Genomic DNA, 56,674 nt, shown 5'->3' on the forward strand with positions numbered 1-56,674 from the left:
ACCCGCGCGGCGCGACCACCATGCCCCAGCTGTCGAGCACGGCCGCGGGGTAGCCCGACTCGGCGAAGGTCGGCACGCCCGGCATCAGTGCCGAGCGCTTGGCCGTGGTGACCGCGATCGCCTTGACCTTGCCGGCCTTGATCTGCGGCAGCGCGGCGGTCACGGTGTCGAAGGAGAAGGGCACCTGGCCGCCGATCAGGTCGGTCATGGCCGGGCCGCTGCCCTTGTAGGGCACGTGGACCAGCCGGATGCCCATCGCCTGCAGCGCCATCTCGGCCGCGAAGTGCGAGCTGGTGCCGGCACCGAAGGAGGCATAGGCGTACTTGTCGGGCGCACCCTTGGCGGCCGCCACCAGCTCCTTCACGTTGTTCACGGGCACGCTCGGGTGGGCCAGCATCACCAGCCCGACCCGGCTCACGATGCCGATCGGCTCGAAGCTCTTGACCGGGTCGTAGGGCAGCGTCTTGCGGATCGCCGGATTCAGCGTGAAGGTGGAGGCCGAACTCATCAGCAGCGTGTAGCCGTCGGCCTTGGCGTTGGCGACGTAGGCGGCGCCGATGGCGGTGCCGGCCCCGGGGCGGTTGTCGACGATCACGTTCTGGCCCAGCTTTTCGGTGAGCTTCAGGGCCAGCAGGCGGCCCTGGGCGTCGCCGCCGCCACCCGGCGGGAACGGCACCACCATCGTGATCGGCCGCGACGGCCAGTTGTCCTGCGCCAGGGCCGGGGCGGCGTGCAGGCCGAGGGTGCAAAGGGCGGCGAAGCCGAGGGCGCGCAGGGGTGGGATGTGCATGGCGAGGTGGGGCGACGGGGCGGGGAAGGGCAGCGAGGTCTCATCGTAGAAAGGCGAATGCCCTGCAGCAATATCAATGTTCGAAACCTTTCATTGCGATAATGGCAATCTTGATCAGGGTCATCCCGTGTCCAGGAACATCAGTCAGCGCGTGTTGCAGGAAAGCTCCTTGCGCCACTTTCTCGAGGTGGTGCGCACCGGCTCCGTCACGGCGGCGGCCGAGCGGCTGAACGTGGCGCCGTCGGCGGTCAGCCGCCACATCGCGCGGCTGGAGAGCGAGCTCGACACCCTGCTGTTCGAGCGCCGCGCGCGCGGCATGGTGCCCAATGCCGCGGGCGAGCTGCTGGCCGCGCACGCCAAGCGCGCCTGGCAGGACATCGAGCGCGTCACCGACGACATCCTGGCGCTGCGCGGCCTGCAGACCGGCCAGGTGCGGGTGGCCAGCACCGAGGGTTTCGCGTCCGAGTTCCTGCCGAACCTGATCGCCGACTTCCAGCGCGACTATGCCGGCATCCGCTTCGCGCTCGAGGTCCGCATGCAGGCCGATATCCCGCAGCTGGTGCGCGACGGTGACGTCGACATCGGCGTCACGCTCAGCACCAGTTCCGAGCGCCACATCAACGTCGAGCTGCGCCATCCCTCGCCGATCCTGGCGATCATGGCGAAGGAGCATCCGCTCGCGTCGCGGCGGCAGCTGGCGCTGTCGCAGCTGGTCGGCTACCCGATGGCGCTGCCTGGCCCCTATTCCACCTTGCGCCAGCTGTTCGACATCAGCTGCAGCCGGCAGGGGCTGCAGTGCGAGCCGGTCTTCCTGAGCAACCGGCTCGACGCCATGATCGCCTTCGCCGCCGCCGGCGGCGGCATCGCGCTCAGCGGCGAAGCGGCGCTGCGCACCCGGCTGAAGGCCGGCTTCGTGGTCGGCGTGCCGTTGCGCGACCGCGAGATGAACGAGCGCCATTTCGAGGTCCAGACCCTGGCCGGGCGCACGCTGCCGGGCGCGTGCCGGGCCTTTCTCGACCACCTCAGGGAGTTGCTGCGCAAGGAGGGATGAAGGCGCTGGTGCGTTGTGGACTGCGCAACGCATCGTTCAACAGATTGCCACGATTGCCTGTGCGCGGCCACCCATAATCGACCGGATTCCAAAGGCGCCCATGACCGCACCCGCACTTCCTTTCTCCAAGCTTCGCCAGGCCAGGGGCCTGGTCTTCCTGTCGGGCGAGATGCCCTTCGCCGAGGACGGCAGCATCCCCGAGGGCATCGAGGCGCAGACCGCGCTGGTGCTGCAGCGCATCGGCGCCACGCTCGCCACCGTGGGCCTGGGACTGGACGATGTCGTGCAGGTGGCCGTCCACCTGGTCGACGGCGCCGATTTCGCCGCCTTCAACGCCGCCTACCGCCCGCATTTCCGGGACCCGCTGCCGGTGCGCACGACGGTGGTGGCGAGCCTGCTGGCGCCCGGCGCCCGGCTCGAAGTCACGGTCACCGCGGCCCGGCCCGACTGAAGGGCGCGGCGCAGATGGCGTGCGATGTCCTGGTCCTGGGTGCCGGCATGGTCGGCACCTGCACGGCGCTGCAGCTCGCGCGGCGCGGGCACTCGGTGGCCCTGGTCGACCGCCGCCCGCCCGGGCGCGAGACCTCCTACGGCAACGCCGGGATCATCCAGCGCGAGGCGGTGGAGCCCTATGCCTTTCCGCGTGAGTGGTCGACCGTGTTCGACGTCGCGTTCAAGCGCGGCATCGACGTCAACTACCACTTCAGCGCGCTGCCCGCCGTGCTGCCGCGCCTGGCCCGCTACTGGCACACCTCGGCACCGGCGCGCTACGCACCGATCGCCCAGGCCTACAGCCGGCTGATCGAACACTGCCTGACGGAGCACCAGGTGCTGATGGACGAATCCGGCGCTGGCGACCTGGTCCGCAAGGAGGGCTACCACTTCGCCTTTCGCACGCCGGCGGCGCTGGACCAGGCCGCGGCGCGCGCCACCGACCTGGCGCGGCGCTACGGCGTTCGGCATGCGCTGCTCGACGGCGACGCGCTGGCGCGCGCCGAGCCGGGCCTGCGCCGGCCCATGGCGGGTGCGCTGCATTGGCTGGATCCGTGGTCGGTCAGCGATCCGGGCGCGCTGGTGGCGCGCTACGCGCAGCGCTTCGCCGGACTCGGCGGGCAGCTGGTCGAAGCCGACACCACGGCCTTGCGCCCGGTGGGCGCCGGTTGGCAGGTGGAGACGGCGGCCGGGCCGCTGACCGCGCGCCACGCGGTCGTGGCGCTCGGGCCCTGGGCCGACCCGCTCATCCAGCCGCTCGGCTATCGCCTGCCGCTGTTCGTCAAGCGCGGCTATCACCGCCACTACCGCGGCGGTCCCGGGCTGCGGCTGCCGCTGCTGGACGCGGAGCGCGGCCTGGTGCTGGCGCCGATGGCGCAGGGCATGCGGCTCACCACCGGCGCCGAGTTCGCGCGCATCGGTGCGCCGGCCACGCCGGTGCAGCTCGACAAGGCGCAAGCCGCGGCCCGCGAGCTGCTCGACCTGCCGCAGCCGGTCGAGCCCGAGCCCTGGATGGGCAACAGGCCCTGCACGGTCGACATGAAGCCGGTGATCGGCCCGGCGCCCAAGCATCCGGGCCTGTGGTTCAACTTCGGCCATGCGCACCAGGGCTTCACCCTGGGGCCGGTGAGCGGCCGGCTGCTGGCCGAGATGATCGAGGGCAGCCCGCCCGTGGTCGACCCCGCGCCCTATTCGGCGGCGCGGTTCTGAGCGGCTACTTGCAGCTGAAGCTGGCCGCGTCTTCCGGATTGCTGCCCGTGTAGGTCGCCACCTTGGGGTAGGGGCACAACGGACGCGTGCGGCCCGCGGACCAGCCGGCCGGGATCTCGGCGTTCACCACGTTGGCACCGGCGCCGCGCGCGGTCGCCTGGATGGCGTCCGGCGCCTTGCCCTGCTCGACCCAGGCCACCAGCGGCGAGAGCATGTCGAACTGGTCGGTGGCGGGGCCGCCGGCGCAATGGTTCATGCCGGGCACCGGGAAGTAGCGCGCGAAGCCAGACGCGTCGCCGCCGTTGTTGGCGCGCAGGCCGTCGTACCAGTTGGTCGTGTCGTCCGACGAGAACACCGGGTCGCTGGTGCCGTGGTAGACCAGCAGCTTGCTGCCCCGGTCGCGCAAGGTCGTGAGCCGGGTCGGGTTCGGCGGCGTCATGAAGCTCATGGCGGATTGCGTGTAGATGCCGCTGGCCGCGTAGATGCTCGGCGCGTCGGCGTCCATGCTGAACGCCAGGGCGAAGTCGATGCCCGTCGGCCGGCTCGGACCCAGCGGCAGCGTGCTGAAGACGAAGCCCACCGCACCCGTGTCGAGGGCCTGGGAATTGGCGAACTTCCAGGCGCGCCAGTTGGCGCCGTTGATGCCGGCATCGAACGGGAAGGTGCTGTAGATCGTGGTGCCGGCGCTGTCGCGCGCACCGGCGAAGACCTTCGCCAGCACGGTCTTCTGGGTGTCGGTCAGGCAGCTGCCGTCGCGCGTTCCCGAGCAGGACGGGACGTCCGCGGCCAGGCTGAAGGCCGTCCGGCACTTCGGCACGTCGGCCACGATGCCGTCGGCCAGGCCGTCGAGCGCATCGCAGCGCGTCGCCACCGCCTTGGCGACCAGGTTCAGTTCGGCCTGGGTGAACGCGGTCTGCAGGTCGGGCTTGCCGGCCGAGGTGGTGGCCGTCGTGACCGTCGCGTATTGCTGCACGCCGTAGAGCTGCGCCACGGCCGCCTGCGGCAGATTGAAGCCCGGGTCGCCGGCCAGGATGCCGTCGTACTGGTCCGCGAAGCGCGAGGCCGCGACCATCGCGTGCCGGCCGCCGTTGGAGCAGCCGCCGAGGTAGGAGCGATCGGGGCCGCGGCCATAGGCCTTGGCGATCAGGTTCTTGGCCATCGGCGTGAGCTGGGCGACGGCGTTGTAGCCATAGTCCAGGCGCGCCTGCGGATCGAGCCCGAAGCTGGGCGTGGGGGAGGCGTGCCCGGCATCGGAGCTGATCACCGCGAAGCCCATGTGCAGGGCGGTCGAGCGCGGACCGCCGCCGCCGATGCCGCCGGTGGCCGTGACGACGCTGCCGTCGAGGCCGCCGTTGGCCTGGTAGAAGAAGCGCCCGTTCCAGTCGACCGGCAGCCGGACCTCGAAACCGATGGCGTAGGTCTGGCCGTCCACCGGGCCGGTGCGCTCGTTCATCTTGCCCTTGACCAGGCAGTGGGCGGGCACCGGGTCGCTGATGCCCGCCACCGCGAGCCCCCCGGCCGCGACCGAGGTGACGGAGGTGTAGACCGTGCCGGCCAGGGCGGCCTTGGCCGCCAGGTCGTCGCAGGACAGCAGCTTGCCCGGCTGGGCCTGCGTGCTCGCCACGGGACCGCCGGCCGATGGCCCGGCCGGCGTCTGGGCCGTCGCGGCGGGGGTCGATGTCCCGGACGCGGTGGGCAGGAAGCCGGCGCTGCTGCCGCCCCCCCCGCAGCCGGCGAGCAGCGCGGCTGCGCTCAACAGGAAGGCCGTCGGCGCGAGCGCCGGCCGTTCGATTCGTACCATGGTTGTCTCCTCTGGGTGGACTCGGGATGTCGCTTTTTTAAGTTATGCGACATAACCAATGTAGTTTCCAGATTGAACTAATTAATCGGTGCTAACCCGCGCTTGCTGGGGGCCGGCGGGCCCGGGACCCGCCACGGCTGGTGGACGAAGGCGGCGGTCAGCTATGCTGAACGCACCATGAATGTGATCACCTGCATCGAAGACCTGCGCGTGCTCGCGCGCAAGCGGGTGCCCCGCATGTTCTACGACTACGTCGACGGCGGGTCCTGGACCGAGGGCACCTACCGCGCGAACGAACGCGACTTCCAGCAGATCCTGCTGCGCCAGCGGGTGGCGGTGAATCTCGCGCATCGCAGCACCCGCAGCACCATGCTCGGCCAGGAGGTCGCGATGCCGGTGGCGATCGCGCCGACCGGGCTGACCGGCATGCAGCGCGCGGACGGCGAGATCCTGGCGGCGCGCGCGGCCAAGGCCTTCGGCGTGCCGTTCACGCTGTCGACGGTGAGCATCTGCTCGATCGAGGACGTCGCCGAGGCCACCGGCGGTCACCCGTTCTGGTTCCAGCTCTATGTGCTGCGCGACCGCGGCTTCGTCGAGCGCCTGATCCGCCGCGCGCACGACGCCAACTGCTCGGCCCTGGTGCTCACGCTCGACCTGCAGATCGCCGGCCAGCGCCACAAGGACCTCAAGAACGGCCTGTCGGCGCCCCCGCGCCTCACGCTGCGCAACCTGATCGACATGGCGAGCCGGCCGCGCTGGGGCCTCGGCATGCTCGGCACGAAGCGGCGCGGCTTCGGCAACATCCTCGGCCATGTGGAGGGGGTCGAGAACATGGCGTCGGTGTCGGCGTGGACCTTCGGGCAATACGATCCGACCCTGAACTGGGACGATGTCGCCTGGATCCGCCGGCTGTGGAAGCGCAAGCTGGTGCTCAAGGGCATCCAGGACGTCGAAGACGCGCGGCTGGCGGTGGCCGCCGGTGCCGACGCGCTCATCGTCTCCAACCACGGCGGCCGGCAGCTCGACGGCGCGCCGTCGTCGATCCGGGCCTTGCCGGCCATCGTGGAGGCCGTGGGCGACCGCATCGAGGTCCACATGGACGGCGGCATCCGCTCGGGCCAGGACGTGCTCAAGGCGATGGCGCTGGGTGCCAAGGGCACCTACATCGGGCGTTCGATGCTCTACGGCCTGGGCGCGCTGGGCGAAGCGGGCGTCAGCCGCGCGCTCCAGATCATCCACAACGAACTCGACCTCACGATGGCCTTCTGCGGGCGCACCGACATCGGCGACGTCGATACCGGCGTGCTGCTGCCGGGCACCTGGTGACGGCGCCGGGCGGCTCAGGAAGGGTCGAGCGACGCATCGTCGGCGCGGGCCTGCGCGCCGCGCCGGGACCGTGCACGCTGCACCAGCAGCCCGATCAGCAGGGCTGCGGCCGCTGAACTCGCCAGTGCGCCCGAGGTGGTGAGCTGCTGCACCAGGCCGTCGACGGTCTCGACGCTGACCTGCTGGGCATGGTGGACCAGCGCCACCATGTCGGCGGCGCCGACGTTCTGGAGATCGTCGATGCGCACGCCCGGCTCCTGGCCCGCGTTGCGGAACCGGATCTTGGCGAAGATGCCGTTGGCGACGGCCACCAGCGACAGCACGCCCAGGGGGCGCAACAGCGTCTCGACCAACTGGCGGCGCTCTTCCGCGGGCGCCGACGCGTAGACCTGCGCCACCAGCGCAGGGATCGCCGTCTCGGCGGTGGCTTCGGGGGATTCGGGGGTGCGGTCGTCAGGCCACGATGCGATGGTTGCCATGTGTCTGCTTCCTTTCTCTGCATCCGGGATCTTGGCGCGGCGATGCGGCGATTTGATGAAGAAAGCGTAAAGCCGCGATGACTTTTTTGCGCAACCGGATGTGGCGGGTCAGCCCCCGGTCAGCAGCCGTGCGGTGGCGCGCGCGATCGGCTCGTCGTCCTCGTCGTCGTAGAAGGTGAATCCGGGCGAGGGATTGACCTCGAAGCAGACCCACTCGCCTTGCGCGCTGCGCCGCAGGTCGATCCCGGCCATGACCAGCCCCAGCGATGCCGCCAGGGCGCGCAGGCGGGGCCGCAGCGCATCGGGCACCCGCCAGGGCCGCAATCGAACGCCGGCCGATCCCGCATAGCGGTAGTCGTCGGCATCCGAGTCGATCGCGTGGCCGTGGATCTCGCCGCCCACCACATGCACGCGGTAGTCGGTGCCCGGCACGTAGGCCTGGAACTGGGTCGGGCAGGTGGCGAGCCGGGCCAGCCGCTCGGCATCGTCCGCCGCCAGCCGCGAGACGATGCTGCGAACGCCGCTGCAGGACTTGTAGACGATGCTGCCGTGGCGCCGCCAGAAGGCGCGCAGCGCGTCGGGGTCGTTGGTCACGAGCGTGTCGGGCACCGCGAACCCGGCCTGGGCGATCAAGCCCCCTTGGTAGGGCTTGGAGCCGTTCGATCCCATCGCGGACAGCCGGTTGACGACCAGCGCCGGCGTCAGTTCGAGCCAGCAGGCCAGCGCCTCGTCGACCGCGCCGGCGTGCAGCCCGGCCGGGTCGGTGTCGCCGCCGCGGCCCGTGTCCTGGGGCCGCGCATAGACCGAGCGGATGCCGTCCAGCGCGCAGCGCTGGTCGCCGACCCGGACCCAGCCGCCGAGGGCGCGATCGATCTCGAGCTCGACCGACGTCTCGCCGGCGCGCGTCTGGTCGACCAGGAACATCGGCGTGCCGAGACGGCTCAGCGCGGTGCAGACGGCGGCGATCGGCAAGTCCAGCGGCGAGCCCCACAGCAGCACGGGACCGCCGCTCATGGCGCGCTGTCCATCACGGCGTCGCCGATCGACCGGTCGGACAGGTCGGGCCAGCGGTCGGCGCCGACGAAGCGTGCATTGCCGTCCTCCGCATCGAAGAACACGCCGAGCAGTGCCATGCCGGCACCCTCGGCAAGCCGCCGCGCATGGGCGCGCAGCCGCGGATGCCCGGGGCCGATGACCGCCCGGCCGACGACGTCGAGGCGGACGCATGCCGCGTCCGGAGGCGGCGGCGCGGGCGTCGGCATGCCGGGCCGCAGCGCCAGCCGGACCGGCGCGACAGGCACGTCGAGGTCGAGCGCCAGCCGGGCCCACTGTTCCCGGCGCCACACCGGCCCCGAGAGCGAGGGTACGACGGGGCGGTTCAGCACCGGGCAGGCCAGCGCCGACAGCCAGGCCCCGAGGAAGGCGCTCATCTCGCTCGCCACGTAGTCGCGGTCGGCCCAGGCCACGTGCGGCAGCTGCGCGGGCGCGATGGCGGCCAGCCGCGTGATCACGCCGCGCAGCGCCGAGGCGGGGATGGCGCCGCCCGCCACGACGGCGACGGAGGCGGCCGGATCGCCGACGCGATGGCACCAGCCCGGGCGCGAGAGATCCGCGGGCAGCAGGAGGCGCGCACCCTGCGCGCGATGGCGCTCGACGAAAGCCTGCGCCGCGACGTCCCGTTCGTCGGCGAGCACGAGCAGCGGCCGGTCAGCCACCTTTCTTGCTCTTGGTCTTGCTCTTGGCCGGTCCCTTGGCCGGCGCAGGAGACGCGGGCGGCTCGGGCGCGGCCGGCGGCGGCGGCCCGACCTCCGGCCGCTGGGCGGGCGCGATGAAGGAGCGCTGCAGGATCACCGGCGAAGAGATCACCGCCGGGCTCGCGATCACCGGGCCGAGCACCGCCGGGCGCACCACCACGTCGCGGACCTTCTCGGCCAGCACCGCCTTGTCGAGGCGCACGGTCTTGTCGGCGGCGGCCTCCTTGTCCTTGTCCTTGTCCTTGCCCTTGACGCGCACGGTCACCGTGGCCTGGGCGCTGCGCCGCGGGTCGGCGACGCTGGTCGCAACCACGGCGAACACGCCGGCCGCACCCGGCGCGACGTAGTTGCCCGAGGCGCTGACGGAGCCGCCGCTGCAGCTCCAGCTCACGCCCGTGTCGACCCCGCCCGGGATCGCGACCCCGCTGCTGCCGACGCTGGCCGTGAACTGTTGCGAGGTGCCGGCGAGCAGCAGCGCCGTCGGCGGCGACACGCCGACGGCCAGGACCACGACCGTGAAGTTGGTCGTGAGCGAGGTGGTCAGCTGCGAATTGGGAATCGCCGGCACGCTGGCCGTCACGTTCACCACGCTGCTCGACGGCGCTGCCGAGACCGTGATCGGGAAGCTGGCGCTGGTCTGGCCGGCCGGGATGGTGAGCGGGTTGCCGCCGTTCAGCAGCACCGGGATCGCCGGCGCGCTGCTGGCCGACAGTGTCACCGTGACCGCCGCCTGGGCGACGCTGGCCAGCACGACCTGGCCGGTCAGCGCGCCGTCGCCGAGCAGCACCGCCGCGTTCAGGCCGAAGCCGCGCAGCGAGACCGGCGTGGCGGCGAGCTGGAGGGTGAACCAGCTCTCGAAGTCGCTGTAGCGGCGCCCGCAGCCCGAGGGAAAGGCCAGGTCGGTGCGCAGGCTGTTGGTGCGCGATGCGCTCAGCCCCGGCTGGCCGCGGACTTCGCCGTCGAGATAGAGCCGCTGCTGCGCGCGGTCGCCCCAGATGAAGTTGCCCTTCATGCGCACCCGCACGCGCGCCTGCCCGCCGCTCAGCGCATTGACCACGCTCTGGGCCGCCGGGCTGGGCACCCACAGCAGCGTGTTCGAGTTCGCCTGCCAGCTGATGGGGTTGCCGGGCAGCACCACCGGCACGGGCATGGTCAACACCGGCTGGACATTGGCGGGCTGGTTCGGCACCGGTGTCGGAATCTCGACGGTGACGACCATCGAGTTGTCGGAAGCGGTCATCAGCGCCACGCTGGTCGGCACCGGCGTGCCCGTGCCCGGGTCGAGGTTGACCGTGTATTGCCCGATCGGCGCCCCGTCCATCGAGATCGACAGGCCGGCGACGAATTGCGACAGCTGCAGCACGTCGTCGTTCTGCCAGCTGATCCCGGTGACATGGAGCGCGGGCGGAATGTCGGTCAGCGGCGCAAATGTGCGCCGGCAGTCCGTGAGCAGGCTGCCGGCGGGGGTGCCGGCCCAGCGCAGCAGCCCGACGCGGGCGAAGTGATGCACGATGCCGGCCGGCGGCTGAGGCGCGGCATGGTGCCATTCGACGCTGGCCGTGGCGCCCGAACGGGCCGGAACGAGCCAATGGTCGCCGCTCGCGTACTGGCCGGCGGTGAACTGCACCTGCACACCCAGCTCGAGGTCCAGCCAGCCGCCGCCGCCCGCCGGCACCACGGCCGCGGCGCCGTCCCAGCGGCGCATCTTCGGATTCAGGGACGCATCGATGGGCGTCGGCGAGGCGGCGAAGCTCACCGTCGAGGTGGCCGGCTGCACGGTGGCGATCTGGACCAGCTGCCCGGGCCTGCCGTGCAGTTCGTCGGCGGCGCCGAAGATCTCGACCCACTGGCCGTTCGCCAGTCCCAGCGCGTCGTCGGGGCCGGTGCCGTCGACCGTCAGCGTGCTGCCGTCGAAGGCCCGGATGCGCGTGACCACGCTGCCGTTGTCGCGCGACCACTTGAAGGTCGCGTTGCCGTCGGCGCCGGCGTCGTGGATCTCGACCCGGTAGAGCTGGTTGTCGAGTCCGCGGTAGCCGCCGCCGGGCGGGATCAGGCAAGGTCCGCTCTGCCCCAGCGAAGGTGCCGCGCGGGCCGACAGCGCGCCACTGGTGCCGCCGGTCAGCGCGTCCCACTCGGGGAAGGCGGTGCCGCAGGCCGGTGCATCCGTGGCGGGCGGTGTGACCGCGAGCAGCTTCAGCTGGCGGATGGTCTTGCTGCGCACCGCCGTGTCGGGGCCCCCGAGCGCGCTTTCGCGGATGGCCGGGTCGTCGAGCGCGGTGACCAGGCGCTGCCAGACGTCGAGGTAGGCCAGGTAGAGGCCCTTGGGCAGCGCCAGGGTGGCCGGATCGGCGCCGGCGAAGTCGGGATCCGGCAGATCGGGCTGCGTCAGGTAGGTCGTGATGCGGCGCAGCACGCCGTTGAAGCTGCCGCTGGCCGGCGTCGGCGGCCGCGTGACGGCACCCGCCAGCGTCAGCGTGAGCGCGTCGTCCGCGGGCGCCACGGCGGTGATGCGCAGCATCTGCGATGCGTCCGCCGTGACGTTGAGCAGCACCCACTGGCCGGCCCGGAAGTCGGCCAGATCGGCGCGCGGCAAGGCCACCAGCGCCTTGTTGTCGCCGCTGCTGCTGAAGGCCAGGCGCTGGCCCGGCTCGACATCGCAGGCGATGCCGTCGACGTAGTAGCGGCCCGAGCCGATCGTCAGGTCGCTGCCGTCGGCCGTGAGGGCCAGGCCGAAGCCCGGGTCGTCCTGCGGCGCGCCGCTCGGGCCGACCACGTCGATGCCGAGGCGCTCGCTGCGGTGGGCGTTGATCGCCTGCTGCTCGTTCCAGTCGGCGTCGAGCTGGACCCGCCCCTGCTGCAGCAGCACGGCGCTGTAGTGCTTGCGCGGATCGAAGGTGTTTCGGCTGAAGTCGGCTGTCATGTCGTTGCTCCCTCTTCGGCTCAGTCGGCGAAAAGCAGGCCGCCGTCGAGTCCGACGCGCAGGTACTCCGCCAGGCGCAGGCGCAGGTTGCTCTCGCGCTGCTGGGCCATCTGTTCGTGATGGACGCCCATCTCGGCGCCGTCTTCGGCCCCGCTGCGGATCTCGCTCGCCGAGCGCCGGGCCAGCTGGCCATAGGACGCGTCGCCGTAGCGCAGCGAATCGAAGAGCGGCACCACGCGGCTGGCGTCCGCCGCCGCCGCCGGCTGGCAGCGGTAGCGGCGCGGCACGATCGATTCGAGCGGCAGGTAGGAGAAGCGCAGGCAGCCCTGCTGCCGCCGTTCGGACCACACCGGGGCCGGCCAGGGCGGGGCGGCGCCGCTGGCGCGTGCGTGGAAGATGCAGTTCGAGGCCGCCTCGATCGCCGCGCTGTGGACGCGGCCGACCAAGGTGCTGTCGGTCGCCTGCAGTGCGCCGCCTGCCGCGTTGCCGTCGACCGCCGCGAAGGCCACCGAGGCGGGATCCCCGGCATCGACGATGCAGTGGCTCAGGCTCACCGGGCATTCGGCGGCGATGCGCAGCGCGCCGACCACGCAATGGTCGAGCTCGACACGGGTGCCCTTCGTCTCGACGACCAGGCTGGGCGCGCCGGGCTGGGCGGCGCTGCCGTCGCTCTTCAGCGTCGACCCCGGCACCAGCGTGCAATGCACCAGCCGCAGCGTGTTCGGCCCCTGCCCGTTGGCGGTGGCCGCCAGGTGCAGCGCCCCGCCGCTGATGACCAGGCCGTTGAGCGTCAGCTCGGAACCGGCCGCGCCGCTGATCTTGAGTTCGCCCGCCAGCTGCAGCACCGGCCGTGTCTGGTCGGCGGCCCGCAGTTCGACCACCGCGTTGGCCGCCAGCGCCATCGACGGCGTCTCGGCCCAGGTCGCGCTGCCCGGGAACTGCACCGCGCCGCCGGCGCTGACGGCGCCGAGGGCGGCCTGCACGCTGCCGTTCGCGGCCTGGACCTCGACCACGGGTCGGAGGCCGAGCGAGAGCGTGGCCAGGCGCTCGTATTCGCCGCCGCCGAGGTCCGCTTCGCTGGCGCGATGGAACCACACCGCCAGCGGCCGGGCCGGCGCGGCGGCGAAGGCGATGCGCCCGCGCTGCGGATCGATCAGCACGCTGCCCGCGGCCGGCACGTGCGCCCACTGGGTGCCGGCGGCGTCGAGGTCCGACAGGTCGGCCGCCAGCAGCGTCGTGCCGGCGGGCAGGCCGCCGATGAACAGCGACTGGTCGGGCCCGTAGAAGCCGTCCAGGTCGGCCGCCAGCGCCCGGCGGCTGATGGCCACCGGCAGGTTCGCTTCGCCCGCCAGCGGCGCGTCGGCCGGCAGCGGCTGCGGGCGGTTGAACAGCTGCGTGTCGGCGCCGAGCGGATCGAAGAAGAAGCGCAGGCTGTCGCGCGCGAAGGCCGTGGCCTGCGACAGGCCGGCGCTGCGCTGGGTCCACAGGTGGATGCCGACGTTCGGCAGGTTCCAGCGGCCGCCGCCTCCGAGCCCGCGCACGTCGACGCCGTGCGCCGCGCCGTCGAAGGGCGAGCCGATGCGTTCGAGCAGCGGCTGGCGGCGCAGGTCGAGCGTGCCGCCGGCGCCCGGGCGCACGTGCTTCACGCATTGCGTGGCCGCCAGGCCGAGGAAGTATTCGACGACGTGCGCGTCCCAGCCCGTGACGTCGCGGGCCAGCCGCTCGAGCACGGTGACCGTGCCCTTGCCGCGCCGCAGGTTGATGGTGTTGGCCACCTCGGCGCGCGGGCTGCTGACGGTCGCGGCCACGCCGTTGAGCTGCCGGTAGCCGATCAGGTCGCCGATGTAGGGCACGACCCAGTCGGCGCAGGTCTCGATGAACTGGTCGTCGTAGAGCTGCGCCAGGTCTTCCTGCAGCACCTGCACCTGCTCGGCCAGCACGTCGAGCAGGCGCGCGAGCGCGCCGCCCTGGTCGGCGTCGCGCAGCCGGTAGATCGCGGGCAGCAGCTGGAGCAGGGCGGCGCCGTCGAGTGTCATGGGGGTGCCTCCGCCCAGGTCGCGACCAGGTCCAGCGGCCTCGGGTCCAGGGTGAGCAATTCGGCCGCCAGGACGCTCGCGTCGGAGCCGACCTGGGGCAGCGCCGCATCGATCTGCGCGTTCTCGCGCAGCACGGCCAGGCGCGCGGCCGGCACGAACAAGGCGGTGTCGGTGCGCCGCAGCGACCTCACCTGCACCGCCACCACGCCCGGCACGCCCTGCAGCAGGGCGATGACCTCGCTGCGCGCCACCGGCTGGCCGAAGCCGCGGCGCGCGAAGGAGAACGCGGCGCGCGCCGCCTGCTGCGCGGCGGCCAGCACGGCGTCCATGTCCCGGGTCGGGTCGATCATCAGGGTGGCGCTGAAGGTGAAGGCGCCGCGCCGGTAGCTGCTGAGCCGGACCGGCACGTTCGGCTCGGCCGCATCGCCGATCGCCGAAAGCAGGTGGCCGAAGACCGCGCCCCCCGCTGCCACGTCGGCACCGTCGATGCCGGCGACCGTGAGGAAGACGCCGCGGGTCTGGCCGAACCAGGTCCAGGTGGCGAGCGCCTTCGCGATGCCGCCGAAGGCGCGGGCGAAGTCCTCGTAGTCCTGCAGCGAGACGATGCGCCCGAGCGTGCTCAGGCCCAGCGCGGCATTGGCGCGGATGTCGTCGGCGGTCTCGGCGTCGGTGCCGCCGGTGGCGGGCGTGGGATTGCTGACACCCTGCACACCCAGCGGGCGCGTCTGCAGCAGCGTCAGCTGGCCGGCCGCGACATTGCCGACCGCGCCGATGCCCTTGCGGTAGCTGGCGAGGATGTTCTCGCTGCCGGTCGGGGGGCGCGCCCCGTGGCTGCCGTCGCCGAAGCCGACCACGGTGCTGCCGTCGTCGCCGAGGCGGGCGACATAGACGCGGTCGCGGGCGCCGCTGCCGAAGAAGTCGTGCACCTCGCGCCACAGCACGCCGTTCACGCGCACGGCGAGAGTCGATGCGACACCGCTGGGCGTCGCCGCGCTGACATGGGTGAGCGGCGCCTGCCGCAAGGTGAAGCGCTGCGAAGGCAGGCTCGCATTGCCGCTGCCGAGCACCTCGCTCACCGCGCTGCCGTGGGTGGCGGCCGCCACGTTGCCATTGATCGTGACGGTCTTGCGCACGTAGGCCTGGGTCAGCGCGCTGACCAGGGTCAGGCTGGTGCCGCCGTCGGCGCCGATCGCGTGCGCGACCGCCTGGATCTGCACCATCTCGCTGGCCTGGTTGCCGGGCGCGTCGGCGAGTTCGCCGCTGACGATCAGCCGCTGGCCGGCATAGAGGCCGTCGACCCAGGTGTCGAGGTCGATCTGGCTGTCGGCCGGCAGCGGATCCTCGTTCGGCAGGCGGGCCAGGGGCAGCGCCTCGCTCTCGGCCTGCAGCGTCGCGCCGCGGTAGCTGCTGAAAGTCGGGTAGCCGATCGACACCGGGCCGCTGTCGCTCTGGCCGACCACCGACAGCCGCAGCTGGGTCGCCTTGCCGGTCATCGTGTATTTCGCGGCGCCGTGCTCGGCCACGCCGTCGACGTTGGCGACCACCCAGTGGTCGCCCTGGGCGTCGCTCCATCGCAGTGCGGCGAAGCTGGGGGCCGCATCGCCGCCCGGGGCGATGCGCGGGTAGCTGGCATCGAGCAGTGGGTCGAGCACGTCGGTGGGCGGCACCCAGTCGCCGCCCGCCACGTACTCGTTCGAGTACTGGGCCGCGATGACGGCCGGCAGACTGCGCGGATCGGGCGCGTTGTAGCCGAAGAGCGAAGCCTTGGTGCGCAGCGCATGGACGCTGGTCGCGGCCGGCGGCGACCAGGCCGCGAGGGTGCGGAACAAGTGCCTGAGCTTGAGTCCGAAGCGCCAGCCGAAGACCCTCAGGTCGTCGGCGCGGGCGACGAAGGGCACGTGGGCCGCGAGCGCCTGCTGCGTCACGAAGGACCAGTTGCGCGGCGCTGCGAAGGTGGCCGCGAGGTGCAGCGGCACGGTCTGGGCCCGCAGCGACTCGAAGGCGATCCGCGGGCGCCGCGGGCGCGGCGGCGGCGGCGCCGGTGCCGGCACCTGGGCCCCGGAGATCGCCGGGCGCAGCGCCACCCGGGTCTGCTGCTCGGCCGCCATCGGCGTCACGCCGGCCACCGTGCGCAGCACCGGGCGGCTGCCGGCGTCGCTGGGCGCCACGACCACGCTGTCGCCGGGCTTGAGTCCCGTCGACACGCCGCTCAAAAGGATCTCCGTGGTGTCGGCGTCCACCGTCTGCGCGAGGCTCAGGCTGGGGCGGAACGCATTCCATTCGACCCGGACCGGGACGGCGTCGAGGGTCTCGAAGGTCTGCGGCAGGCCGCCGGGCAGGGGAACGCTCTGCACCCGCGTGCCGGCCGGCACGTCGACGGCCGTCGGCGCGCCGGGCGCCTGCATCAGCGTGAAGGCGAGCCAGGTGCTCGCGGCCACGCCGGGCTGCGGCACGTAGCCGACCAGTTCCGCCAGGCCCGCGAGCGAGCGCCGCTCGGTGGCGGTGCGCAGGAAGGATTCGTTGGCGATGCGCTCCTGGTAGAAGCTGAGCACATCGGCCACGCTGGCCCAGGCGTCGATCAGGCCGAGCGTGAAATCGGCCGGATCGCGCGTGCGCAGCTCGGGCAGGGTGCCCAGGCGCGCCTGCATGCTTTCCTTGAAGAGCGGCTGTGTTCCGACCCGGTAGGTGATCGTCGACAGGCCGGCGCGGTTGGCCACCACCGCCGGCGTCTGCGGCGACGTGCCGGCGCAGGCGCCGCAGGCGTCCAGTTCCCCGCTCATTTCCCGCCCCTCACCGTGAAGCTGAACACGCCGCGCTCCGCAAAGTCCGGGTCGTTGTCCAGCCGGGCCACTTCGAGCCGCCCGATCGGCAGCACGCCGGCGTCGAGGGCCGCGCGGCCCGGCTCGCCGCGCCGCTGGAAGGTCGTGATCTGCACCGACTCCACGCCGTCGATGGCCATCGCCGCCGCATACAGCGGGCTCGAATACACGTCCTGCCCGATGCGGAAGTTGTCGGGATGGAAGAGCCCGAGCCGCCCGTCGGGCCGCACGCGGCTGTTGAAGACTTCCGACAGGGCCTGCGCGACCTCGGCGCCGAAGTAGTCGGGCCGTACGCGGACCTGCATCGCGATGTCGAGCGGCACCGCGATCGGCGCCTCGATCTCCAGGTCGTGGCCGGCCATGCGCAGGCCGTCGAGCGACTGCGCGAGCCGGGCTTGGGTCGCCGCGTCCAGCGCGCCGCCGCCGAAGGGATCGACGGTGACCAGCACGCTGCGCCAGCTGCCGGTCCAGCGCATCGTGGCGGCCGCGCTCTGGACGCCGGGCAGCTGCGCGGCCCGCCGGGCGTAGTCGTCGGTCGTGACCGCGCGCTGCTGCGTGCGCAGCGCATGCGGCGCCTTGGCGCGCACCGAGGCGATGCTTTCGGGCTCGCTGCCGCCGCCCGCCGGCAGCGGCTGGCGGATGCCGACGATGGCCGGCTCGTCGGTCACGATGCGCACCAGCGTGCCGGCGCCGACATTGCCGGCGCTGCCGGTGCCGACGCGGTAGCTGGCGCTGAACGCCGTGCCGGAGGCAGGACGCCGGCCGTGGGCGCCGTCGCCGAAGCGCAGCCACGCCGCGCCGGCGTCGTCGGGCTCGACGACGAAGTGCGGATCGTCGGCGTGGCTGCCGAGCAGGTCCCGCTGCGCGAACCAGTCGACCGACAGCCCTTCGAGCTGGCCGGCGAGCTGGATCGCAGGCGTGGCGCTGGCGGCATCGGGCTGCTGCAGCGCCGTGGCCGAGGCGGCGAGATCGGTGGGATCGAAGGGCACGGCCCAGGTGAGCGGCGCGCGGGCCAGCCGCGGCCTGAAGCGCGGCGGCACCGGCTCGCGACGGGCTTCGCTGCACATCGCCCCGCTCGCCGCCGGCGCCCGGAACAGGGTCGGCGCAGGCACCTCGCCGATGGCCTCGGCGGCCGCCAGGCGCTGTCCATGGTCGGCCAGCACCATGTTGCCGCGGGCGACGCTGATGTCGCTCACGTCGCTCTCCGTGCTGTTCTTCGCGATGCGGGCCGACAGGCACAGCGGAAAGGCCAGGGCGTCGCCGGCGGCCCACGCGATCTGCGTCACGGGCTGCCGGTAGAGCGGGTCCTGCAGCGGCTGGCCCTTGGCGTCGTCGACCGCGACGCTGACCAGGCGCACCGCCTGGCGGTGGGTCGGGTCGGCGTCCGCGGCCAGCCCGGTCTCGGGCCCGAGCACTTCCTCGAACACCAGCACGTCGCCCGGCTTCAGGTTCGGAAAGCGGCCGCGCAGCGTGGCCCGCGTCGCGCCCCGGGGCAGCGCGCAGCGCCGGTCGCCCCAAGTGTGGAAGCCGATCTCCCGATGGGCCTGGAACAGCGTTGCGGCCTGGGCCGTCTCGAACACGACCGGCAGGCCCGCCAGCGCGGCGGCGTAGCCGGCCTTGGCGACCACCGGCGCCGCGCCGGCCTTGCCGCCGAGGATCGGCGTGTGCGCCGGCAGCGCCACGTTGTCGGCCTGCACCAGCACCTGCACCCAGGCGCGGGCGCTGCAGCCTTCCTGCATGAAGTAGTCGACGAGGCGGGCGTGGCGGCGCACCGAGGTGCGCAGGCGCGCCGTGCCCAGGTAGGCCTCGGTCGCCACCGCATCCTGCTGGTAGCTCAGGTAGTCGCCGACATAGGCCAGCATCTCGACCAGTGCGACGCCGAGGTCCGCCACGTGGCTCTCCTGCCAGCCGGGCACCTGCGTGGCGAGGCGGTCGAGCATGAGCTGGCGCAAGCCTGCGTAGTCCTTCGCCAGGTAGTTGAGTTCCGGCACCGAAGCCACGGCGGGTGCGCAGGCGACCGACGACTGGCAGTCGAAGGGCGAGGGGCAATCCACCTTGAACGAGAACGGCGCCGAGGCCAGCACCGGGTCCATGCCCGCCATCGGCAGGCCGCTGCCATCGGGCTGCACCAGCTGCAGCGTGTAGGTCGAGAAGTCGCCGGGCCGGTCGACGTGCAGGACCAGCACGTTGTCGTCGTAGCTGGGCGGCTGGTCGACCCGGATGCCGGTGAAGCGCTCGCCGCCGCTGATGCGCACGTGGCCCGCCGTGATGCCCGCGGGCGCGGGCGCTCGCAGGAAGTGCACGCGCAGACCCTGCTGGAACTGCGCCCCCACGTCCACGACCTCGACGAAGTCGATGCCGTTGAGCGTGGTCGAGTTCGCGACGTCGATGCGTCGTTGGGCGTCGCAGCAGAGCGTCTGCGAATCAGCGAGGCTCATGCTAGCCACCCCCTCGCGTGAACTCGGCCGACATGCGCTGCTGCGTCGCCAGCACCACGTACTGCACCGTCACCGTCACCGTGCTCTCCACGCTCTCGACCTGCACGCCGGTGAACTTGATCAGGTCGCCCAGCCATTGCTGCAGCGCGCCCTGCACCAGGAACTGGGTGGCCGTTGCCAGCTCGGGGCTCGTGGGCGCAAACAACAGTTGCGCCAGCCCGGTCCCGAAGGTCGGCCGGTTCACGCGCTCGCCCGGCGCCGTGAACAGCACCTGCTCGATGAGGTCCCGGATGTGGTCGTCGCCGGCGGCCTGCGCCGTGCGGCCCTGGGCGTCGAATCCGTAGGGATAGTCGAGCTGCATCACATTCCCCTGGCGCGAACCTGCGAAGGCGCGACCAGCACGCCGGTGCCGTTGGGCACGCACTGCGCCTGGCTGTCCACCAGCAGCACCGGCGCGCCGCCGGCCTTGACGCGGGTCGCGACCGTGGTCCAGGCGGCGCTCACGCAGGGGCTCGGCGAGCCCGAGATGTTGAAGGGGCAGGCCGAGACCATGTAGGCCGCGGCCTGCGTCACCACCGCCTGCTTGTTCAGCGTCACTCTCGGGAAGGGCGCCGTCGCCTTCGCCTGCCCGGCGTGCATGCAGGTCACCACCGAGGTCTGGTCGAGCAGGAAGCCGGGCATCAGGTCACCTCCAGCGCGCCGTCGTTGATCGACACGCCCGCGGCACCGATCGCGATGCTGAACGCGGCCATGGCCAGCTTGATGCCGTCCGAGTCGAGCGTGAGCTTGAGCGGCACCGCGACGGCTGGCGGACCGACCTCCAGTATGAAGCCGCCCACGCCGGGCAGGTCGCTCAGCTGGAGGCTGATGCAGTCGGTCTTGAACACCTTCATCTCCGCCACGGCCGGCATCGCCGGCACCTCGCCCGCGCCCCAGAAGCAGCCGCTCCAGATCGGCTGCTCGGGATTGCCGCCCTCGAACTCGACCCAGATGTTGGCGCCGACCGGCGGCACGGCGAAGAAGCCCACGCCCGAGCCGCCGTAGGGTGCGCAGGGCAGGGCCCACGACAGCGTGCCATCGCCGAGCACCGCGGCGACGCTCACCTGCACCCGCCCGAGCATCATCGGATCGACGTTGTTCTCGACCTTGCCGCGGTACTTGCCATAGAAGGGATTCATGGCCTTACAACCGGAACCGTCGACCCCCAGCCTTCGCGCGCCAGCGTGAACGACTGCGAATAGTTTTCCTTGCGGATGCGGTGGCGGACGTTCTTCACGTACCAGAGCCCGTCGTGCAGGTAGCCCGCCCCGCGCACGCCGACGACGCCGCGCGGCTGCAGGATGTCGCCATAGCGCAGGGCATCGAGCTCGCCGTGGGCGACCACCAGGTCCATCGAGTCTTCGATCAGGGCCTGGGCGCGGCCGTAGGCCTGCATCGCATCGACCCCCGACTCGCGGAAGCGGGTGGTGCGCACGTTCGGCTGGTCCACCAGCCAGGCGGGCAGGGCGGCCAGCGGCGGCCGCAGGCTCGCGAACAGCCGCACCGGCAGCGCCTGGTTGGTCAGGCGGTCCTGCACCTTGCCGCTCACCTGGGTCGGGCCGAGGCCGTTGCTGTGGACGCTGAAGTCGCTGACGTTGCTGTTCGGCCCCATGTTGACCGTGATCGCGCTCTGCGGCAGCCCGGCCCGCACGGGCGGTCCCCAGTAGGCGGTGTTGGTCATCGGCACCGGGCCGGGCACGATGTAGAACACATAGCCGTGGCGCAGCGCCAGGAAGCGCAGGTGCTCGAGGTCGGTGCGCAGCTGCACCGGCACGCGGTCGATCGGCAGCGGCGGATCGATCACCGGCGGCGGGATCAGCTTCGGTATCAGGCCGTACTCGGCATAGCTGCCGATGAGCTTCAGCGCGACCAGCCCGTCGTCGAGGCCCACATGCTCGGCGCTCTTCTCCTCCAGGTCGAGCTTGACGCTCACGTCGTCGCCGGTCAGCGTGACGAACGAGCGCCCGGGCTCGTGGCTGGCGGAGAACTCGCGCTGCGTCACGAAGCCGTCCATCAGCACCCGCGGCGTCGCATTGAAGGTGACGATCACGATCACGCGGTTCCAGGTCTGCAGCAGGGGACTGGCGAGCAGGGCGTAGTCGAGCAGGTCGGCGGGTCCGGAGCGGCCGACCTGGAAGCGGATCTGGAAGCCCGATCGATCGTCGCCGGTGTGGACCTCCACCTCCTCGAGCGCCTCCATCAGGTTCACGGGCGCCGGCAGCGGCACCGAAGGGCCGATCAGCAGGGTCAGGTGGATGCCGAGGAAGTCCATGGCTCAGAACTGGGGCGAGGCGATGCGCAGCACGCGGCCGAGCGTCGCGGTGAGTTCGAAGGGGTCGAGCGCGTCGTTGGCGTCGCAGATGCGCCAGTACTGCTCCGGGTCGCCGAAGGTGCGGGCTGCGATCAGGTCGAGCCGGTCGCCCTGCGTGACCGTGACGCCCATCACCAGCGGCATCGCGCTGCCTGCCGGCAGGAAGCGGCGGCCGAAATAGCTCACGACGCGCCCGCCGGGGTCCGTGTGGGTCAAGACCGGAAGGCTGGCATAGCGGCTGGTCGTGGCCATGGTCTACATCCCCGTGCTGACGCCGCCGCTGAACGACAGCGAACCCGACGCCGACGCATTGCCGACCGTGTTGAGCGTGGCCATCGTCTCCTTGGCCACCTGGTGCGCCAGGAAGAGCGCGTAGCCCGGATGCGTGATCGGAAGGTCGTTGTAGCTGAGCACGCGCAGGCCGAGCTGCACCCTGGCGCGGGTCGGATTGAGCTTGACGTCGTAGGCCTCCTCGGTGATCGAGAAGGTGCTGATGCGAACCGGCAGCACCCGCTGCGGCCCCCAGATGAACAAGGTGAAGGGGGCGGCCGGCGGAATGATCTCGATCGTGCCGACCGCCAGCAGGATCGTGTTGGCGATGACCAGGCTGCTCTTCGGATAGACCAGCATCTCGAGTGCCGACAGCTGCGGATAGATGCCCGAGCCCACGGCCAGCGGGTTGGCCTGTTCGAGCTGGTCGGTGGCATCGATCTCGACGTCGAGCGAGATCGTCTCCACCGGCGCGCCCTTCAGGCGCAGTGCCTCGCCGCGGTCGCCGTCGTCCGAGCGCGTGGTCTGCGCCTCGATCTGGCGCGTCATGGTGTCGGGGTTGTACTGGAAGCTGATGATGCTGGCGAGCGGGTTGAACGGATCGATGCCGACGATCGCGCCCTTCACGAGGCGAGGCGAGCCCGGGAATCCGCTCATGGCCGGCCTCCACGCGATGCGCCCGGCATCGCCTGGTGCACCGCGGCGGCGATGCGGTGTTCGAGGCCCTGGCCCGCGACCGGTCCCTGCGGGATGGCCGGTTGGCGCGAAGCCCCCGCGTCGATGCGCTGCGCCAGCGCCTGCGACACGGCTTGCGCCAGCCGCTCGCGATCGATCGCGCCGGCGCTGCCCGCGTCGACGACCAGCCGGTCGATGTGCAGCTCGATCTTCATGCCTGCGCTCCCCGTGCGGCCAAGGGCCGGAAATCCGCTTCGTGGATCGGCCGCCCGAGCTTGAGCAGCTCGCTGCGCGCGGCCTCGTGGACCAGCGCCATGGTCACGCCACTGCCGCGGTGCGCGGCAAGAAACGCGGCGTTCAGCGCGATGCTGTGGATGCTGCCGCCGGTGCAGTCGAGCCGTGCCAGCTGCACCGGATCGAGCCCCTCGACCGGCGTGTCGGCGGGGAAGGCGCGCTGCCACATCAGCGCGCGCTCGTGCGGCCCGGGGTAGGTGAAAGGCACGACGAAGCGCAGCCGCCGCATGAAGGCCGCGTCCAGCGAGCCCTTCAGGTTCGTGGCCAGGATCGCCAGGCCGCGGAAGGCCTCGATGCGCTGCAGCAGGTAGTTGGTCTCGATGTTCGCGTAGCGGTCGTGGCTGTCGCGCACTTCGCTGCGCTTGCTGAACAGCGCGTCGGCCTCGTCGAAGAAGAGGATGCCGCCGCCGTCTTCCGCGGCATCGAAGATGCGCTGCAGGTTCTTCTCGGTCTCGCCGATGTACTTGCTGATGACGGCCGAGAGGTCGATGCGGTAGAGGTCGAGTTCGAGCGCATTGGCGATGACTTCGGCGGCCATCGTCTTGCCGGTTCCGCTCTCGCCGTGAAACAGCGCGCTGAGGCCCAGGCCCCGGCTCATCTTGCGTTCGAAGCCCCAGTCGCCGTAGACCCGGCGGCGCAGCGCGACCTGGGCCACGATCTGGTGCAGCAGCGACAGCGCGTCGGCGGGCAGCACGATGTCGCTCCATTCGGCCTTGGGCCGGATGCGCTGCGAGAGCAGGTCCATCTTCGAATGCGCGCATTGGCGGCAGGCCGCCCAGAGCGCCGCGGCGACGCTGTCGTCGCCGCGCTCGTCGGCCGCGAGCCCGGCGCTGCGCGCCATCGATGCGATCTGCGGCAGGTTGAAGTTGAACTGGCTCGCCAGCCGCGCCGCCAGCGCCTCGCGCGCATCGCCGAGCAGGCCGATCCAGGCCTGCGCCTGCTCGGTGGCGCTGGGCCGCTCGATCGCGGTCACGAGAAGACCCTCGCGGCCGCCGGCGCCGAGCGCATGCGCATCCCGCGTCGCGACGAAGGCCAGTTCGTGCAGCCGGTCGAGCAGCCGTCCCAGCACGGCCGCGCTGGCGTCGGAAGACTCGCCGGCGGGCACGTCGTGCGCATCGATGTAGAGCGCCAGCGGCATCAGCAGGCATTCGCGCCGCCAGAGCCGGCACCAGGCCTCGAGGTCGGCGCCTTGCGCCGGCAGCGCGGACAGCCCGACCCGTTCGAGGCGCAGGCCGAGCCCGGCCGCGACATGGGCCGCCACCAGCTGCTTGCTGGCGACGTCGATCCCGGTCAACTGCAGGGTCGGGGCGGCGCCTTCGTCGGCGGACCGGCGCACGAAGGCCAGCAGCGCATCCACCGGCGCCTGCTGCGAGGGCGGCAGCGGCTGCAGGTCGTCGCTGGCGATCGGCAGCAGCGAGGGCGCGATGCGCTCGTCCGGGCGATTGAGGCCCTTGACGTAGTCGACGATCCGGTCGTCGGCCCGCAGCGCGCTCATCGTCAGCGGCGTCGCGCCGCTGGCATGCACGTCGACCAGGCGCCAGTAGCGCAGCGGCCGGTCGGGCGACAGTGCCTCCCAGGCCGGATCGTCGAACAGCACCATCGCGAGCGCGAAGCTCGGCCAGGGCCGCGAGGGCTCGTCGAGCGCCTGCGCGCAGAGCGCGCCGATGCGGGTGTCGAGCGCCGCCGCGACGCACAGCAGCAGCACCTCGCGCTCGAACGACGACAGGCCCAGCCGCTGCGCGAGCACGGCCAGGGTCGGCACCGCCACGCGTTCGTCGGCGTCGCCGGCGGCGGCTGGCCCGCCGCCATCCGCCAGCCGCTGGAGCCGTTCGCGCAGCCCTGCGAGCGCCGCCCCGAGCGCCAGCTCGTTGCTCTGCAGCGGGGTGGCGCCGGCGTTCATGTGAGTGTCACCGTCGGGCCCACGTACTGGTGCAGGGTCGGGCTGCCGGGCGCTTCGTCCGCCACCAGCGCGCTGCAGGCGCCGTCGACCATGACCCGCGCCAGGTAGCTGCGGGCGACGAAGTTGGAGGGGATCGGGAACGAGACCGTGCCGCTGGTGTCGGGGTCGCCGGGCGCATGCGGCGCCGACGCGACCTGCTCGTCGTCGAGCAGCAGCACGGCGCGCTGGCTCCGGCCGACCGGCGGCGCCACGGGCAACTGCAGCACGGCGCCGCGCGCGACGCTGATCGGCGAGGCCGCGGCGATGCGCGGGCTGAGCATGAAGGCGGCGGCGTTGGACTCGAAGCCGACGCCCGGATGGACCACCGGCGGCGCGCCCAGCGGCACCTCCTGCACCACCCGAACGGTGTTCACGCCGGCCGGGACGCTGGCGGGGAGGGTGAAGGACAGGGTGCGCTCGGCGATCGTCTTCGGCAGCACCCGCAGACCGGCCACCACCACCTGCGTCGCCGGGTCACCCAGGTTCGCGCCCGCGAGCGTCATCGTCGCGCCCGGCGCGGCGACCTGCGGCGTCACCTGGTCGATCGAGGGCGTGCGCAGCGGCGCGACCACGATGCGCGCGCTGCGCACCGGTGGCGCGATCTTCTCGGGCCGGGCGCTGTCGATCAGGACCACGGAGGCCTCGTACGCGGCCGACAGGCGGTACTGCGTCTGGTAGGCCATCCAGAGCTTCGACATCTCCTCGAAGCCGAGCGAATGCGGCGTGATGCGCACCCGCTCGACCTGGCCCTGCACGTCGGCCGCGCCCAGCGCATCGGCGAGGTCGGCCGGCATCAGCAGCGGGTTGTCGTGCAAGGCCAGCATGGCGCGGCCGAGCAGCAGCTGCGCGATCAGCTCGTTGTCGTCCTGCCCGAAGGCCGTGAGCATGTAGTGCAGGTTGAGCGCCAGCGGCGGTTCGCCGCCGGCCGCGCCGCCGCGCGGCGGCAGGCCGTTGCTCAATGCCGGGTTGGGCACCGTGCTGTAGAGGTAGAGATTGAGCAGGTTGCCGTTGGCCGAGAAGCTGCGCACCTTGTCCAGCGGCAGCGTCGTCACCTGGACCTGGGTGGTGGGCACGGTGTCGGCCGGCAGGTTGGCGGGCAGCGGAGCCTGCAGCGCCTGGTTGACCAGGGCGCGCAGGCCGCGCGTCACGCTGGCGATGGCGAGTGCGCTGCTCATCGCCCGGGTCCTCCGGCACGGCGCTGCAGGTAGTCCTGCAGGCTCATCCGCGGCGCGGCGCGCGCCGGCTTCGCCGAGGGCCTGCGCGTCTGCCCGTCGGGCGATCGGACTTCGAGCCGTCCGATCGTGACCTGCACGACCGCGGACGGGTCGGCGGCTGTGGCCGCCGTCGTCTCGCGCTGCCTCGGTGCGGTCGCGGCGATCGATGCGGGGCCCGGCGTGCGCGTGTCGATCGCAGGCCGTCCGGCCTCCTCGGTCGGCGCGCGCCACGGCGCGATGCGGCCTGCCATGTCGACGCCTGCCATGCGGTGCTGCGCGGCCGCGACGGGCCGCGCGGGTGAAGGCACGCGCACGGCGTCCGGTGGCGGCGATGCGGCCTGGAACGAGGGCATCGCGGCGGCAAGGGCGGGCTCCGGGGCCAGCCGCTCGGCCGTGGCCGGAGCAGGTCCTTCGCGCGGCGTCGTTCGAAGGTCCTGCAACACAGGCGTCGAGCCATCCTGGATCGGCGGTAAGCCGGAGCTCTCGTGGATGACGGAAGTCCGGCGCTGTTCGAGCGGGCTGGCGCTTGCGCGCTCCGGCGGCATGGACGGCGCGAATGGCCGGCTGTCGTCGTCCCGGTCTTGCACGGCCTGCGTCGGCCGCGTGCGCATGGCGGGGGCAGGCAAGGCGTCGTCCTCGGCGGCCATGCCGGGCTCCGGCAGCGGGGCGGTGAACGGATCCGCGGCCTCGAAGCGCGACGAGGGGCGCGGCCTGATGAGGGGCCGGGGCGCGACGAGACGGGCGGCGAGACGGTCGAGGTAGCCCATCACGACAGCACCAGTGCGAGATAGGCGTCGCGCCGGGCGCGGCTCATCCCGAGGATCTCGGCTTCGCTCCAGCCATAGCGCGAGGCCAGCGCGTCCACTTCGGCGAGCAGGCGCGGCGCCCGCGCCTCGACCTCGGCCCAGCAGAAGGCGGCGAGGTCGAGCGGCTCGCTGAGCACGGCCTCGCACGCCGGACAGGCCATCGAGATCATTAGCTCCGCGGCCGGATCGGCGGCTTCCATCCAGCCGGCGGCTTCCTCCAGCAGCGCTGGCGGCAGATCCTCCGGCGCGACGGCTTCGCCCGTCCGCGTCGTGCCGGCCAGGCAGCGCGCCAGCAGGTGGCGATAGGCATGCCGGGCGTCGTCCACCTCGGCGAGCGCGATGCTGTCCGCGACACTCGGCAATCGCATCTCGAGGTGGTACTCCGGGGTCTCGATCGACCGCGTCGGCACCGCGCTCGATTCAGGCAGCCCGGCCGCGAGCGCACGCGCGTCGAGCTCGAACTCGAAGGCCTCGCCGCACTGCGGGCAGTCCGCGACGCAGGGAAGGCTGGCGCCGAAATTGCGTGCATGCAGCGCCAGCAAGCGACGCTCCCGCTCGCCGAGGCTCAACCCGGCCAGCTGCCCGCTCGCCAGTTCCGGCGCCGCCACCGCGAGCAGCGCGGCCGCGCGGCGCGGGAGCGTCTGTTGCCGCATGCTTTCCCACAGCTGGAGCAGGTCGGAGTCGGCCAGGGTGTCCATGGCAAACGCGCGGTGGAGGGCCAGGCTCAGGCGTTGACGGTCGGCTCGGTCGGTTCGGTGACGGAGGTGTCGCGCGCCCAGCCCTCGTTCTCCAGCTTCAGGTGCTGGATGGCGATCGCGTTCGCGTTGGCATCGAGATCGGGCAGGGCCTGGAACTCGGACACCCAGCAGCGGTACACGTTGTAGGCAATCACCTTCTGGCCCGCTTCGTTGTAGACCTCGATGATGATGTCCTTGCGGAAATCCTTGAGCGAGACTTCCGCGCCGAGGCCGCCGCCGAAATTCCAGACCTTGCCGGCCCAGGTCTCGAACTCGGGGTCGTGCGTCACGCCGCGCTCCAGCGTGATGGCATCGAACTCGGTGCGCCCCGGCGATTTGTGCGAGCTGCTGGGATCGCCGCCGTCGCGGTGCTTGACCACTTCGGTCGTCTTCTTGAGCATGCCGACCTTGCTCACGCCCGCGACATAGCGGCCATCCCACTTGACCCTGAACTTGAAGTTCTTGTAGGGGTCGACGCGAAAGGTGTTGACGGTGAACTGGGCCATGGTCTTCTCCTCAGGCGGCGATCTGGCCGGCCAGTTGCTGCAGGCGGATCACGACGAACTCGGCGGGCTTGAGCGGCGCGAAGCCGACCAGGACGTTGACGATGCCGAGGTTGATGTCGTTCTGCGTCGTGGTCTCGCTGTCGCACTTGACGAAGTACGCGGCCGATGGCGTCTGCCCCTGGAAGGCGCCCTGTCGGAACAGGTTCTGCATGAAGGCGCCGACGTTGAGCCGGATCTGCGACCACAGCGGCTCGTCGTTGGGCTCGAACACGACCCACTGCGTGCCGCGGTACAGGCTCTCTTCGATGTAGAGAGCGAGCCGGCGCACCGGCAGGTACTTGTACTCGTCGGCCAGCAGGTCGGCGCCGCGCATGGTGCGCGAACCCCAGACCACGCGGCCCGAGACCGGGAACGAGCGCAGGCAGTTGATGCCGAGCGGATTCAGCACGCCGTTGTCGCCGTCGCTCAGGTTGGCCTGCAGGCCCTGCACGCCATTCAGCGCCGCATCGAGTCCGGCCGGTGCCTTCCAGACGCCGCGCGTGCCGTCGGTGCGCGCGATGATGCCGGCCACCACGCCGCAGGGCGCGAAGACATCGGACTGGCCGTTGAGCTGCGGGTCCGACTTGATCACGCGCGGGAAGAAGATCGCCGCATTGCGCGCCGCGTCGCCCGTCAGTCCCAGGCTGGCCACGCCGGTCGACGGGTCGGAGGCCTTGGCCGCCGCGGTTTCCTTGACCTGCCCCCAGGCGGCCAGCGGGTCGACCAGCAGCATGGCGCGGCGCGTCGCGCAGTAGGCCATCGCCGCCTGGTAGACGGCGGCGGCCGTATCGCCGCCGCGGGTGTCCGGCGGGATGCACATCAGGTTGAAGAGGTCGGCCTTGTCGAGCGCGAAGATGCCCGTCTTCAGGCTCGCGGAGCCGAGGTAGTCGGCATTCGCCAGATGGGCGCTGTCGACGCCGCCGGCCAGCGCGACGGTGCCCGGCTGGGGCCGCGTGGCCGGCGCGATCGGACGGCCGCTGCTGTCCAGCGCCACCTTGGCGAGCAGCGAGCTGCTGTCGAGCACCCGGGCCACGAAGCGCGGACTGGCCGCGCTGGAGGAGACGTTCAGGAACTTCTCCGTGGCGCCGCCGGCCTGGGTGATCGTGAGGTTGTAGAGCGTGGTGTCGGTCGGGTCGCGGGTCGCGTCGTCGACGATCGCCTTCAACGCATTGCCCCAGATGCCCGGGCTCGATGCCACGAGGTCCAGCGCCTCGCCGTTGGCGCCGCCCGTGAGCAGCGCCGCCGAGGCGGCGACGGCACCCGACTGCAGCCGCACGACGATCGCCTGGCTGCCGCCGTTGAGGTAGAAATCCTGCACCGCGTAGCTCAGCGGGTAGTCCATCTGCACGCCGCCGAACAGCCGCTCGAAGTCGCCGAAGCTGGTGATCAGCGCGGGCTCGCTCACCGGTCCCTGCGATGTCCTGCCGATGAATGCGGCGACCGAGGTCGCCACGCCGGTGATGGTGCGCACCCCGCTCGGCACCTCCTCGATGTAGACGCCGGGGGACAGCAGTGCGGAAGGCATGGTCGACACTCCTTGTTGCAAATCGACTCGACTCTCGGTCCTGGAGGCAGCGCCCCGAGCCAGGCCGATGGATCGATGCCCGAAGGGGAGCCGACAATACCCGCGGGAAACATGAACCGCAATAGACTGAGGGCCATAGGCATAGCGCCATGTTTGCACCTTCACTGGCCAGGCTTCGTTCGCCATCCGTTGCCGGATCGCCGATCCGGCGCAAATGTTCTTCCTGCGAAAAGGAAGAAGAGGGGATCGTGCGCCGCAAGGCTGCGACGCGCAGCGCGTTTCACGACAGCTTCGCGGCGCTGAAGGTCAGCACGCCCGCGGATGCGCAAGAGCGCGAAGCGGACCGTCGGGCCGAGCAGGTCACGCAGACCTCCGAGCCGCCCCGGTCGCGGTCGCAGGCTGGCCCCGGGCCGGCGCACGCACCGGCCGATGTGCAGCAGGTGCTCTCGTCGCCGGGTCGCGCGCTCGATGGCGCCACCCGTGCGTTCATGGAGCCGCGCTTCGGCTGCGACCTGTCCACGGTGCGGGTGCATGAAGACGCCGCGGCCGCGCGCAGCGCCGACGCGCTGCAGGCCGATGCCTACGCCGTCGGGCGCCACATCGTCTTCGGACCCCGGCAGTACGCGCCCGGGACCGGCGCCGGGCGCTGGCTGCTGGCGCACGAGCTGTCGCATGTCGTGCACGACGGCGCGGCGCAGCGCGTCCATCGACAGCCCAAGCGCGCCGCCCCGCCGCCGGTCGCGGGCGGCAACGTGCTCTACGTGGGAATGAACAACTACCGCGCGGAGGTCGCCAAGCTGGCCGCGCAATACACAGGCACCTCGGTCAAGATCACCAAGGTGACGCTCAGCGAGCACGAGGAAAAGACCACTGCCGGCGGCGCCACCTACGATCTGACGCAGGATGCCGGCATCAAGGCCTTCGTCGCCGCGCAATCGCTCGACGCCGCCAAGACCGCGGCACTCGAATCGCTGCTGAAGAGCCAGCGCAGTGCGGACCGCGACGACCTCGTCCATGTCGTCGCGGTCTATGCGGCCTGCCAAAAGGACGGCGTCGACCGCATGTCGCGCGTGGTGCTGTCGGGCCACAGCTACGGAACCAAGATCTACAACGAAGACGCCAAGGGCGCGATCCTCTTCGACGCCCTGGTCACGCTGGCGGGCATCTTCCCGAAGGCGGCGGCGCAGACCCGCCATCTGATCGTGCTGGCCTGCATGGCCGCCGAAGAATCGATCATCAAGAACGTCTACCTGAAGGCCTTCCCGAACCTGAAGACGGTCTCGGGCTGGACCTCGAGCTGCCCGAGCGGTCCGGGCGCGGCGTCCGCGCTCGGGCAGTGGGCCTCGCGCACGGACGCCGATCCCACCAAGCTGCCGGCGCCACCGCAAGGCCAGGCCAACTGGGCATTGGGCAATTTCCAGAGCGGCGACCCGGTCGACCCGGTGGCGCTGATGGCCGACCTGCGGGCCGACGACGCCAAGTTCACGGAGTATTTCGCGGGGAGGAAGGCCGACCCGAATTCCCACGCCGGGCCGTTGACGGACTACTACCATCGCGCCCGCAGCGCGGAGCAGCAGTCGGCCATCAGGGGCGCCGATCATGCCTACGCAGCGACCCACGCGGACCAGTCGTTCCGCCTGCGCTTCTGGCGTGGCATGGTGGCGGGCTTCTGGAAGAAATTCGGCGCCACGGTCGCCAAGGGCTACGGCCGGGCGAAGGTCCCCGCGTTCGCGACGATGTCGCGCAAGGACGCGCTCGCAGCCATCGCCAGCTTCGACGCCGACGCGGCCGGGTCGAGCGCCGACAAGGCCGAGGCGCGCAAGCTGCTCGACGGCCTGCGCACGCTGGACCCCGCCATCCTCAGCGACAACTGGTTCAACCCCTGAGCGCCTCAGGGCGGCACGTTGGCCGGGTCGAGGCTCTTGCGGGCCTCTATGCACTTGTTTCGTTCGGCACCGGCCGCAAAGGCCACGGCACAGACGTCTTCCGCCAGCAGCGGATTGTTGTTGTAGGCCATCTTGCTGTAGGCGTCGCGGGGACCGGCGGTCTTCTTCATCTGCTGCACGAACAGGCTCAGGCGCATCTCGAGCCGCATGCTGGACCGGCTCGAATGGCTTTCGATGTAGTCGTAGCGGTCGTCCAGGCCCAGCGCATGGTGGACCTCGTGCGACAGCGTCACCGGGCTCGAGGCCCAGTTGCCCGAGTTGGGCCATTCGCAGAACTTGACGGTGAACTCGAACACGTCCGGCCCCGACTTGTCGACGAACACGATGTCGACGTGGTAGCCCTTCGTGGTCATCGAGATCGATCGCTCGATCGCATCCTCGAGGCCCTTGATCCTGGACACTTCGTCCGGTGCGCCGTTGAGCTTGACCTTGATCTTGACGCGGATGTTCTTGGGATCGCTGCGGTCCACCTTGTACTTCTTGCCCTGCTCGCCGGTCCGCTCGACCATGTTCGTCGCCGAGGCCACCGAGAGCTCGTCGACGTCGCTGTAGGCGCCGCCCCAGATCGCCTCGGTCTTCAGGGCCTTGTCGACGACCTCGCGGTTCTGCTTGGCGACGTCCGGCGAGCAGCCGTAGCCCGATCCCGTCGAGGTGCCGACGAAGGGCGTCGCGATCGCCTTCAGCAGCTTGAAGAGATAGTACAGACGCTGCCCCTTGGCATCCCCGAGCGGCTTGGTGCGGGCCTGCGCGATGATCCAGGCCACGTTGCCCTTGGACACGCCGTCGAGCGCCTTGTATTCGGGCGCGGCGAGGATCTGGGTCTCGAAGGCGGTCGCCTCGGTCTTCCATTCGGCCTCGGTCTTGCGCTGCACCCGCGGCGCCGCGCGCCCCTGCTGCAGCGTGTGGACCAGCTCGTGCGCCAGCAGCAGCCGCCCGGCGTGGTGGTCCGGGTCGAACTTGCCGTGGCGGAAGTGGATGTGGTTGCCGATCGTGAAGGCCTGGGCGTTCAGCTGCCGCGCATGCGCGTTGTCCGCGTCGTCCGCATGGATGCGCACGGCCGAGAAGTCGGCGCCGAAGCGGCGCTCCATGAACTGGCGCGTGGCCGGCGGCAGGACGCGGCCGCCGCCGCTCGCGCCCAGGCCCTGCGCGAGCGACTCGGCGACGGCCTCGCCCGGCTCGGGAGATCGCTGCAGCAGCCCTTTTTCCTGCTCTTCCTCGCCCTCGCAGCGGGCGCATGCGCGGCTGATCCGCGGTGGCGTCCGCGTGAACGACAGGGCGTGGTCGGACGCACCCATGACCTGCTCGGCGATGCGGTCGGCTTCGTGCTCGAGCGGATCGTCGACCGACCCGATCGCGAGCTTGCGCTGGACGACCCCGTGCAGCGGCGCGGTCACCGGCCACGCCGTCCGGCTGGCGGATCTTCGGACCTGCTTCCTGGCGGTCTGCGGCGCGTACATGGATCGACCCCTTCCGCAACGAAGTGGCGGGCGACGAGAAGAGCGAGCGGGATCTTAGCCCCGGGCGTGCCGCTTGGGGATACGCCGAAGGGTGGAGGCCCGCGCGCCCCGCGCTTGCGAGGCCACGGGGATCAGGGCACCATCCGCGCCATGCATCGTGCAAGGCCCTTGTTCGATCCTCCGCGTCCGGCGGCCGCGAGGCCGTCCGGGCCGGTGCCGGGCGCGGCATCGGAAAGCGCGCAAGCCGTGGCCAGGCGCCATGCCTTGCCTCGCTCCGGGCACAGCTTCAGCGATGTCCGCATCCATGCGGGCGGGCCGGTGCAGGCGCACGGCGACCCACTCGAAGCCGAGGCCGAGCGCACGGCCGAGCGGATCCTGGCGGGTCCGCCCGCGGGTCGTCGCGCCGTGCCGCGCATCGCCCCCGCCGGCCAGCGCCCCGAAGCGCCGGGCGAGTTGCCCGCCAGCGTGCATCGGGTTCTGCAGCAGGCCGGAAGCCCGATCGCGCCCGGCCTGCGGCGCGACATGGAAAGGCGCTTCGATGCCGACTTCTCGTCCGTGCGGATCCACGCCGGGCCGGCGGCCGAGCAATCGGCGAGCGAGGTCGACGCGGAGGCCTACACGGTGGGCCGCAACATCGTGTTCGGCGCCGGCCGGCGCGCGGACGCCGCCGGCGACGGGCTTCGATTGCTGGCCCATGAGCTGACCCACGTCGTCCAGCAGCGCGGTGCCTCCGCCGCGCCGGTTCGACTGCAGCGCCGGGCGCGCGATCCCGACGAGGCGGCCGCGATCACCAAGGAGGAGACAACGCTCGCGGCGCTCGCCAAGCGGGCCCTGGCCTCGGGCAAGCCGGAGTTCGCCGTGCACGAGGTCGTCTGGCGGCTCATCACTGCCTACGGGCTCGACATGCATTTCGAACTGAACGGCAGCCGCTACGACAAGGGCCGCAAGGGCGTCTTCGTCGACTTCAAGGGCAGCGGGCCCAGGACCACCGGAACCATCGTCGCCGGCGACGATGCGCTCAAGCGGGTCGCCAAGGGCGACGCCCCGGCGCTGGCCAAGGAGATCGAGGCGCAGATCGGGCGTGTGGGCAGGGCGCGCGGCGCCATCGACTACGTCTTCATCATGGGCAAGGACGCCAGGAAGAGCGACAACAAGTTCTATGCCGAAGCAAAGAAGTTCTTCAAGGCCGAGTATGCGGGCGCGACGATGGTGGAGGACGTGCGCGACCTCGACGGCATCAACCAGCGCATCAACGACGGCGGCAAGCCGGTGGCGAACCTGATCATCGTCTCGCATGCGCACCCCGACGGCACCCTGCAGTTCTCGCTCGATGCCAAGGATGCGACGCCGGGCCGGGTGGAGTACGCCGAGCTCAAGAAGGCCAACCAGGCCGGTGGCATCACCCCGCCGCAGCCCGACCTGGTCGGCTTCTGGACCAACGTGCTGATCAGGGGCTGCAACCTCGGGCGCAGCGAGGAGATGCTGGGCGAGGTGCGCACCGCCTTCGGCGGCAGTGCGCGGGTGATCGCGCCGACCCATGGGCAGCGCTATGGCGGCGGCACCGAATCGCTGGCCGATCCGTTCTACGAGGAGCCCGGCGCCAGCAAGCTGTCCGACGAGGACGCCTTCAAGCGGATGAAGGCCAAGCCCGAATACGCCTTCGTCAGCGACTGGGCGGCGATGCGCAAGAAGCTCCGGCGCACCACCGACCAGAGCCAGGAGGTCGCGTTCGATGGCGTCTTTCCGCCCAAGGGCCGGGAAATGGACCTGCTCAGGTCGCAGGCGAAGCAGCTCAACGCCCGGGACTTCACGTTCGGCGCCAGCCGCCGCGTGGGCAAGGACACGGTGTTCACGTTCACGCCGAAGGACGAATTCAAGAACGGGCCGGTCGACATCACGATCGAAAGCCCGCCCACCGACAGCGAGGCGATCGCGCTGGCGAAGCAGAACATCGCGCGCCCGTCGGCCTACACCTTCACGGTCCGGAGGAACCAGTCCGGGCTGAAACTGAAGGTGGTGGTCGATGTCGTGCGCACCGAATGGGAGCTGCATCACGCCGAGATCCGCAAGGGCGGCAAGGGCTTCGACCCGAGGCTGGGGTCGAAGCCCTGGTACGGTGACACTGACGATTGATCAGTTCGGCGGCCGGAACGGCTTGCTCAGGTAGCGCGAGCCTTTCTCGCCGAAGCGCCAGGGCAGCTCGATCGCCTTCGAGATGCCGATCCGCGGCCCGACCTCGACCTCCAGCGGCGGTTGGTCGCCGGCGCGGTCCAGCAGGCGAAAGGGGGGCGCGTCCAGCGCCTTGCCGTTGTAGCTGTCGTCGACGCCGAGCGCCTGGCCGACCCGCCCGGGACCGGCACACAGCAGCCGCAGGTCCTCGAGGCCGCGCCGTTCGCGCATGCGCGCCAGGCCGTGGGTCGGCTCCAGCGCGCGGATCAGCACCCCGGCGCCGTGCCCGGCCTCGCGGCAGACGAAGTTCAGGCACCAGTGGATGCCGTAGGAGCGGTAGACGTAGGCGTGGCCCGGGGGGCCGAACAGCGCGGCGTTGCGCGGCCGCGGGCCATTGAAGCTGTGGGCCGCCGGCTCGGTGCTGTCGTAGGCCTCGGTCTCGACGATGCGCCCGCCGACCCCATCGATCAGCAGCGTGACGCCGATCAGCCGGCGCGCCACCTCCTGCGAAGGCCCTTCGAAGCCGATCGACCGGGCGAGCGCATGCACCCGCCCGCGCTCAGACCCCTTCGACGACCCGGAGATCGCGCTCGGCGCCATCGCCCAGCGCGGCGAGCGCGGCCTGGTAGTCGGGACTGTCGTGCGTGGCCGTGGCCTGTTCGATGCTGTCGAACTCGATCAGCACGGTGCGCTGGGCCAGGCCGGCCTCGTAGACCTTGGCCGGCAGGCCGCGTGCCAGGAAGCGTCCGCCGCCGGCCGTGATGGCGGGGCCGGCCAGCTTCGCATAGGCCGCCAGTTTGTCGGCGTCCTTGACGGCACGGTAGGCGCTGATCCAGTAGGCTTTCGGCATGGTGATCTCTCTTGTTTCGGAGCCGGAAATATAGCTTGCGCCCAAAGACCTAGCCAACGATCTTCTGCACGCTCGATCCCCGCAGAAGTTCCGTCTTCTCCGACGCGATCGTGCCATCGACGAACACCAGCGTCTTGGTTGCCCTGGCGACCTGGCCGCGCGCTTCCAGGAACTGGCCTGCGCGCCCGGCGGCGAGGAACTGCGTGTTGAGCTGGACCGTCACGCAGGCACGCCGGCCGGCAGCCTCCCAGGCGACGGCGCTCACGACGTGGTCGAAGAGTGCACAGAGCGCGCCCCCGTGCACGAATCCAGCCGGGTTCAGATGCGCGTCGGTCGCGAGAACGCCGTAGGCCCAGCCGTCGTTCTCCTTGCGGGTCCAGAGTGGGCCGAAGCGGTCCGCAAAGCCGGCGAGCGCACGTTGCTTCCAGCCGGCCGCCTGCAAGGCTTCCATGCGTTCAGTCAAGTCGTTCATTTCATTGTGCCAATGCGGTGGCTTCGACCTGCATGCCGGCGGCGAGGGACCGCAAGGTCGATGCGGTCAAGGTGTCCGCCAGGCCCAGCGCGGCCAGCGCGTGGGTGATGCGGCGCTGCGAATCGAGAATGGGAACCGCCAGCACGCAGATGCCGTTGATGTAGTTGCCGCGATCGACGGCAAAGCCCTTTTGCTCCACCGACTTCACTTCCTTCAGCCAGGTGTCGAAGGAAGGCGGGTTCTCCCAGGTCAATGACTTGAAGCTGCGGCGCAGTTCGCTGTCGCTCAGGCCGGCATGGTGGGCGACCAGCCGGCCGGTCGCGCTGGTGAGGGCGGGCACCCTGCTGCCGACTTCCACATAAAGGCGAAACGGCCCCTTCGACCGCGCCAGGGCCAGCACCACCAGGTCGTCGAGGCCCGAGACCTTCATGCCGATGGTGGTGACGTTCCAGCGCTCGGCGATCCGGTCGAGCGCGCCTTGCACGCGGGCAGGGAAGGGATTGTTCTCGACCACGCTGCGCGCGAGGGACAGCACGCCGACGTCGAGGCTGTAGCGCTTGCTGCCCGGTTCGAGCTTGACCATGCCTTCGTCGACCAGGACGCGAAGGATGTGGAGGCAGGTGCTCGTCACCAGATCGAGGCCCTCCGAGATCGTCTTGAGCGTCATCGGCTCGGGGCTTCCTGCCAGCAAGCGAAGGATGGACAGGGCGCGCGAGACAGCGGGCACGGGACGAACGCGGGGGCCCTTGGCGGACGGAGAAGCGGGTGCTGCGACAGGCATGGGGAAGGGCGGAACACTGGGTTGGCGAAGCATACGACGCTTTGAGAAGGGGCCACCGGGCCACGCCGCGTGCAGTGCCCGAAGCCCCGTCCATAATTGTCTATATACAATTCATAGACGCTATTGACAATTACAACGCGGACGCGCAAAGTTGCTCCATCACGAGACAACGAGAGACAGCGATGACCCAACTGACGCAGTTCACTTCCTATGCGGATGCGCAATCGCACTGCAGCAGCGCCGGCCTGTGGGCGCTGTTCGATGGCGATGCCCAGCGCATGAACATCGCGCACGAGTGCATCGATCGCCACGTCGATGGCGACAACGCGGCGGTGATCCTGGTCCGGGCCGACGGCGAGGACCAGACCCTGAGCTTCCGGCAGATTTCCGAGGGCTCGTCGCGCTTCGCCCACTTCCTGGTCGCGCAGGGAATCCAGCCGGGCGACCGCGTGGCCGTGATGCTCGAGCCGTCGCTGGCGTTCTATGTCGCGATCTTCGGCGCCATGAAGGCGGGGGCCATCGCGGTCCCGCTGTTCACGCTGTTCGGTCCGGACGGCATCCGGCTGCGGGTGCAGGACTGCCAACCGAAGCTGCTCGTGACGAACCACGAGAAGGCCGAAGTCGTGCCGGCGTCCGCAGGCCTGCAGCTGACCGTCGCCGATGAAGCCTTCGTCGCGTCGCTCGATCGCTTCCCGGCGCATTTCGAAGTCGCGACCCGGGCCGACGACCTCGCCATCTTCCAGTACACCTCCGGCACCACCCGGGAGCTGCCGGATGCCGTCAAGCACACCCACCGGGCCATCGTCACGCTGATGCTCGCGGCGCTCTACGGGACCGGCGTGCGGCCGGGCGACCGCTTCATGTGCCCTTCGTCACCGGCCTGGGGGCATGGCCTCTGGCACGGCACGCTGGCGCCGCTGGCCATGGGGGTCACGATCGGCGCCTATGCGGGTCGCTTCAGCGGCGAGCGGCTGCTGCAGGCGCTGGCGTCGCATCGCTTCAACAACCTGTCGGCGGCTGCGACCCACTACCGGATGATGCGCAACTCGGGCGCCGCGGCGAAGCATCGCTACGCCCTCGACAAGGTGTCGTTCACCGGCGAGCCGATCGACAGCGAGACCGCCGCCTTCATCGAGGCCAGCTTCGGCCACAAGGCCTGCAGCATGTACGGCACGACCGAGATCGGCGTCTGCCTGGTGTCCTATCCCGGCGCGCCGGACTTCCCCGTCAAGTCGGGTTCGCTCGGCAAGCCCATTCCGGGCCTGCGCGTCGAAGTGCAGGACGTCGACGGCCGCCCTTGCGCGCCCGGCGTCGTCGGCGAACTGAAGCTGTGGCGCCGCGGCGAATGGATCGCCACCAAGGACCTCGGCCGCATCGACGCCGACGGCTACTTCTGGCACGGTGGCCGGGCCGACGACGTGATCATCTCGGCCGGCTGGACCATCGGTGCGGTGGAGGTCGAGGACGCGATCCTCAAGCACCCCGACGTCAAGGAGGCGGCCGCCATCGGCGTGCCCGATGCGCTGCGCGGACTGGTCGTGAAGGCCTTCGTCGTCTCGGACCGCCCCGCCGGCGAGACCTTCATCGAAGAGATCCAGGACGCGGTCCGCACCCGCCTGAGCCAGCACGAGTACCCGCGGCAGGTGGCGTTCGTCGCCGAACTGCCGAAGACGCCGGCCGGAAAGATCCACCGCAAGAAGCTGCGCGAGCAAGAGGCCGCCGCCGCATCGACCCCTTCCTGATCCACCCCTCAGACCCTTTCAATCAACAGGAGACGGCATGTCCACCACCAGCGAAAGAAGCTTCCCGAAGATCACCGACAACGGCCTGGACGAATTGCGCGAGCGCATCGGCCAGAAGATCGGCGCCACCGCCGAGCCGTGGTGCTACGAGGCGACACGCGACAACATCCGGCACTACGCGCACGGCATCGGCGACGACAACCCCCTGTGGTGCGACCCCGACTATGCGGCGAAATCGAAGTACGGCGGCCTCGTCGCCCTGCCGAGCTTCCTGTTCTCCACCAGCCGGATCGTGTCCGGCTACGTCGGCGGCCTGCCGGGCGTTCACGCCATGTGGTCGGGCGCTGACTGGGAATGGCACAAGCCGGTGCACCGCAACGACACCATCCGGACCGAGGCCTACCTGAAGGACCTGGTCGAGCACCAGACCCGCTTCGCCGGCCGCGCCGTCCAGCAGACCTATCACGTCGACTTCTTCAACCAGGAAGGCGACAAGGTGGCCGAGGCCGACAGCTGGTGCTTCCGCACCGAGCGCGACCACGCCCGCGAGCAAGGCAGCAAGTACAAGGAGGTGCGGGCCCGGGCGCCGCGACGCTACACGGCCGAGGAGATCCAGGAGGCCTACAAGCTCTACGCCAAGGAAGAAGTGCGCGGCGCCACGCCCCGCTACTGGGAAGACGTGAAGGAAGGCGAGGCGCTGCCGGTGATGTTCAAGGGCCCGATGACCGTGACCGGATTCATCGCCTATGCGCAGGGTTGGGGCGGCCTGTACATCCGTGCCAACAAGCTGGCGTGGAAGCTGATCGACGCCCACCCCGGCGTCGGCATCACCAACCGCTTCGGCATCCCGGACGTGCCGGAACGGGTCCACTGGGAAGAGGACTTCGCGCTCGAGGTCGGTGCGCCCGGCGCCTACGACTACGGCCCGGAGCGCACCTCGTGGCTCACGCATCACCTGACCAACTGGATGGGCGACGATGGCTTCCTGCGCAAGGCGCATTGCAAGATCCGCCGCCACAACCCCGAGGGCGACATGCTGTTCATCAAGGGCTTCGTGAAGCGCAAGTTCGTCGAGAACGGGCGCCACCTGGTGGAGATCTCCCAGGAGGCCCACAACCAGGACGACGAGCTGTCGGTGATCGGCTCGGGCATCGTGGAACTGCCCACGCGCGGTTGAGTCGCCTCGCCCCCCGCCGGGGGGCGCGGGCCGGGTGGCCAAACGGCATCGCTGCGGCGATGCCTCTCGGATCAGCTATGCCAAATATTCCAGAGCGAAGTGCCAGCGGGCACGGGGCGCTAGCCGGGCTGCGGGTCATCGACCTGTCCCGGGTGCTGGCCGGGCCCTTGTGCACCCAGATGCTGGCCGATCATGGCGCCGACGTGATCAAGGTCGAGCCGCCGTCGGGCGACGAGACCCGCACGCTCGGGCCGCCGTTCAACGACGACGGCGATGCGGCCTACTTCACGGCGGTCAATCGGGGCAAGCGCGGCATCGCGCTGAACCTCGCGGTTCCTCAGGGCCGGGAGACGCTGATGCGGCTGCTCGAGGGTGCCGACGTGCTGGTCGAGAACTTCATTCCCGGCACCATGCAGCGCTGGGGGCTGGACTTCGAGGACGAGCTGAAGCCGCGTTTCCCCGGCCTCATCTACTGCTCGATCTCCGGCTTCGGCGCCGATGGTCCGCTGGGCGGCCTGCCGGGCTACGACGCCGTGCTGCAAGCCATGTGCGGCCTCATGAGCATCAATGGCGAGCCCGCGTCGGGCCCGACCCGCATGGGCATTCCGATCGTCGACCACCTGACAGGCTACACCGCGCTGACCGGCATCCTGCTGGCGCTGCATCACCGCGACCGGACCGGCCTCGGGCAACGCGTCGAGGCGACGCTGTTCGATACCGCATTGAGCCTGCTGGTGCCCCATGCCGCCAACTGGATGCATTCGGACCGGGTGCCTGGCCTGCTGGGCAGCGCGCATCCGAACATCGCGCCCTACGACAGGTTCCACTGCCAGGATGGACAGGTCTTTCTCGGCATCGTCAACGACCGCCAGTTCGCCAAGTTCTGCACCGTGATGGAACTGCAGTCGCTCGCGAGCGACCCGCGTTTCGCGGTCAATGCCGCGCGGCTGGCGCATCGCGACGAACTGCGCCAGCAGATCGAGGCCGCCCTCGCCGGGTGGCGGCGCGAAGACCTGTGCAGCGCCCTGATGCGCGTCGGCGTCCCGGTCGGACCGGTGCACACGGTGCCCGAAGCGTTCGCGCAGGCCCATGCGTCGCATCGGGGCATGAGCGTGCGCAGCGAGGGCTACCGGGGCATCGGTGTCCCGGTGCGCCTGTCGCGAACACCGGGCCGGCCGGGCCGAGCGCCGCCGCGGCTGGGCCAGCACGCGCAAGAGCTTCTAGGCGAGGCGCCCTGAACGGCAGTCGTCGCACCACCTATAAATAGCAACGGAGACAACGTCATGAATCGGATCCTCGGCCTCTTGATCGCGCTGGTCGCGCTCTGGACCTCTTCCATCGTCTCGGCGCAGGGCTATCCCACCAAGCCCATACGGGTCATCGTCCCCTACCAGGCAGGGCAGGGGACGGATGTGGCGACGCGCTACCTGGCCGAGCAGCTGGGCCGGGCGCTGGGGCAAGCGCTGGTGATCGAAAACCGCGCCGGCGCCGGCGGCAACATCGGCGCCGCCGAAGTGGCACGCGCCGCGCCCGACGGCTACACGCTGCTCATGGGAACCAACGGCACCCACGTGCTCAACCAGTTCCTCTATCCGTCGATGCCCTTCGACCCGGAGAAGGACTTCGAGGCGGTGGCGCTGGTCAGCACCTTTCCGATGGTGGTCCTCGCCAACCCGAATGCGCCCTACAAGAACATGGCCGACCTGCTGGCGGACGCCAAGGCGCGGCCCGATGCGGTCAACGTCGGCCTGCCGAGCACGACGTCGCGGCTGGTGCAGGAACTGATCCAGAAACAGAGCGGCATCGTCATGCGCTCCGTGCCCTACAAGGGGTCCGGCACCTCCATGACCGATCTCATGGGCGGGCAGGTGCTGGTCGCCATCGACACGGCGAGCGCGGCACGGCCCTTCGTCGCCAGCGGCAAGCTGAAGGCGCTGGCGGTGACCTCGCTCAAGGACTCGGCCCTGCTGCCGGGCACGCCGCCGGTGGCCGGCGAGGGGCTGGAGGGCTTCCAGGTCATCGCCTGGAACGGGCTCTATGCGCCGCATGGGACGCCCGCCGCCATCGTCCAGAAGCTGAATGCCGAGATCGCCAAGATCCTGGCGCTGCCGGAAGCGCGGCAGCGTCTCCTGGAACTGGGCCACGAAGCCGCCGGCGGATCGCCCGACAGCCTGGCGCGCTTCGCGCGCACCGAACGGGAGAAGTGGGGGCCTCTGGTGAAGAGTGCCGGCATGAAACTGGAGTAGCAGGCGCGGGGCCATGAAGTATATTCACGGCCATCAACGAGGGCATGGATGGCAACCGACAGAGCAGCACGGACGAAGGCGGGCGCAAGCGCCACGGTCGAGGACCGCCCGACCCAGCTGATCGAGATCGCATCCCGCCTCTTCGCCACCCACGGCTACGCCGGCACCTCGCTGCGCGACATCGCCGAGCAAGCCCACATCACCAAGGCCGCGCTCTACTACCACTTCCCCAACAAGGAAGCGCTCTACGAGCAGATCGTGGTCGACAACCTCCAGGCATTGATCGACCGCGTGAGCGACGCGGTGGAGCGGGCCGATGGCGCGACCGAGCAGGTGCGCGCCTTCATGCTGACCGCGGCCGACGTCTTCGCGGAAGCGCCCGACGCCTGGATCGCCGGCTCCAACGTCTTCTGGTCCAGCATGGGGCCGCAGATCCGCGAAGCGGCGGTCGGCCGGCGCGACAGGTTCGAGAAGCTGCTGCGCGCCTGCATCGCCAGCGGCGTGGCCGCGGGCGAGTTTCGCGAGGTCGACGCGGCGACGGCGGGGCGCCTGCTGCTGTCGACGCTCAACCAGATGACGCGCTGGATCAAGCCGGACGGGCGGCTGAAGCCGCGCCAGGTGATCGAGCAGTATCTCGACATCATCCTGGTCGGCATGAAGGCGCCGCCGTCGGCCAAGGGCGCGAAGGCCGCGAGCCGCAAGGCAACGCCCAAGCCCTGAGGCGTTCAGAGCGCTCTCGCTGACCCGGGTTCGTCCTGGCTGCCTGGTTGCTGCATGGCAGCCAGCAGCGCATGGACCGGATCGTCGCCCCGCACGCCACCGATCGGCTGCCGCGGACCGAAGCGCTCCGCCTCGGCGCCCTCGGGCGTGCCCAGCGGCCGCACCCAGTCGTACACCACCGTGCGTTGCGCGATGCGCCACTCCTCGCCGCGCTTCTCGAAGCGGTCGAGGTAGCGGCCGGCCAGGAAGACCTCGCGCGCCGTGCCCTGGGCATCGCGGTCGCGCTGCAGCGCCGTGAAGTAGGTCTCCACCGCGGCCTGGTTGCCGCGCAGGGTGATCGACAGGTTGGCGACGTTGTGCACCGAACGCTCGCCCTGGGTGCGCAGCTTCTCCAGCGCCCAGTCGATGAAACCCGCCGCGCTGCCCTGGTAGGGCCCGTGGCGGTCGGTGGCGTCCGGCCAGTAGGCACTGCGCAGGGCCGCTTCGTCCTGGCGGTCGATGCCGCGGCAATAGCGAAACATGCATTCGCGGATCGCCTCGCGGTCCATCAGCGCGACCACGCTGGCGTACATCTGGTGACTGTCCATAGGGTATCTCCTGATCAAAAGGGGCTTCATCAACTTACTAACCGGCCGGTAGAATTTTCCACACACAGAGCACGGAAGACAAGCATGGAATCACGCATGGAAGGCAAGGTGGCCCTGGTGACGGGCGGCGCCCAAGGCATCGGGCGCGCCATCTGCGAGCGCTTCGCCGCCGAGGGCGCGATCGTCGCGGTGCTCGACATCAAGGCCGAGAATGCCGAGCGCGCCGCGCAGGCGATCCGCGAGCAGGGCGGGCAGGCCGTGGCCTGTGCCGGCAACGTGGCCGAGCGTGCCACCTTCGAGTCGGCGGTCGACATGCTCGAAAGTGCATACGGCCGGCTCGACGTGCTGGTCAACAACGCCATCTGGGTGCGCTACGGCCCGATCGACGCGATCACGCCAGAGGTGCTCGACCGCATGGTCGCGACCGGCTTCAAGTCGGTGGTCTGGGGCACGCAGGTCGCGGCGGGCCTGATGGCCAAGGGCCGTGGCGGCTCGATCATCAACATCGCCTCGGCGGCCGGCTTCCTCGGCATGCCCAACGGCTTCATCTATTGCGGCGTCAAGGCTGGCGTGCTGGGCCTGACGCGGGCCTCGGCGGTCGAACTCGGGCCGAAGAAGATCCGCGTCAACGCCATCGCGCCCGGCACCATCATGACCGAGGGCGTGAGCATCAACGTCGACGAAGCCGGCATGGCGAAGCGCATCGCGCGCACGCCGGTCGGACGCCTGGGCCAGGTCGAGGACATCGCCAATGCCGCGGTGTTCCTGGCCGGCGACGACAGCGGCTTCATGACCGGCGAATCGATGCTGATCGACGGCGGCGTGACGCACGCCTTCCTCTGACCATCATGCATTCGCTCCATCCTCTCTTCTTCCCGTCGTCGGTGGCCATCATCGGCGCCTCGTCCGACCCCGAGCGCATCGGCGGGCGGCCGCTTCGCTTCCTGGTCGAGGCGGGCTTCGCCGGCGCGCTCTACCCCGTCAACCGCAGCGGCGCCGCCGAGATCCAGGGCCTGCCCGCCTTCGCCAGCCTGGCCGAGGTGCCCGGCGCGGTCGACCATGCCATCGTCGCGGTGCCCGTGCCGGGCGTCGAGGCCGCGCTGCAGGACTGCGCCCGCAAGGGCGTGAAGGTGGTGCAGGTCTTCACCGCCGGCTTCGCCGAGGCCGATGCGGCGGGCGCCGAACTGCAGGCCCGGCTGGTGCGCATCTGCCGCGACGCGGGCATGCGCATGGTCGGCCCCAATGCGCTCGGCCTGCTCAATCCGTCGGCGAAGTTCTACGCCACCTTCTCCACCGCCCTGAACGGCCTGCGGCCCCAACCCGGCGTCATCGGCATGGCCACGCAGAGCGGTGCCTTCGGCTCGGCCGCCTACGGCATGGCGACCTTGCGCGGCATCGGGCTGAGCCGCGTGATCGCGACCGGCAACGAGGCCGACGTGGACGTGGCCGAATGCATCGACTACCTGGCCGACGACGCCGACACGCGCGTGATCTGCGCCGCGCTGGAGGCCTGCAAGGACGGCGACCGGCTGCGCGCGGCGCTGCGCAAGGCGGCGGCCGCCGGCAAGCCGGTGGTGATCATGAAGATCGGCCGCACCGAGGTCGGCGCCGCCGCGGCCGCGACGCACACCGGCTCGCTGGCCGGCAACGACGCGATCTACGACGCCGTCTTCGCCGAATGCGGCGCGCACCGCGCGGCCTCGATCGAGGAGATGCTCGACATCGCGCACCTGTGCGCCGTCACCGGCCAGCTGCCGGCCAACGAGCGCATCGGCATCATGACCGGCTCGGGCGGCATCGGCATCCTGATGGCGGACGACGCGTCCGAACTCGGCATGGCGCTGCCGCCGCTCGCCGACGCGTCGGCTGAGTCCCTGCGCGAACTGCTGCCCTTCGCGGTGCCGGCCAATCCCTACGACACCACTGCCCAGGTCACCGCGGTGCCCGACGGCGTGGCCCGCGTGCTCGACGCGATGCTGCTGCCCGGCTCGCCCTTCGGCACCCTGTTCGCCTACCTGGCCCATGTCGGCCTGTCGCCGTCGCGCTTCGCGTCCACGGAGCAACGGATGATCGAGATCCGGGCCGCGCATCCGGACCGGCCGCTGGTGCTGGTGATGCTGTCCGAACAGGGCGTGACCGAGCGGCTCGAGGCGGCGGGCGTGGCCGTCTTCGCCGATCCGTCGCGCGCGGTGCGCGCGGTCGCCGGTGCGGCGCGGATGGCCAGACTGCGACGCGGGATGCGCAGCGACAGCGCCGCCGCCGGCGGCTCGCTGCCCCTGCCGCAGGCCGCGACCGAGGCCGAGGCCAAGGCGCTGCTGGGCGCGGCCGGCATCCCCGTGCTGCCCGAGCAGACCTGCACCAGCGCCGCGTCGGCCGCGCGTGCCGCGGACGGCATGGGCTACCCGGTGGTCGCGAAGATCGTCTCCGCCGACATCCCGCACAAGACCGAGGTCGGCGGCGTGCTCGTGGGCCTGGCGGATGCCGCCGCGGTCGCGGCCGCCTACGACACCCTGATGGCCCGGGCCGCCGAGCGTGCGCCGCAGGCCCGCATCGACGGCGTGCTGATCGCGCCGATGGTGCGCGGCGGCGTGGAGACCATCATCGGCGTCCACATGGATCCGGTGTTCGGCCCGATGGTCATGTTCGGCCTCGGCGGCACGGCCGTCGAGCTGTTCAAGGACGTGGCCTTCGCCTCCGCGCCGCTCACGCCCGCACAGGCGATGTCGCTGGTCGACGCGGTGCGTTCGTCGGCCCTGCTGAAGGGCTGGCGCGGCGGGCCGGCCTTCGACACCCAGGCGCTGGCCGACGCGCTCAGCCGGCTGTCGGAATTCGCGCTGCGCCATGCCGACCACCTGGCCGGCATCGACATCAATCCCTTCGTCGTCAAGCCCCAGGGGGGCGTGTGCCTGGATGCCCTGATCTCCATGCGCCAAGCCCCTGTCAACCCCAACCCGAGAGAACTCGCATGATGGACCTCAAGACACTCACCCTGGCGATCGAGGACGGCATCGCCGTCGTCACGCTGAACCGCCCGCCGGTCAATGCCCAGAACGCCGAGATGCGGGCGGAGATCACCGAGGTGTTCGACACCCTCAGCGACATGGACGAGGTCGCCGCCATCGTCCTGACCGGCAGCGGCAAGCTGTTCTCGGCCGGCGCCGACATCCGCGAGCGGCCCAACCTGGCGGCCACGCCGGGCGCCTATGGCCGCCACAACCGGCTGGTGCGCGAGTCCTACTACGCGGTGGTCGAATGTTCCAAGCCGGTGATCGCCGCCATCAACGGCGCCGCGCTCGGCGCCGGCTTCGGCCTGGTGATGGGATCGGACATCTGGGTCGCTTCGGAGGACGCCTATGTCTCCATGCCCGAGATCAACGTCGGCCTGGCCGGCGGCGTCACCTTCCTGCAGAAGTTCTTCAGCCAGTCGCGGGCGCGCCGCATGTTCTACACGGGCATGCAGGTGCCGGCGCAGGAGCTGTACCGGCTCGGCCTGGTCGAAGCCTGCCTGCCGGCTGCCGAGCTGATGCCCTATGCGATGGGCATCGCGCGCGAGATCGCCTCCAAGAGCCCGATCGCGGTGCGCCTGGCCAAGGAAGCCGCGCGCATGACGCTGACGATGCCGCCGCGCGACGCCTACCGCTACGAGCAGGGCAACACGGTGGCGCTGTCGAAGACCGAAGACACCAAGGAAGCGCAGCGCGCCTTCTTCGAGAAGCGCAAGCCGGTCTTCACCGGGCGCTGAGCCGGTCGCTTCCTCCACATTGCCACCATCGCCATGTCCCAACGCCGAACCGCTGCATCGCCACCCACCCGGGCGGGGGCGGGCGTTGCACCGGACACGCGCGAGAACCAGCTGCTGGCCATCGCGCGGCGCCTGTTCGCGCGCGACGGCTACGAGCGCACGTCGATGCGGGACATCGCGGAAGTCGCGGACATCACCAAGGCCGCGCTCTACTACTACTTCCCGAACAAGGAGGCGCTGTACGAGCGGGTGGTGCTGGAGTCGATGCAGTCCCTGGTGGACGACGTCTCGGCCGCCGTGGCCGCCGCGGATTCGCCGACGGCGCGCATCCGCGCCTTCATGCAATCTTCGGCGGACGTGTTCGACCTGGCGCGCGATCGGTGGATCGCCGGCTCCCGGGCCTTCCGCGAAGGCGCCCGGGGAGGGCAGCACCTGGCCGCGATCGCGCTGCGCGACCGCTACGAGAGCCTGTTGCGGCAGTGCATCTCGGAGGGCATCGCCAGCGGCGAGGTGCGCGCCATCGATCCCGCCATCGCGGGCCGCTTCCTGCTGTCCGGCCTGAACCAGATGACCAACTGGCACCGGCCCGATGGCCGACTGGGCGTCACCGAGGTGATGCGCCAGTTCCTCGACATGGCGCTGCACGGCCTGCTGGCCGAAGCGCGCCCAGCCAAGGCCTGACCCATGAGAACCCTGCTTTCCACCGTCATCGCCTTCGTCACTGACCGGCCGGCAAGTCATTTCCGGCGCAGGGCCGCGGTGACCGCATTGGGAGCTGCCGCCGCGCTGGCGGCGCTGCCCGCGATGGCGCAGACCCCGCCGTTTCCCGGCGGACCCGTCACACTGATCGTGCCCTACGCAGCCGGCGGGCTGACCGACAACCTGGCCCGCGCGCTGGGCCAGCGCCTGGCCGAGCGCTGGGGCCAGCCGGTGATCGTGGACAACCGCGCGGGCGGCGGCACGGTCATCGGCACGGCGGCCGCGGCCCGTGCGCCGGCGGACGGCCGGACCCTGCTGGTGACCAGCTTCGGCTTCACCACCAACCCGTTCATGATGGCCAACCTGCCTTACAAGCAGAGCGCGCTGGAGCCGCTGGCGATGATCGCGGTCGCGCCGGCCATCCTGTTCGTCCACCCCTCGGTGCCGGCCGACGACGTGCCGTCGCTGGTGAAGTACATCCGGAGCTCGGGCAAGCCCTTCAGCTTCGCCTCGTCGGGCAACGGCTCGAGCCCGCACATCGGCGCCGAACTGTTCGCCTCGCAGATCGGCGCCACGATCGTGCATGTGCCGTACAAGGGCAACGGGCCGGGCCTGAACGACCTGATCGGCGGCCAGGTGCAGGGCATGTTCGATTCGAAGGCGGCGCTCGCCTTCGTCAAGGCCGGCAAGCTCAAGGCGCTCGGCATCAGCTCGCTGAAGCCGTCGACCCTGGCGCCAGATCTCAAGCCGATCGCGCAATCGGGCGTGCCCGAGCTGGCCCATTTCGCGACCGCGAGCTGGTTCGGCGTGCTGGTGCCCGAGGGCACGCCGAAGCCGGTCCAGACCCGGCTCCATGCCGACATCCGGGCGGTGCTGGACACGCCGGACATGCGCGAAGCCATCGACCGCGCGGGCGTCGAGCCGCTGCCCATGACCCAGGCCGAATTCGCCGCCTACCTGAAGTCGGAGGCCGAACGCTGGGGCCCGGTGATCCGGGCCAAGAACATCAAGTCGGATTGAGACCATGCAAGCACACGCACCCCTGGCGCCCGCCGAGCTGCAGGTCGAGGGCCGCCTCGCCGGCCGGCGCATCCTCGTCACCGGCGCCGCCTCCGGGATCGGCCGCTCGGTGGCCGAACTCTTCCTGCGCGCCGGGGCGCGCCTCGCGGCGCTGGACCGGAAGCGGCCGACCGAGTTGCCCGGCGAGGCGCTCTGCCTGGAAGCCGACGTGACCGACCCCGATGCCGTCGAACGCGCGGTGGCCCAGGCCGCCGACGCCTTCGGCGGCCTCGACGGCCTGGTCAACGCCGCCGGCATCGCGAACACCGACTGGGCCGACCAGGTGAGCCTGGCGGATTGGAAACGGGTGCTGGAGGTGAACCTCACCGGCAGCTTCATCGTCTGCCGCGCCTGCCTGCCGCAGCTGCGCGCGGCCGGCGCCGGCACCATCGTCAACTTCGCCTCGGGCCAGGGCCTGGCGCCCTTCAAGCAGCGCAGCGCCTACGCAGCCTCGAAGGCCGGGGTGATCTCGCTCACCCGCTCGCTCGCCATGGAATGGGCGCCGCAGGTGCGGGTCAACACCGTCTGCCCGGGCGCGGTCGACACGCCCATGGTGCGCGGCGGCTACAGCCCCGAGCAACTGCGCGAGCAGGTCGGCCCGCGCTACGCGCTGGGCCGCATCGGCGAGCCGCACGAGATCGCGCTGGCGGCGCTCTACCTGAGCAGCGCCGAATCGTCCTTCGTCACCGGCATCGTGCTGGCGGTCGACGGCGGCCGCAGCTACCACTGAACCGACCCAGGAGACTTCATGAACGGCCTGATGCAACAGCACCCCTTGCTGCTGTCCGGACTCATCGACCATGCCGCGGCCTTCCACGGCGAGCGCGAGATCGTCAGTCACATGCCGGACGGCAGCACCCACCGCAGCAACTGGCGCGAGGTGCAGCAGCGCGCCAAGCGCCTGGCCAATGCCCTGGCGCAGCTGGGTGTGGCCGCGGGCGACCGGGTCGCCACCCTGGCCTGGAACACGCACCGCCACCTGGAGCTGTACTTCGGCGTCTCGGGCATGCAGGCCATCCTGCACACGGTCAACCCGCGGCTTTTTCCGGAGCAGATCGCCTACATCGTCGACCATGCCGAGGACGGCTATGTCTTCTTCGACATCACTTTCGCCGCGACGCTGGCCGAACTGGCGCCGCACTTGGGCCGCGTGAAGGGCTTCGTCGCGCTCTGCGAGCGTTCGCAGATGCCGGACGTGAAGCTGCCCAACCTGCTGTGCTACGAGGAACTGCTGGCCGACGCGTCGCCGGAACTCGAATGGCCGGTGTTCGACGAGAACACCGCCTCGTCGCTCTGCTACACCTCGGGCACCACCGGCAACCCGAAGGGCGTGCTCTACAGCCACCGCTCGACGGTGCTGCATTCCTTCACCGCCTGCGCGGCCGACGGCCTGGCCATTTCGGCGCGCGACAGCGTGCTGCTGGTGGTGCCGCTGTTCCATGTCAACGCCTGGGGCGTGCCCTATGCGGGCGCGATGTGCGGCGCCAAGCTGGTGCTGCCCGGGCCGCACCTGTCGGGCGAGAACATCTATCGCCTGCTGCGCGAGGAGCGCTGCAATTTCTCGCTCGGCGTGCCCACCGTGTGGCTGGGCCTGTTCGACTACATCGAGCGTCATCGCGCCTCGCTCGACCTGTCCGAGATCGCGCTCGAACGGCTGATCGTCGGCGGATCGGCGGCGCCGCGCGCCATGATCCAGAAGTTCGAGGAGCTGTTCGGCGCCTACGTGATCCATGCCTGGGGCATGTCCGAGACCAGCCCGCTGGCGACCATCGGCACCCTGCTCGACAAGCACCGCGACCTGGCGCTGCCGCAGCGCTACGACGTGCAGGCCAAGCAGGGCCGCGCCATCTACGGCGTCGAGATCGAGATCTTCGGCGAGGACGGCCAGCCGCTGCCGCACGACGGCAAGGCCTTCGGCGACCTGAAGGCGCGCGGGCCCTGGGTCGCTTCGGGCTACTACCGCGGCGACGGCGACGCCACCGATGCCGCGGGCTGGTTCCCGACCGGCGACGTCGCCACGCTCGACGCCGACGGCTTCGTGCAGATCACCGACCGCTCGAAGGACGTCATCAAGTCCGGCGGCGAATGGATCTCGTCGATCGACCTCGAGAACGCGGCCATGGCGCACCCCGGGGTGCAGGAGGCCGCCGTGATCGGCGTCGCCCATTCGCGCTGGCAGGAGCGCCCGCTGCTGCTGGTCGTGCCCAAGCCCGGCGCGCAGCCCACGCGCGAGGACATCCTGGCCTTCATGGCGGACAAGGTCGCCAAGTGGTGGATGCCCGACGACGTCGTCTTCGTGGACGCGCTGCCCCATACCGCCACCGGCAAGCTGCAGAAGCTCAAGTTGCGCGAACAGTTCAGATCCCACCAGCTTCCGACCGACGTGGCGCCCAGCGGCGCCGCCGACTGAAGCGCGCGACCTTCCGCGCGGCACCCAAGGCTCCCCACCCATGACCCATCTCGACGAAACCCAGACGATGCTGCGCGACAGCGTGCAGGCCTTCCATGAAAGACATCCGGCCCCGGCCCGCGTGCGCCGCCTGCGCGACCAGGCCATCCCCTTCGACCGCGGCATCTGGCGCGAGATGGCGGAGGCGGGCTGGAGCGGCGTGCTGGTGCCCGAAGCGCTCGGCGGCCACGGCCTCGGCGCGGCCGAGGCGATGCTGATCGCCAGCGAACTGGGGCGCGGCCTGGCACCGGAGCCCTTCGTGGCCTGCGGCCTGATGGTGGTGCAGGCGCTGGTGCCGCTCGCCGCCGATTCCGCGCCGGCCCGTGCGCTGCTCGAACAGGTGCTGGCCGGCCGCACGCTGGCGGCGCTGGCCTGGCAGGAATCCGCCGGCGCGCTGGACATCGACGAGGTCCGGATGCGCGCCGCGTGCAGCGGCGAGGGCTGGCGGCTGGAAGGGGCGGCCAAGCGCTTCGTGCCGCTGGCCGACGCGGCCGACGGCTTCCTCGTCTACGCGCTGGAAGACGGCAACCCGGCGCTGTTCTGGGTCACGCAGCCGACCGCGATCCGCACGACACGCACCGTCGACGGACTGAACTTCGGCGAAGTGGATGTCGAGGGCCTGGTGCTCCCGGCCGACGCCCGGCTGGCAAGCGGTTCTGAGGTGCGCGATGCCGTCGCGCAGGCGATCGAACTGGCCCGGCTGGCCAGCGCCTTCGAACTCGTCGGCGTGGCCGAACGCGCGCTGGAAGCCACGGTGGCCTACACCTCGCAGCGGGTCCAGTTCGGCAAGCCGATCGCGTCGTTCCAGGCGCTGCAGCACCGCATGGTCGACATGTGGATGCACTGCCAGCTGGCGCGCGCCTCGGCCGAGAACGCCCTGCTGGACTGGACGCGTCCGGCCGACGAATCCACCCGCATTCAGTCGGTCCGCGCGGCGCGTGCACGCGCCGGCGCCACGGCGCTGGGCGTGGCGAAGACCGCCATCCAGCTGCACGGGGGCATGGGCATCGCCGACGAAACCGACATCGGCCTCAGCCTGAAGCGGGCGCTGGCGCTGTCGGCCTGGCTCGGCAATCCGCTGTGGCAGCGGGCCCGCTTCCTGGACCAGCTGATGAAGAGTGGCCGCGTGCGCCAGTCCGACAACTCGCCCCTGGTGGTGCCCGACGACGTCGACGTGGCCGAGCTGCCCGACGACGAGTTCCGTCGCGTGCTGGCGACCTGGATCGCGGCCAACTACCCGCCCGGGAAGCGCTTCATGAAGAAGCGGGCCTACTACGAAGACATCTCCGACTGGTACCAGGCGTTGTCTAAGAAGGGCTGGCTGGCGCCCGCCTGGCCCAAGACGGCCGGCGGCATGGGCCTGTCGGCGACCAAGCAGGTGATCTACGCCGAGGAGATCGCCCGCCATGGCTGCGCGCGCATTCCGGACCACGGCCTGGCCATCGGCAAGCTGCTGCTGATGCACGGCACGCCGGCCCAGATCGACTACCACCTGCCGCGCGTGCTGAGCGGCGAGATCATGTGGTGCCAGGGCTATTCCGAACCCAACGCGGGCTCCGACCTGGCCAGCCTGCGCACCCGCGCCGAGCGCGACGGCGACTTTCTCGTGGTCAACGGCCAGAAGACCTGGACCACGCTCGGTCCGGGGGCGGACTGGATGTTCGCGCTGGTGCGCACCAGCAAGGTCGACGGCGCCAAGCAGCGCGGCATCACCTTCCTGCTGATCGACCTCAAGACACCGGGCGTGAAGGTGCGGCCGATCGTCAACCTCAAGGGCGAGGGCGAGTTCAGCGAGGTCTTCTTCGACAACGTCCGGGTGCCGGTCTCGAACGTCGTCGGCCGCATCGACGACGGCTGGAGCGTGGCCAACTCCTTCCTGCGCGAGGAGCGGATCTTCTTCGGCACGCCGCGCCAGTGCGAATATGCCCTGGCCCAGCTCGACCGGCTGGCCGAGGCCACGAACGCGCTTGCCGCGGGCGACTTCCGCGACCGCTATGCGCAGCTGGTGCTGGACGTGCGCGACCTCAAGGCCGCGTTCGAGCTCTTCATGGGGCGGCTGCGCGGCGGCGAGGAGCTCGGGCCGGAGGTGTCCTACCTCAAGGTCTGGGGCACCGAGACCTACCAGCGGATCACGGACGAACTGGTGCAGCTCGCGGGCGACCATGGCGGCCAGGTCGACGACGTGGTCATCGGCGGCATCGCGGCCGACGTCATGAACCAGTACCTGGACTCGCGCATGCCCGCCATCTTCGGCGGCTCGAACGAGATCCAGCGCAACATCCTTGCCAAGCAGATCCTGGCGCTGCCTTCGGGCCGCGCCTGATACCCCGGCCAAGCCTTCACCAACGACAGCAGGAGACACAGCAATGAAGAATTTTCGGCACTCCCTCGCGGCCTTGCGCGCCGTGCTCGCCACGGCCGGCCTGGCCGCGATCGCCGGCCTGGCCCAGGCCCAGATCTCGGACGACGTGGTGCGCATCGGCCTGATGGGCGACCTGAGCGGCCCGTATTCGGGCAACGGCGGCCCCGGCTCCGTGCTGGCCGCCAAGATGGCCATCGAGGACTTCGGCGGCAAGGTCAACGGCAAGCCGGTCGAGCTCCTGACCATGGACGACCAGAACAAGCCCGACGTCGGCCTCAACGCCGCGCGCAAATGGCTGGAGGCGGACAAGGTGGACGCGATCGTCGGCGGCTCGGCCTCGTCGATCGCGCTGGGCGTGCAGACCCTGATGAAGGAAAAGCAGAAGCCCTACCTGATCGCCGGCACCGTCACCTCCGACCTCACCGGCAAGGCCTGCTCGCCGATGGCCTTCCAGTTCCTGGTCGATACCTACTCGCTGCCCAAGGCCGGCGTGCAGACGCTGATCGACAAGGGCATCAAGACCTTCTTCTTCGTGACCGTGGACTACGCCTTCGGCGCGGCGCTGCAGACCGAGGCCACGCGCTTCATCGAGCAGGCCGGCGGCAAGGTGGTGGGCTCGGTCAAGCATCCGCTGGGCACCACCGACTTCTCGTCCTACCTGCTGCAGGCGCAGTCGAGCGGCGCCAAGGCGATCGTGATCCTGAACGCGGGCCTGGACCTGTCCAACTCGCTCAAGCAGGCGGCCGAGTTCCGCATCACCAAGGGCGGCCAGAGCGTGAGCGTGTTCGGCATGACGATCAACAGCGTCGCCGCGATGGGCCTGGAGACCGCGCAGGGCCTGAACATCACCGTGCCCTTCTACTGGGACCGCGACGAGGCCTCGCGGGCCTGGAGCAAGCGCTTCATGGAGCGCAACAACGGGGTGGTGCCGACCTACATCATGGCCGGCGTCTACAGCGCCGTGACGCACTACCTGAAGAGCGTGCAGGCGGCCGGCAGCGACGCCGGCCCGGCGGTGGTCGAGAAGATGAAGGCCACGCCGGTGAACGACTTCATGTCCAAGGACGTGAAGATCCGCGAGGACGGCCAGGTGATGCGCCCGGTCTATCCGGTCGAGGTGAAGAGCCCGGCGCAGTCCAAGGGCAAGAACGACTTCTACACGGTGGGCGCCGCCATGCCCGCCGAGAAGGTGTTCCGTCCGCTGTCCGAAGGCGGCTGCGATTTCGTCAAGAAGTGAGCACGAGCGGGCAGGGGGCCACATGAGCGTACGACACGAGATCATCGGCGACACGCGCGACCGGCTGGGCGAATGCCCGCTGTGGGATGCGCGCGACCAGTCCCTGTACTGGGTCGATGCCAAGGCCAGGCTGGTGCGGCGCAGGTCGCAGGGCCGGTACAGCGAGTGGCGCACGCCAAGCGACGTCGGCTCGATCGCGCTGACCCGCAGCGGCCGGCTGGTGCTGGCGCTCGAGGACGGCTTCCACCTGATGGACCTGACGACGGGCGCCGTGCGGCGCTTGGCCGAGGTGCGCCACAAGGGCCCGGCCATGCGCATGAACGACGGCCGCACCGACCGGCAGGGCCGCTTCGTCGCCGGCTCGATGGTGATGGGCCGGCACGACACCGATGGCGGCTACTACCGGCTGGAAGCCGACGGCAGCGCGACGCCGCTGTTCGACGGCATCGCGCTGGCCAATGCCACCTGCTTCAGCCCCGACGGCCGCCGGCTCTATCACGCCGACAGCCTGAGCGGCGACGTCAGCGTGGTCGACTACGACCCGGCCACCGGGGCGGTCGGTCCGCGCCGCACGCTCTTCAGCACGCGGGCGCACGGCTCGGCGCCCGACGGTGCCACGGTGGACGCCGAAGGCTGCCTGTGGATCGCGCTGGTCCAGTGCGGCAAGCTGGGCCGCTTCCAGCCCGACGGCCAGCTGCTCACGCTGATCGACGTGCCCACGCCGTTCCCGACCTGTCCCTGCTTCGGCGGGCCGGACCTGGACGTGCTGTACCTGACCAGCATCCGCAACACCGGCAACCTGCTGCGCAGCGACCATCCGGATGCCGGCGCGCTGTTCGCCTTCCACGGGCTGGGCGTGCGCGGCCTGCCCGAGGTGCTGTTCGACGATCGGAGCCTGGCGTGACGAACCCCGCGCGCGCGAGCGACTGCATCCTTCGCACCGAAGGGCTCAGCAAGGAGTTCCTCGGCTTCCATGCCGTGAAGAACGTGTCGCTGAACATCCGGCGCCACAGCATCCACGCCCTGATCGGCCCCAACGGCGCCGGCAAGACCACCTGCTTCAACCTGCTGACCACCTTCATCCCGGCCAGCGCCGGACGCATCTACTACAACGAGCGCGACATCACGAAGAGCGACCCGGCCAGCGTGGCGATCGGCGGCATGGTGCGCTCCTTCCAGATCTCGGCGGTGTTCGGCCAGATGAGCGTGCTGGACAACGTGCGGGTGGCGCTGCAGCGCAAGGCCGGCGGCACCTTCGCCTTCTGGCGCAGCGCGCGGGTGCTGGAGCGCCACACCGGGCGCGCGCGCGAGCTGCTGGCCGCGGTCAACCTCGAGCCCTACGCGGACTTTTCAGCTGCCGACCTGTCCTACGGCCGCAAGCGGGCCCTGGAGCTGGCGACCACGCTGGCGCTGGAACCCGAACTGATCCTGCTCGACGAGCCGATCGCCGGCCTGGGCCACGAGGACATCGGACCGGTGACGCGCCTGATCGCGCAGGTGGCCAGGGAG

The 56,674-nt window shown here is 70.8% G+C and carries 50 protein-coding genes (2 of these 50 running past the window's edge); 22 read left to right on the top strand and 28 right to left on the bottom strand.

The window, feature by feature from the left end; all coding sequences use genetic code 11:
• A protein-coding gene (locus tag QTI33_RS25975) for a Bug family tripartite tricarboxylate transporter substrate binding protein (protein WP_286509250.1) crosses the window boundary here: on the bottom strand, positions 1–790 show its 5' portion. 194 nt of this gene lie to the left of the window's left edge; only the first 790 of its 984 coding nucleotides appear in the window; its start codon is at positions 788–790; the stop codon falls past the left edge of the window.
• A 139-nt stretch (positions 791–929) separates the two neighbouring features.
• On the opposite strand from QTI33_RS25975, the gene QTI33_RS25980 reads away from it, so the two are divergent.
• The 3 genes from QTI33_RS25980 (at position 930) to QTI33_RS25990 (ending at position 3,542) form a co-directional block, all read left to right on the top strand.
• Entirely contained in the window at positions 930–1,841 is a 912-nt protein-coding gene (locus tag QTI33_RS25980; RefSeq protein ID WP_286509394.1) for a LysR family transcriptional regulator, read from the top strand.
• A 100-nt stretch (positions 1,842–1,941) separates the two neighbouring features.
• On the top strand, positions 1,942–2,292 hold the full coding sequence (locus QTI33_RS25985; protein ID WP_286509251.1) for a RidA family protein: 351 nt from the start codon (positions 1,942–1,944) through the stop codon (positions 2,290–2,292).
• 14 nt (positions 2,293–2,306) lie between these two features.
• Positions 2,307–3,542 carry an FAD-dependent oxidoreductase gene (locus QTI33_RS25990; protein WP_286509252.1) on the top strand — a complete coding sequence of 412 codons (1,236 nt, stop codon included), beginning with the start codon at positions 2,307–2,309 and terminating at the stop codon, positions 3,540–3,542.
• Between the two features lie 4 nt (positions 3,543–3,546).
• Here QTI33_RS25990 and QTI33_RS25995 read toward each other — a convergent pair whose 3' ends face one another.
• Positions 3,547–5,343: a tannase/feruloyl esterase family alpha/beta hydrolase gene (locus QTI33_RS25995; RefSeq protein ID WP_286509253.1), complete on the bottom strand. Its 1,797-nt coding sequence runs from the start codon at positions 5,341–5,343 to the stop codon at positions 3,547–3,549.
• Between the two features lie 177 nt (positions 5,344–5,520).
• On the opposite strand from QTI33_RS25995, the gene QTI33_RS26000 reads away from it, so the two are divergent.
• Entirely contained in the window at positions 5,521–6,669 is a 1,149-nt protein-coding gene (locus QTI33_RS26000; RefSeq protein ID WP_286509254.1) for an alpha-hydroxy acid oxidase, read from the top strand.
• A 14-nt stretch (positions 6,670–6,683) separates the two neighbouring features.
• Here the strand turns inward: QTI33_RS26000 and QTI33_RS26005 are convergent, their stop codons facing one another.
• The 20 genes from QTI33_RS26005 to QTI33_RS26100 form a co-directional block, all read right to left on the bottom strand.
• The gene (locus QTI33_RS26005) at positions 6,684–7,148 is read right to left on the bottom strand and encodes a hypothetical protein (protein ID WP_286509255.1); all 465 of its coding nucleotides are present in this window, start codon (positions 7,146–7,148) and stop codon (positions 6,684–6,686) included.
• A gap of 108 nt (positions 7,149–7,256) precedes the next feature.
• On the bottom strand, positions 7,257–8,162 hold the full coding sequence (locus QTI33_RS26010) for an MvdC/MvdD family ATP grasp protein (protein WP_286509256.1): 906 nt from the start codon (positions 8,160–8,162) through the stop codon (positions 7,257–7,259).
• On the bottom strand, positions 8,159–8,863 hold the full coding sequence (locus QTI33_RS26015; RefSeq protein WP_286509257.1) for a hypothetical protein: 705 nt from the start codon (positions 8,861–8,863) through the stop codon (positions 8,159–8,161). Before QTI33_RS26015 ends, QTI33_RS26010 begins: the two co-directional genes overlap by 4 nt.
• Positions 8,856–11,822: a DUF6519 domain-containing protein gene (locus QTI33_RS26020; protein WP_286509258.1), complete on the bottom strand. Its 2,967-nt coding sequence runs from the start codon at positions 11,820–11,822 to the stop codon at positions 8,856–8,858. The genes QTI33_RS26015 and QTI33_RS26020 overlap by 8 nt, the downstream gene beginning before the upstream one ends.
• A gap of 20 nt (positions 11,823–11,842) precedes the next feature.
• Complete coding sequence (locus tag QTI33_RS26025) at positions 11,843–13,858, bottom strand: hypothetical protein (protein WP_286509259.1); 2,016 nt, start codon at positions 13,856–13,858, stop codon at positions 11,843–11,845.
• Positions 13,855–16,638 (bottom strand): putative baseplate assembly protein, encoded by a 2,784-nt coding sequence (locus QTI33_RS26030; protein ID WP_286509260.1) that lies wholly within the window; start codon positions 16,636–16,638, stop codon positions 13,855–13,857. The genes QTI33_RS26025 and QTI33_RS26030 overlap by 4 nt, the downstream gene beginning before the upstream one ends.
• Positions 16,635–19,115: a putative baseplate assembly protein gene (locus QTI33_RS26035; protein WP_286509261.1), complete on the bottom strand. Its 2,481-nt coding sequence runs from the start codon at positions 19,113–19,115 to the stop codon at positions 16,635–16,637. The genes QTI33_RS26030 and QTI33_RS26035 overlap by 4 nt, the downstream gene beginning before the upstream one ends.
• Position 19,116: 1 nt before the next feature.
• A complete protein-coding gene (locus QTI33_RS26040) occupies positions 19,117–19,476 on the bottom strand; it encodes a GPW/gp25 family protein (RefSeq protein ID WP_286509262.1) in 360 nt (119 codons plus the stop codon).
• Positions 19,476–19,796 (bottom strand): hypothetical protein, encoded by a 321-nt coding sequence (locus QTI33_RS26045; RefSeq protein WP_286509263.1) that lies wholly within the window; start codon positions 19,794–19,796, stop codon positions 19,476–19,478. Before QTI33_RS26045 ends, QTI33_RS26040 begins: the two co-directional genes overlap by 1 nt.
• On the bottom strand, positions 19,796–20,293 hold the full coding sequence (locus QTI33_RS26050; RefSeq protein WP_286509264.1) for a phage baseplate assembly protein V: 498 nt from the start codon (positions 20,291–20,293) through the stop codon (positions 19,796–19,798). The genes QTI33_RS26045 and QTI33_RS26050 overlap by 1 nt, the downstream gene beginning before the upstream one ends.
• Positions 20,290–21,426 (bottom strand): hypothetical protein, encoded by a 1,137-nt coding sequence (locus QTI33_RS26055; protein WP_286509265.1) that lies wholly within the window; start codon positions 21,424–21,426, stop codon positions 20,290–20,292. The genes QTI33_RS26050 and QTI33_RS26055 overlap by 4 nt, the downstream gene beginning before the upstream one ends.
• Before the next feature lie 3 nt (positions 21,427–21,429).
• Positions 21,430–21,717 carry a LysM peptidoglycan-binding domain-containing protein gene (locus QTI33_RS26060; protein WP_286509266.1) on the bottom strand — a complete coding sequence of 96 codons (288 nt, stop codon included), beginning with the start codon at positions 21,715–21,717 and terminating at the stop codon, positions 21,430–21,432.
• A 3-nt stretch (positions 21,718–21,720) separates the two neighbouring features.
• Positions 21,721–22,392 (bottom strand): hypothetical protein, encoded by a 672-nt coding sequence (locus QTI33_RS26065; RefSeq protein WP_286509267.1) that lies wholly within the window; start codon positions 22,390–22,392, stop codon positions 21,721–21,723.
• The gene (locus tag QTI33_RS26070) at positions 22,389–22,625 is read right to left on the bottom strand and encodes a hypothetical protein (protein WP_286509268.1); all 237 of its coding nucleotides are present in this window, start codon (positions 22,623–22,625) and stop codon (positions 22,389–22,391) included. Before QTI33_RS26070 ends, QTI33_RS26065 begins: the two co-directional genes overlap by 4 nt.
• Entirely contained in the window at positions 22,622–24,604 is a 1,983-nt protein-coding gene (locus QTI33_RS26075) for an ATP-binding protein (protein ID WP_286509269.1), read from the bottom strand. The genes QTI33_RS26070 and QTI33_RS26075 overlap by 4 nt, the downstream gene beginning before the upstream one ends.
• On the bottom strand, positions 24,601–25,818 hold the full coding sequence (locus tag QTI33_RS26080; protein ID WP_286509270.1) for a Pvc16 family protein: 1,218 nt from the start codon (positions 25,816–25,818) through the stop codon (positions 24,601–24,603). The genes QTI33_RS26075 and QTI33_RS26080 overlap by 4 nt, the downstream gene beginning before the upstream one ends.
• The gene (locus QTI33_RS26085) at positions 25,815–26,624 is read right to left on the bottom strand and encodes a hypothetical protein (protein WP_286509271.1); all 810 of its coding nucleotides are present in this window, start codon (positions 26,622–26,624) and stop codon (positions 25,815–25,817) included. The genes QTI33_RS26080 and QTI33_RS26085 overlap by 4 nt, the downstream gene beginning before the upstream one ends.
• Positions 26,624–27,361 (bottom strand): T4 family baseplate hub assembly chaperone, encoded by a 738-nt coding sequence (locus QTI33_RS26090; protein ID WP_286509272.1) that lies wholly within the window; start codon positions 27,359–27,361, stop codon positions 26,624–26,626. Before QTI33_RS26090 ends, QTI33_RS26085 begins: the two co-directional genes overlap by 1 nt.
• Before the next feature lie 26 nt (positions 27,362–27,387).
• Positions 27,388–27,906 (bottom strand): phage tail protein, encoded by a 519-nt coding sequence (locus QTI33_RS26095; protein ID WP_286509273.1) that lies wholly within the window; start codon positions 27,904–27,906, stop codon positions 27,388–27,390.
• Positions 27,907–27,916: 10 nt separating this feature from the next.
• A complete protein-coding gene (locus QTI33_RS26100) occupies positions 27,917–29,470 on the bottom strand; it encodes a phage tail sheath C-terminal domain-containing protein (RefSeq protein WP_286509274.1) in 1,554 nt (517 codons plus the stop codon).
• Positions 29,471–29,718: 248 nt separating this feature from the next.
• Here QTI33_RS26100 and QTI33_RS26105 point away from each other — a divergent pair, with 248 nt between their 5' ends.
• Positions 29,719–31,356, top strand: coding sequence for an eCIS core domain-containing protein (locus tag QTI33_RS26105; protein ID WP_286509275.1), 1,638 nt, complete (start codon positions 29,719–29,721; stop codon positions 31,354–31,356).
• A 5-nt stretch (positions 31,357–31,361) separates the two neighbouring features.
• Here the strand turns inward: QTI33_RS26105 and QTI33_RS26110 are convergent, their stop codons facing one another.
• On the bottom strand, positions 31,362–32,873 hold the full coding sequence (locus tag QTI33_RS26110; RefSeq protein ID WP_286509276.1) for an eCIS core domain-containing protein: 1,512 nt from the start codon (positions 32,871–32,873) through the stop codon (positions 31,362–31,364).
• A gap of 264 nt (positions 32,874–33,137) precedes the next feature.
• Between QTI33_RS26110 and QTI33_RS26115 the strand changes: the two genes are divergently transcribed.
• On the top strand, positions 33,138–35,006 hold the full coding sequence (locus QTI33_RS26115; protein ID WP_286509277.1) for an eCIS core domain-containing protein: 1,869 nt from the start codon (positions 33,138–33,140) through the stop codon (positions 35,004–35,006).
• Here the strand turns inward: QTI33_RS26115 and QTI33_RS26120 are convergent, their stop codons facing one another.
• The 4 genes from QTI33_RS26120 to QTI33_RS26135 are packed head-to-tail and all read right to left on the bottom strand — an operon-like array spanning position 35,007 to position 37,178.
• Positions 35,007–35,591, bottom strand: a complete 585-nt coding sequence (locus tag QTI33_RS26120) for a DNA-3-methyladenine glycosylase (protein WP_286509278.1) — start codon at positions 35,589–35,591, stop codon at positions 35,007–35,009.
• A 10-nt stretch (positions 35,592–35,601) separates the two neighbouring features.
• Entirely contained in the window at positions 35,602–35,892 is a 291-nt protein-coding gene (locus QTI33_RS26125; protein ID WP_286509279.1) for a DUF1330 domain-containing protein, read from the bottom strand.
• A gap of 49 nt (positions 35,893–35,941) precedes the next feature.
• Complete coding sequence (locus QTI33_RS26130; RefSeq protein ID WP_286509280.1) at positions 35,942–36,364, bottom strand: PaaI family thioesterase; 423 nt, start codon at positions 36,362–36,364, stop codon at positions 35,942–35,944.
• 1 nt (position 36,365) lies between these two features.
• Positions 36,366–37,178, bottom strand: coding sequence for an IclR family transcriptional regulator (locus QTI33_RS26135; RefSeq protein ID WP_353506357.1), 813 nt, complete (start codon positions 37,176–37,178; stop codon positions 36,366–36,368).
• Between the two features lie 149 nt (positions 37,179–37,327).
• Between QTI33_RS26135 and QTI33_RS26140 the strand changes: the two genes are divergently transcribed.
• From QTI33_RS26140 to QTI33_RS26160, 5 genes are all read left to right on the top strand, one after another.
• Positions 37,328–38,887: an acetate--CoA ligase gene (locus tag QTI33_RS26140; RefSeq protein WP_286509282.1), complete on the top strand. Its 1,560-nt coding sequence runs from the start codon at positions 37,328–37,330 to the stop codon at positions 38,885–38,887.
• Between the two features lie 37 nt (positions 38,888–38,924).
• Complete coding sequence (locus QTI33_RS26145; RefSeq protein WP_286509283.1) at positions 38,925–40,064, top strand: FAS1-like dehydratase domain-containing protein; 1,140 nt, start codon at positions 38,925–38,927, stop codon at positions 40,062–40,064.
• 77 nt (positions 40,065–40,141) lie between these two features.
• Positions 40,142–41,302, top strand: a complete 1,161-nt coding sequence (locus QTI33_RS26150) for a CaiB/BaiF CoA transferase family protein (protein WP_286509284.1) — start codon at positions 40,142–40,144, stop codon at positions 41,300–41,302.
• Positions 41,303–41,347: 45 nt separating this feature from the next.
• Positions 41,348–42,310 carry a Bug family tripartite tricarboxylate transporter substrate binding protein gene (locus QTI33_RS26155; protein WP_286509285.1) on the top strand — a complete coding sequence of 321 codons (963 nt, stop codon included), beginning with the start codon at positions 41,348–41,350 and terminating at the stop codon, positions 42,308–42,310.
• A 48-nt stretch (positions 42,311–42,358) separates the two neighbouring features.
• Positions 42,359–43,030 carry a TetR/AcrR family transcriptional regulator gene (locus QTI33_RS26160; protein ID WP_286509286.1) on the top strand — a complete coding sequence of 224 codons (672 nt, stop codon included), beginning with the start codon at positions 42,359–42,361 and terminating at the stop codon, positions 43,028–43,030.
• Positions 43,031–43,035: 5 nt separating this feature from the next.
• Here the strand turns inward: QTI33_RS26160 and QTI33_RS26165 are convergent, their stop codons facing one another.
• Positions 43,036–43,617 (bottom strand): nuclear transport factor 2 family protein, encoded by a 582-nt coding sequence (locus tag QTI33_RS26165; protein ID WP_286509287.1) that lies wholly within the window; start codon positions 43,615–43,617, stop codon positions 43,036–43,038.
• Between the two features lie 84 nt (positions 43,618–43,701).
• Between QTI33_RS26165 and QTI33_RS26170 the strand changes: the two genes are divergently transcribed.
• The 11 genes in view from QTI33_RS26170 to QTI33_RS26220 are tightly spaced (at most 43 nt apart) and all read left to right on the top strand, a layout consistent with a single transcriptional unit that may run on beyond the window.
• Entirely contained in the window at positions 43,702–44,460 is a 759-nt protein-coding gene (locus tag QTI33_RS26170) for an SDR family NAD(P)-dependent oxidoreductase (protein WP_286509288.1), read from the top strand.
• Positions 44,461–44,465: 5 nt separating this feature from the next.
• Positions 44,466–46,586, top strand: coding sequence for an acetate--CoA ligase family protein (locus QTI33_RS26175; protein ID WP_286509289.1), 2,121 nt, complete (start codon positions 44,466–44,468; stop codon positions 46,584–46,586).
• Positions 46,586–47,359 (top strand): enoyl-CoA hydratase/isomerase family protein, encoded by a 774-nt coding sequence (locus tag QTI33_RS26180; protein WP_286509395.1) that lies wholly within the window; start codon positions 46,586–46,588, stop codon positions 47,357–47,359. Before QTI33_RS26175 ends, QTI33_RS26180 begins: the two co-directional genes overlap by 1 nt.
• A gap of 33 nt (positions 47,360–47,392) precedes the next feature.
• Positions 47,393–48,040: a TetR/AcrR family transcriptional regulator gene (locus QTI33_RS26185; RefSeq protein ID WP_286509290.1), complete on the top strand. Its 648-nt coding sequence runs from the start codon at positions 47,393–47,395 to the stop codon at positions 48,038–48,040.
• A 3-nt stretch (positions 48,041–48,043) separates the two neighbouring features.
• Positions 48,044–49,078: a tripartite tricarboxylate transporter substrate binding protein gene (locus QTI33_RS26190; RefSeq protein ID WP_286509291.1), complete on the top strand. Its 1,035-nt coding sequence runs from the start codon at positions 48,044–48,046 to the stop codon at positions 49,076–49,078.
• 4 nt (positions 49,079–49,082) lie between these two features.
• Positions 49,083–49,847 carry an SDR family NAD(P)-dependent oxidoreductase gene (locus QTI33_RS26195; RefSeq protein WP_286509292.1) on the top strand — a complete coding sequence of 255 codons (765 nt, stop codon included), beginning with the start codon at positions 49,083–49,085 and terminating at the stop codon, positions 49,845–49,847.
• A gap of 18 nt (positions 49,848–49,865) precedes the next feature.
• Positions 49,866–51,527, top strand: coding sequence for a 3-(methylthio)propionyl-CoA ligase (locus QTI33_RS26200; protein WP_286509293.1), 1,662 nt, complete (start codon positions 49,866–49,868; stop codon positions 51,525–51,527).
• Positions 51,528–51,567: 40 nt separating this feature from the next.
• Positions 51,568–53,889 carry an acyl-CoA dehydrogenase family protein gene (locus QTI33_RS26205; protein ID WP_286509294.1) on the top strand — a complete coding sequence of 774 codons (2,322 nt, stop codon included), beginning with the start codon at positions 51,568–51,570 and terminating at the stop codon, positions 53,887–53,889.
• A gap of 43 nt (positions 53,890–53,932) precedes the next feature.
• On the top strand, positions 53,933–55,165 hold the full coding sequence (locus tag QTI33_RS26210) for an ABC transporter substrate-binding protein (RefSeq protein ID WP_286509295.1): 1,233 nt from the start codon (positions 53,933–53,935) through the stop codon (positions 55,163–55,165).
• Positions 55,166–55,187: 22 nt separating this feature from the next.
• The gene (locus tag QTI33_RS26215; RefSeq protein ID WP_286509296.1) at positions 55,188–56,069 is read left to right on the top strand and encodes an SMP-30/gluconolactonase/LRE family protein; all 882 of its coding nucleotides are present in this window, start codon (positions 55,188–55,190) and stop codon (positions 56,067–56,069) included.
• Positions 56,066–56,674, top strand: the 5' portion of a protein-coding gene (locus QTI33_RS26220; protein WP_286509297.1) for an ABC transporter ATP-binding protein. 162 nt of this gene lie beyond the right edge of the window; the window shows 609 of its 771 coding nt (coding positions 1–609); it begins with the start codon at positions 56,066–56,068; the stop codon falls past the right edge of the window. The genes QTI33_RS26215 and QTI33_RS26220 overlap by 4 nt, the downstream gene beginning before the upstream one ends.

It is taken from the genome of Variovorax davisae (genome assembly GCF_030316845.1).
GTDB classification, from domain to species: domain Bacteria; phylum Pseudomonadota; class Gammaproteobacteria; order Burkholderiales; family Burkholderiaceae_C; genus Variovorax; species Variovorax davisae.

Coding starts and splice junctions, on each gene's coding strand:
- QTI33_RS25985 (WP_286509251.1), top strand. CDS start 1,942: ATGACCGCACCCGCACTTCCTTTCTCCAAGCTTCGCCAGGCCAGGGGC.
- QTI33_RS25990 (WP_286509252.1), top strand. CDS start 2,307: ATGGCGTGCGATGTCCTGGTCCTGGGTGCCGGCATGGTCGGCACCTGC.
- QTI33_RS25995 (WP_286509253.1), bottom strand. CDS start 5,343: ATGGTACGAATCGAACGGCCGGCGCTCGCGCCGACGGCCTTCCTGTTG.
- QTI33_RS26000 (WP_286509254.1), top strand. CDS start 5,521: ATGAATGTGATCACCTGCATCGAAGACCTGCGCGTGCTCGCGCGCAAG.
- QTI33_RS26005 (WP_286509255.1), bottom strand. CDS start 7,148: ATGGCAACCATCGCATCGTGGCCTGACGACCGCACCCCCGAATCCCCC.
- QTI33_RS26010 (WP_286509256.1), bottom strand. CDS start 8,162: ATGAGCGGCGGTCCCGTGCTGCTGTGGGGCTCGCCGCTGGACTTGCCG.
- QTI33_RS26020 (WP_286509258.1), bottom strand. CDS start 11,822: ATGACAGCCGACTTCAGCCGAAACACCTTCGATCCGCGCAAGCACTAC.
- QTI33_RS26025 (WP_286509259.1), bottom strand. CDS start 13,858: ATGACACTCGACGGCGCCGCCCTGCTCCAGCTGCTGCCCGCGATCTAC.
- QTI33_RS26030 (WP_286509260.1), bottom strand. CDS start 16,638: ATGAGCGGGGAACTGGACGCCTGCGGCGCCTGCGCCGGCACGTCGCCG.
- QTI33_RS26035 (WP_286509261.1), bottom strand. CDS start 19,115: ATGAGCCTCGCTGATTCGCAGACGCTCTGCTGCGACGCCCAACGACGC.
- QTI33_RS26040 (WP_286509262.1), bottom strand. CDS start 19,476: ATGCAGCTCGACTATCCCTACGGATTCGACGCCCAGGGCCGCACGGCG.
- QTI33_RS26045 (WP_286509263.1), bottom strand. CDS start 19,796: ATGCCCGGCTTCCTGCTCGACCAGACCTCGGTGGTGACCTGCATGCAC.
- QTI33_RS26050 (WP_286509264.1), bottom strand. CDS start 20,293: ATGAATCCCTTCTATGGCAAGTACCGCGGCAAGGTCGAGAACAACGTC.
- QTI33_RS26055 (WP_286509265.1), bottom strand. CDS start 21,426: ATGGACTTCCTCGGCATCCACCTGACCCTGCTGATCGGCCCTTCGGTG.
- QTI33_RS26060 (WP_286509266.1), bottom strand. CDS start 21,717: ATGGCCACGACCAGCCGCTATGCCAGCCTTCCGGTCTTGACCCACACG.
- QTI33_RS26065 (WP_286509267.1), bottom strand. CDS start 22,392: ATGAGCGGATTCCCGGGCTCGCCTCGCCTCGTGAAGGGCGCGATCGTC.
- QTI33_RS26070 (WP_286509268.1), bottom strand. CDS start 22,625: ATGAAGATCGAGCTGCACATCGACCGGCTGGTCGTCGACGCGGGCAGC.
- QTI33_RS26075 (WP_286509269.1), bottom strand. CDS start 24,604: ATGAACGCCGGCGCCACCCCGCTGCAGAGCAACGAGCTGGCGCTCGGG.
- QTI33_RS26080 (WP_286509270.1), bottom strand. CDS start 25,818: ATGAGCAGCGCACTCGCCATCGCCAGCGTGACGCGCGGCCTGCGCGCC.
- QTI33_RS26085 (WP_286509271.1), bottom strand. CDS start 26,624: ATGGGCTACCTCGACCGTCTCGCCGCCCGTCTCGTCGCGCCCCGGCCC.
- QTI33_RS26090 (WP_286509272.1), bottom strand. CDS start 27,361: ATGGACACCCTGGCCGACTCCGACCTGCTCCAGCTGTGGGAAAGCATG.
- QTI33_RS26095 (WP_286509273.1), bottom strand. CDS start 27,906: ATGGCCCAGTTCACCGTCAACACCTTTCGCGTCGACCCCTACAAGAAC.
- QTI33_RS26100 (WP_286509274.1), bottom strand. CDS start 29,470: ATGCCTTCCGCACTGCTGTCCCCCGGCGTCTACATCGAGGAGGTGCCG.
- QTI33_RS26110 (WP_286509276.1), bottom strand. CDS start 32,873: ATGTACGCGCCGCAGACCGCCAGGAAGCAGGTCCGAAGATCCGCCAGC.
- QTI33_RS26125 (WP_286509279.1), bottom strand. CDS start 35,892: ATGCCGAAAGCCTACTGGATCAGCGCCTACCGTGCCGTCAAGGACGCC.
- QTI33_RS26130 (WP_286509280.1), bottom strand. CDS start 36,364: ATGAACGACTTGACTGAACGCATGGAAGCCTTGCAGGCGGCCGGCTGG.
- QTI33_RS26135 (WP_353506357.1), bottom strand. CDS start 37,178: ATGCTTCGCCAACCCAGTGTTCCGCCCTTCCCCATGCCTGTCGCAGCA.
- QTI33_RS26140 (WP_286509282.1), top strand. CDS start 37,328: ATGACCCAACTGACGCAGTTCACTTCCTATGCGGATGCGCAATCGCAC.
- QTI33_RS26145 (WP_286509283.1), top strand. CDS start 38,925: ATGTCCACCACCAGCGAAAGAAGCTTCCCGAAGATCACCGACAACGGC.
- QTI33_RS26150 (WP_286509284.1), top strand. CDS start 40,142: ATGCCAAATATTCCAGAGCGAAGTGCCAGCGGGCACGGGGCGCTAGCC.
- QTI33_RS26155 (WP_286509285.1), top strand. CDS start 41,348: ATGAATCGGATCCTCGGCCTCTTGATCGCGCTGGTCGCGCTCTGGACC.
- QTI33_RS26160 (WP_286509286.1), top strand. CDS start 42,359: ATGGCAACCGACAGAGCAGCACGGACGAAGGCGGGCGCAAGCGCCACG.
- QTI33_RS26165 (WP_286509287.1), bottom strand. CDS start 43,617: ATGGACAGTCACCAGATGTACGCCAGCGTGGTCGCGCTGATGGACCGC.
- QTI33_RS26170 (WP_286509288.1), top strand. CDS start 43,702: ATGGAATCACGCATGGAAGGCAAGGTGGCCCTGGTGACGGGCGGCGCC.
- QTI33_RS26175 (WP_286509289.1), top strand. CDS start 44,466: ATGCATTCGCTCCATCCTCTCTTCTTCCCGTCGTCGGTGGCCATCATC.
- QTI33_RS26180 (WP_286509395.1), top strand. CDS start 46,586: ATGGACCTCAAGACACTCACCCTGGCGATCGAGGACGGCATCGCCGTC.
- QTI33_RS26185 (WP_286509290.1), top strand. CDS start 47,393: ATGTCCCAACGCCGAACCGCTGCATCGCCACCCACCCGGGCGGGGGCG.
- QTI33_RS26190 (WP_286509291.1), top strand. CDS start 48,044: ATGAGAACCCTGCTTTCCACCGTCATCGCCTTCGTCACTGACCGGCCG.
- QTI33_RS26195 (WP_286509292.1), top strand. CDS start 49,083: ATGCAAGCACACGCACCCCTGGCGCCCGCCGAGCTGCAGGTCGAGGGC.
- QTI33_RS26200 (WP_286509293.1), top strand. CDS start 49,866: ATGAACGGCCTGATGCAACAGCACCCCTTGCTGCTGTCCGGACTCATC.
- QTI33_RS26205 (WP_286509294.1), top strand. CDS start 51,568: ATGACCCATCTCGACGAAACCCAGACGATGCTGCGCGACAGCGTGCAG.
- QTI33_RS26210 (WP_286509295.1), top strand. CDS start 53,933: ATGAAGAATTTTCGGCACTCCCTCGCGGCCTTGCGCGCCGTGCTCGCC.
- QTI33_RS26215 (WP_286509296.1), top strand. CDS start 55,188: ATGAGCGTACGACACGAGATCATCGGCGACACGCGCGACCGGCTGGGC.